The sequence below is a fragment of the Pseudonocardia hydrocarbonoxydans genome, assembly GCF_006539565.1.
Lineage (GTDB): Bacteria > Actinomycetota > Actinomycetes > Mycobacteriales > Pseudonocardiaceae > Pseudonocardia > Pseudonocardia hydrocarbonoxydans.
Genome location: NZ_BJNG01000015.1, coordinates 1 through 57,194, shown reverse-complemented (window position 1 = coordinate 57,194; position 57,194 = coordinate 1). Strand labels below are relative to the sequence as shown.

Sequence of the window (57,194 nt, the reverse complement as noted above, 5' to 3'; positions counted from 1 at the left end):
CGTGGTGTCCCCGCACTGCTGGCGGGCGACGCCGATGTCGAACAGCAGCGGCCCGTGCACCGCGGGATCGTCGCCCGCCATGTCGGCCGCGGCGGTGAGCCAGCGCAGCGCGGTGTCCGGCGCGGCCCGCCGCAGCGCGGCCGAGCCCGCGGCGGCCAGCACCGGCCGCGCGCGATCGGGCCCCACGACGTCGCGCGCGCCGAGGTGGTGGCGGGCGAGCACGTCGGGTGGAACCCGGGGTGCGGACTCCAGCACCGCCACGTACCGGGCGTGCAGGGCCGCCCTGGCCGCCTCGCCGAGCCGGGCCAGCGCCGCGTCGGCGACCAGCGGGTGCGCCGGGGCGTACCGCACACGCCCGTGCTCGACGTCCTCGACGAGCAGGCCCGCGGCGCGCAGGTCGTCGACGGCGGCGGGGAGGCCGTCGGCGTCACCGGCCAGCTCGACGAGCCGGGCGTGCGGCACCGGTTCGCCGCCCAGGCAGACCAGCTCCAGCACCCGCCTGCGGTCCTCCGCGAGCCGGTCGAGGCCCGCCCCGAACAGCTCCAGCAGGTGGGCGGGGGTGTCGGGGTCGGGCTCCGCACTCGTCCACCCGCCCGGCCCCGCGCGCAGGGCGTCGCGGGCCCGCAGGTCCTGCAGCAGCGCCCGCACCACCAGCGGGGTGCCCGCCGAGCGCCGTTCCAGCAGCCCGACCAGCGCCGGGCCCGGAGGCGAGCCGAGCACGCCGGCCGCGAGCGCGGCGACGCCCGTCGCGTCGAGCCGGCGCAGCGTCACCGCCTCGTGCCGGGGCAGCCGGGCCAGCGCGGACACCAGCCCCCGCACGTCGGGCCGGGAGGTGGCGGTGCGCAGGGCCACCAGCAGCACCACGCCGAGCGCCTCGAGGTCGTCGCCGAGGTAGCGCAGGACGTCGACCGTCGCGGGGTCGGCCCACTGCAGGTCGTCGACGACGAGCAGCACCGGCGCGTCGGCGGCGATCCGCCCGAGCAGCAGCGCGACGGCCTGGAAGACCCGCGACCGGTCGGCCGTCCGCCCCGGGTCCGCGCCCTCGACGGCCAGCCCCTCGATCACCGAGGCCAGCGAGCCCAGGCCGTCGGTGTAGGTCGCCCGGCGGGCCCGGGGCAGCCGGTGCAGGTACCCGCCCAGCGCCGCGGCGAGCGGACCGAAGGCCAGCAGGCCCTCCAGGTCGTGACCGCGGCCGTGCAGCACCGCCCATCCGGACGCCCGCGCGTGCCCGACCACGGCCCCGACCAGGGCGGACTTGCCGATGCCCGGCTCCCCGACGACGGTGACCGCGGCCCCGGTCCGGTGGGCGACGGAGTCGTCGAGCAGCGCGATGAGCCGGTCGAACTCGCGTACCCGGCCGACGAGCCCGGCCGGGTCGCTGGCGATCACGGGGTCAGCGTAGTTACGCAATTCTTCCGATGGGGCACTGATCGCGGTCCGCGACGCTCGTCGCCATGAGCATCGAGAACCCCGAGACCACCGTCCGCCCCGCTCCCGCGACCAGCGCGGGAGCGCCCGTCGCCGTCGCCGTCGCCGGCGCCCTGTTCGCCGTCGGCGGCCTGCTGCACCCGAAGGGCGACCCGGTCGCCCAGCTGGCCGACCCCGTCTGGACCCCCGCCCACCTCGTCCTGCTGGCCGGGTTGGTGGTGCTGGCCCCCGCGCTGTACGCGGTGGTCCGCGGCCGCGGCGCGGCGTGGCCCCCCGCGGTGCGGGTCGCCGCGCTGGCCGTGTGCGGGGCGGCGGCGCTCGGCGTCGTGGAGATGGTGCCGCACCTGCTCGCCGGCGGGGAGGCGCACGCCGCCGCCCACGGCGGCCCGACCCCACTGCTGGAGCTGCACCAGCGGATGTCGCTGTTCTCCAACCTGCTGCTGGGGCTGTCGCTGGCGGCGCTGGCGGTGCTCGCCGCGGGCACCCGCGCGCTGGGCGGCGGCCGGGCCGTCGCCGGGCTCGCGGTCGTCGGCGGGCTCGCCTTCGGGCTGGCGGCCCCGCTGCTGGTGGCCACCGGCATCGAGGCCTTCGCGGTCCTGTTCTCCGGCAGCGTGCTGATCGGGCTGTGGCTGGCGGTGTCCGGGGTGCTGCTGGCCCGGCGGGGCTGACCGGGCGCGGGTGCGGTCACCGGACTGTCGGGGGTCTGCTCCACCATGGGGCCATGACCACCACCGAGACCGATCTCCGCACCCGGGCCGAGGAGATCCTGGAGACCCTGGCGGGTCCCGGTTCCCGGCTGCGCGAGGACCAGTGGACGGCGATCCACGCGCTGGTGGCGCAGCGCCGCCGGGCACTGGTCGTGCAGCGCACCGGGTGGGGCAAGTCGGCGGTGTACTTCGTGGCCACCGCGCTGCTGCGCGAGGCGGGGGCCGGGGCCACCGTCATCGTCTCGCCGCTGCTCGCGCTGATGCGCAACCAGATCGACGCCGCCGCGCGCGCCGGGATCCGCGCGGCCACCGTCAACTCGGCCAACACCGCCGACTGGGAACGCACCTACGACGCGGTGGCCGCTGGCGAGGTCGACGTGCTGCTGGTCAGCCCGGAGCGGCTCAACAACCCCGACTTCCGCGACCGGGTGCTCCCCCGGCTCACCGCGAGCGCCGGGATGCTGGTCGTCGACGAGGCGCACTGCGTGTCCGACTGGGGCCACGACTTCCGGCCCGACTACCGCCGCCTGCGGGCCCTGATCGCCGAGCTGCCCGACGGCATCCCGGTGCTCGCCACCACCGCCACCGCCAACGACCGCGTCGTCGTCGACGTCACCGAGCAGCTGGGGCTCTCCGCGGGGGAACCGCTGGTGCTGCGCGGCTCGCTCGACCGGGAGAGCCTGCGCCTGTCGGTGGTGAAGCTGCGCACGGCGGCCGACCGGCTGGGCTGGCTGGCCGCGCGGCTCGACGAGCTGCCGGGGGCGGGGATCGTCTACACCCTCACGGTCCAGGCGGCCGAGGAGGTCGCGGAGTTCCTGCGCGAGCGCGGGCACCCGGTGGCGTCCTACACCGGCAAGACCCCGCCCGAGGAGCGTCTCGCCGCGGAGGGCGACCTGCTGGCCAACCGCGTCAAGGCGCTGGTCGCCACCTCCGCGCTGGGGATGGGCTTCGACAAGCCCGACCTCGGGTTCGTCGTGCACCTGGGCGCGCCGGCCTCGCCGGTGGCCTACTACCAGCAGATCGGCCGCGCGGGCCGCGCCGTCGAGCGCGCCGAGGTGGTGCTGCTGCCCGGCCACGAGGACCAGGACATCTGGCGCTACTTCGCCTCCCTGGCGTTCCCGCCCGAGCCGGTGGTGCGCCAGACGCTGGGGGTGCTCGGCCCGGAGCCGCTGTCCACCGCGGCGATCGAGACGCGTGTCGACCTGTCGCGCACCCGCCTGGAGATGCTGCTCAAGGTGCTCGACTCCGACGGCGCCGCGAAGCGGGTCAAGGGCGGGTGGGTGGCCACCGGGCAGGACTGGGTCTACGACGGCGAGCGCCACCGACGGATCGCCGAGGCCCGCAAGGCCGAGCAGCAGGCCATGCTCGGCTACCTCGACACCGACCGGTGCCGGCTGGTGTTCCTGCGCGAGCAGCTCGACGACGCGGGTGCACAGCCGTGCGGGCGCTGCGACGTCTGCGCGGGCACCGCCTGGAGCGCCGAGGTCGACGCCGGGGCCGCGGAGGCGGCGGCCGAGCGGATCGCGCGCCCGGGCGTCGAGGTGGCGCCGCGCAAGCAGTGGCCCTCGGGCATGGGCGAGCTCGGCGTCGCGGCGTCCGGCAAGATCCCGGCGGGCGAGCTGGCCGAGTCCGGGCGGGTGATCGGGCGGCTGTCCGACATCGGCTGGGGCACCCGGCTGCGGGCGCTGCTCGACCCCGACGCGGTCCCCGACGACGAGTTCGGCCCCGATCTCGACCCGGAGACCGGCGAGCCGGTCAGCAGCACCGACCTGCCGGTGCCCAAGGACGTCCTCGACGCCGCCGTGCGTGTGCTGGCCGGGTGGGGGTGGGCGGAGCGGCCCGTCGGCGTGGTCGGGATCGGGTCCCGCACGCGGCCGAACCAGCTCGACCACCTGGCCCGGCGGATCTCCGACATCGGCCGCATCCCGCTGCTGGGCACGCTCGTCCCGGCCGGGGAGCGCCCGGCCGCCCACGCCAACTCCGCACAGCGGCTGGCCGCGGTGTGGCAGGCGTTCGAGGAGCCCGCGTTCGCGCTGCCGGACGGCCCGGTGCTGCTCGTCGACGACGTGATCGACTCCGGCTGGACGATGACGGTCGCGGCCCGCCTGCTGCGCCGCGCCGGGGCGGGGTCGGTCCTGCCGTTCGCGCTGGCCCAGACCGGCTGAGAGGATCAACCCATGCCCGCCGACTTCGTGCTCAAGGCCATGAACACCGCCCACCGTGCCCTGCTGAAGGTCACCGGCGGCCGCGTCGGGTACGACGCCATGGGCATGCCCGTCCTGGAGCTCACGACGACCGGGCGGCGCAGCGGCGAGCCACGCACGGTGCTGCTCACCGCCCCGCTGGAGGAGCACGGGCACCCGGTCATCGTCGCCTCCCGCGGCGGCGACGACCGGCATCCGGCCTGGTTCCTCAACCTCCGCGACGAGCCGCGGGTGCAGGTCTCGATCCAGGGCGGCCCGCGCACCCCGATGACGGCCCGGATCGTCACCGCACAGGAGCGGGCCCGGATGTGGCCGCAGATCGCGGAGAAGTACACCAACTACGCGGGCTACCAGAAGCGCACCGACCGGGAGATCCCGCTGGTGGTGCTGGAGCCCGTCTCGCCATGAGCCCGGGTCACAGCAGCCCGGGTCACGGCAGCCCGGGTCACAGCAGGTCGGCGAGCAGGTCCGCCGCCCGCGCCGCCCCGCCGGTGTCGACCGGCCGGTAGCCCACCGGCCGGGCCACCTCCTCGGCGATCAGCGCGGCGATCCGGTCGGGGTCGGCGTCGGCCCAGTCCAGCCGCCGTCCCGCACCGTGGCGGGCGAGCCGCGCGGGTACGTGCACCTGTTGCTCGAAGTGCCGGCGCAGCGGCACGTACACGAACGGGACGCGGGCCGCGACGAGCTCCATCGTGGTCGTCAGGCCGCCCTGCACGACGGCGACGTCGCAGGCCGCGAGCATCCGGGGCAGGTCCGGGACGTAGCCGAGCACCTCGACCCCGCGCGGCACCGGCACCGAGGCCGGGTCGATCCGCGGCCCGGTGACCAGCACCATCCGCAGTCCCGGTACGGAGCGGGCGGCGGCCGGGAACGCGGCGGCGACCCGGGCGAGCAGCGGGCGCCCCACCGCGGAGCCGCCCACCGCGACCACGCACACCCGCTCGCCGTCGCGGAAGCCGAGGTCGGCGCGCGCCTGCTCCCGGTCGACCGGGGGCTCGGGCCCGGTGACGTAGCCCGCGAACACGTGCCGCTCGCACCCCCACTCCCGGACCGTCGGCAGGTCCGGGCCCAGCGCCACGTCGACGAGGTCGTCCGGGTCGCCGACGAACACCGACCGGTCGCGCAGCCGGGGCCACCGGCGCATCCGCGTCACGTGCTCGGTGTTCCAGTCCGCGGTCAGCACCTCCTCGGCCGCGCCGCCCTCGGGCATCGGGAGCCAGCCGACGAAGTCGGTCAGCCACGCGTAGGGGGCGCTCTTGAGCTCGGGGTTGTCGAACAGGAAGTGGTCGACGTCCCAGCCCTCGTCGGCGATCCACAGGTCGTAGGGGTCGTCGGTGACGACGTCCTGGAAGACCCCGAAGTTCGCGGCCAGGATCTCGTCCATGTCGCGCACCGCCCGGAACGCGTGCAGGTCGTGCTCCCCCGCCTGCTGCTCGACGTGCGCCGACTCGCTGGCGAGCCAGCGCGACGCCGGGTGCACCCGCTCGCCGCGGGCGGCGAGCACCCGGGTGACCGGGTCCTGGGTGAGCCAGTCGATCTGCAGGTCGGGGTGCCGCTCGCGCAGCGCACCGGCGATCGCGAGGTCACGCCGCACGTGCCCCAGGCCGATCGGCGAGCACACCAGCAGCGCCCGCCTGCGCCGGTGCAGCGGGCGTGACCAGCGCCGCGGCGCGGGCGGGGCGAACCGGGCGGCGAACCCGCGGATCAGCCCGTTGACCCGCACCGGGTCGCGCACCCCGGGCACGTGCCCGCTGCCCGCCAGCTCCACCAGAGCCCCGCCGCTCCAGGTGGCCAGCGTCGCTCCGGTCTCGGGCCTCACGATGAGGTCGCGGTCGCCCTGCACGACCAGCACCGGGCAGCGCACCGCACGGACCGTCGCCTCCGCGGCGGCGGCGTCGACCTCGGCCATCGCGGGCCCGGTCGCGGCGAGGACCTCGGGCCCGGTCTCCCGGGCCCGGGCGACGCAGTCCTCGCGGGCCTTGAGCGAGTGCTCCTCGGGGAGCATCGCCGCCATGAACGCCTCGGTGAACCCGGCGTAGTCGCGGTACCACCACGCGGGGTCCCACAGGCCGTGCCCGATCGACCGGTGGTCGACCGGCAGCGCCGGGGCGATCGCCACCACCCCCAGCACGCGCTCGGGATGCCACGCCGCGGTCTGCACCGCCCGCCGCCCGCCCGCCGAGGTCCCGACGAGGACGGCGCGGTCCACGCCGAGCGCGTCCAGGGCGTCGAGGACGTCGAGGACCTGCTCGGCGTCGCGGTACGACGCCGGGTCCAGCGGGCGGTCGGCCCCGCCGTTGCCGCGGCCCTCCACGACGACGACCCGGTGGTGGCGCGCCAGCGTCGGCACCTGCATCTTCCACTGCCGGGCGTGCACGATCGGCCACGACGGGAGCAGCGCGATCGTCGGCTCCCCGTCACCGAACACCTCGTAGGGCACCCGGACGCCGCCCCGCTCGACGACGCCGACGGCGTCCGGTTCCCGTGCGCGCATGGCCCTCCCCCTCCGTCGCCCGAGCGTGCCGCACCGCGACCCGCGACGGCGACGACCGGACGGCCGTACCCGGCTCAGGCCGGCTGCCGGGCGATCGAGTGCCGGTCGAGGAACCCGGCGAGCGGCCCGGCCAGGTCGGCGGCCCGGGTGACCGGGAACGAGTGGTCCGCACCGGGGATCGTGACGCTCTCGGTCTGCGGCAGCCAGGCCCGGACCTGGTCGCGGATCTGCTCCATCAGCACCCCGCCCGCGCCGCCGGTGACCTCCAGCACCGGCGCCGTGATCGACCCGACGTCCGGCATCGCCGCCGCCCAGGCCCCCAGGGCCGGGACGTCGGAGTGGAACAGCGTCGCGGCGTCACGCTCCAGCTGCGCCACCCCGCCCGGGATCGCCGCCTCCAGCCGCGCCCGCCAGTCCGGGCCCCACAGCGGGAGGTGGAACGCGTCGAGCGCGCCGGCCCGGTCCCCGTCCGCCCACATCTGCGCCACCGGTGCCAGCGCGGCGGCGAGCTCCGCGGCCGCGGGCACGACGAACAGGGCGGGTTCGAGCAGCGTCAGCGACGCGACCGCGCCCGGCCGGTCCACCGCCACCTGCAGCGCGACGGCGCCGCCGTGCGACCAGCCGACCAGGTGCGCCCGGTCGATCCCCAGGCCGTCGAGGACCGCGAGGCAGTCGGCCGCGTCCCGGGTGATCGACACGGGACCGGGCAGCGCTGTCCGCCCGTAGCCGCGGCGGTGCGGGCGCAGCAGCCGCCGCCCCCGGGCGACGTCGGGCTGCGCGCACAGGGGCACGAAGGAGTCGACGATCAACCCGCCCGCGACGAACAGCACCGCCTCGCCCGCGCCCTCGTCGTCGACGGCGAGCCGCCCGCCGTCGACCTCGACCCGGGTGGCGCTCACGGCCGCACCTCGTACACCGCGTTGAACGGGGTCTCCGCGGCCCGGCGGAACCGGGTGAACCCGGCGTCGGTCATGACCTGCCGGATCGCGGCCTCGCCGGCCTGCGCGCCGAGGGCGTAGCCGCCGGGCTGGGACAGCCCGTTGGGCACGCACAGGAACGTGGAGAAGCTGTAGTACATCCGCCCGACGGGGTTCATGTTGTCCTCGGGCCGGTCCCCGGCCAGCGGTTCCACCACCAGCCAGGTGCCGTCCGGGGCGAGCGCGTCGCGGACGTGGCGGGCGGCGCCGAGCGGGTCGCCCATGTCGTGCAGGCAGTCGAAGCTCGTGACGAGGTCGTAGCCGTCGCCGCCGAAGGTCTGCGCCGAGGCGACCTCGAAGGTGGCCCGGTCGGCCACGCCGGCGTCGGCGGCGCGCTTGCGGGCCAGGTCGATGGAGCCGTCGTGGTAGTCCGAGCCGCTGATGCGGGTCCGCGGGTAGGCCTGCGCCATGATCACCGAGGAGGCGCCCAGCCCGCAGCCGACGTCGGCGACGCGCGCGCCGTCGGTCAGTCGCCGCTCCACGCCGTCGAGCGCGGGGATCCAGGTCGACACCAGGTTGGCCGCGTAGCCGGGCCGGAAGAACGCCTCGCAGCCCAGGTGGACGTCGCGGTCCTGGGTGGCCCAGCCGACGCCCGCGCCCGTCCGGAACGCCTCGGTGATCCGCGGCTCGGCCGCCAGCGAACCCAGCACCAGCTGGAAGGCGGCGGGCAGGTGCATCCCGGCGGCGTCGGCCAGGCAGAACGCCTGCTCCTCGGTCAGCGAGAACCGGCCCGACCCGGCGTCGTACTCGACGTAGCCGCCCGCGGCCTGCCCGCGCAGCCACTCGGTGAGGTAGCGGGCGTCGCAGCCGGTGCGCGCGGCCAGCTCCTCCGGCGTCGCCGCGCCCTGCGCCAGCCCCGCGTACAGGCCCAGGCGCTGCCCGACCACCACGTTCCCCGCGGCCATCGCCGCGCCCAGGTCCCCCACGAACCTCCCGAGGAACTCCATCAGCCTGCCGTCGTCCATCACGCGCCTCCCGTCCGGCCGGGGGATCCCGGCGGCGGTCAGGGTGTCGCGCGCCGTTGCGCGGTCATTGCGGTGCGACCGCAACGGAGTGCCGCCCGGCGAGCCGGGTGACCTCGGCCGCGGCGGCCGGCGCGGCGGGATCGCCGAGCCGGGCGGCCGCGGCGGCGTCGACCCGGCCCGCGACGACCTGCACCGGCACCCAGCATCCACGCCGCCCCGGGAGGCGCGGTGATCCCGGCGAGCAGGGTGGCGGCCTCGCGCAGGTGCGCGGCCGACCCGGTGGCCTGCGCCAGTGCGGCGAGCGGGCGCAGCCGGTAGGCCTCCGCACCGCTGCCGGCCGCCCGCTCCGCCGCGGGCCCGAGCACGGCGACGGCGCCGTCGCGGTCACCGCACTCGAGCAGCGTCGTGCCGAGCATCGCCGCCACCGCCGGGACGAACCAGGCGTGCTCGCGCCCCTCGGTGAGGGCCACGGCCCGCCGCCCCAGTGCGACGGCCCCGTCCGCGTCGCCGCGCAGCCGCGCCATCCAGCCCCGGTGCGCGACGAACCACGCCTCGTACAGCACGTACCCGCCCTCGGTCGCGACCGCCACGGCGTCGTCGATGCGCCGACCGGCGGCCGTCCAGTCGGCCGCGGCCAGCGCCGGGAACGCCGACTCGAACACCGTCCAGGCCAGCAGGTGGGTGTCGTCGAGGCGGCGCAGCAGGGGTTCCAGCTCGTCGAGCACCCGGCGCAGGGGGCCGACGTCGCCCAGGTAGGCGTGGGCGTTCTTGAGCCCGTCGAGCCCCGCGGCCAGTGCCCGGTCCGATCGGGCGGCGCGGCCGGCGCGGACCGCCCGCTCCCCCAGCACGACGGCGTCGGCGAACCGCAGCCTGCTGCTCGCGAGCACGGTCAGCCAGCCCAGCAGGTCGGCCTCGTCCTCGCGGGCGCCCAGCGACTCGGCGATGACGAGCCCGGCCCGGACCCGCCGGGCGCACTCGGCCACCGCGGAGCCGCTCGCCCCGGCGGCGTGCCCGCCGAGGTCGCGCAGGGCCCGCATCTCCAGGCGGCGGTCCCCGGCCAGGCGGGCGGTCCGGGCCGCCGCGGCGAAGTCGTCCATGGCGTCGCGGTAGCGCGCCAGCGCCTCCCGCGCCCGGCCGCGCGCGAGGTGTGCCCGGGCGAGGAGCTCCCGGTCCGCCGCCCGGTCGGCCGCGTCGAGGGCGTGTCCCAGCAGCGTCTCGGCGTCGGCGGTGGCGTGGGCGCGCACCGCCCGCTCCCCCGCCGCGAGGAAGGCCCGCGCCGCGCGGGGCAGGTCGCCGGCCGCGCGGGCGTGCATCGCGACCGCCTCGGGGGCACCGGTCAGCAGGTCGGCGGCGCGACGGTGGTGCAACGTCCGCAGCGGGCCGGGCGTGGTGGCGTAGAGCACCTCCTGCACCAGGTCGTTGACGAACTCCCAGGTGCGGTCCGCCGCCACCAGCAACCGCGCGTCGGCGGCGTCCTGGCAGCGGCGCGCGGCCTCCAGCGGGGCCAGGTCGAGCAGGGCCGCGACGCGCTCCGGGTCGACGGTCGCGCCCAGCACCGCCCCGGCCCGCAGCACCTCCTCGCACTCCGGCCCGGCCCGGCGCAGCCGCGCGAGCACCACCTCCTGCAGCGACTCGGGCACCCCCCGCTCCCCGGTGTCGCCGCTCGCGGTGTCCAGTGCGCGCAGCGTCTCCACCACGAACAGCGTGTGGCCGCGGGTGCGCGCCGCGATCTCCGCGGCCCGCCCGCCGTGCCCGGCCCGGTCGGCCAGCCGGGCGACGGCGTCGTCGTCGAGCGGGCCGAGGTCGACGCGCGTGGCGACGTCGGCGAGCGCGTCCAGCGCGGCCCGTCCCTCCTCCGCGCGCAGCACCGCCACCACCAGCAACCGGGCCGCCGCCGCACGCCGGGCGAGCACGTGCAGCAGCTCGACGGTCGCGAGCCCGGCGTTGTGCACGTCGTCGAGCAGCAGCAGCACCGGCGCCCGCCCGGCCAGCCCGCACAGCACCCGGGCCAGGCCGTCGCAGACCCGGCGACGCTGTTCCGCGGGGTCGTCGTGGCGGTCCTCGGGCACGTCGTCGAGCCCGGCGAGCAGCCCGGCCAGTGCCCCGGCCCGGCGTCCCGCCAGCTCGCGCAGGTCGGGGCCGGGCACCCCGGCCAGCGCGTCGACGACCGGCTGCAGGAACAGCGACCGCTCGCCGGTGTAGCAGCGGGCCCGCAGCACCCGCGCGCCGCCCGCCGCGCAGCCCTCGGCCAGCTCGGCGGCGAGCCGGGTCTTGCCGATCCCGCCCTCCCCCGCGACGAGCACCAGCCCGCCGCTCCCGCCCGCCGCCCGCGACCAGGCGCCGCGCAGGGCCGACAGCTCGACGGCCCGCCCGGTGAGCTCGGTGGGCGGCGCGGGACCGCGGTCCTCGGCGAGCACGGCGGCGTGCAGCTCGCGGGTGGCCGGCGCGGGGTCGACGCCGAGCTCCGCGGCGAGCGCGCGGCGCAGGGCGTCGAAGGCGCGCAGGGCCGCGGCCCGGTCGCCCGCCGCGCGGAGGGCCTGCATCAGCCCGCGGCAGGCCTGCTCGTCGAGCGGATCGGCCCGCAGCGCGGCGGCGGCCGCCTCCCGCGCGGTCACCGGGTCGCCGGCACCGGTCGCCGCGGCCGAGGTGGCGTGGCGGGCGTCGCGCAGCAGGGCGTCGGCGGCGGCGCGGGCGTCACGCACCCACGCGACGTCGGGCTCCCCGGCGAGCACCGTCCCCCGGTCGAGGACGTCGATGGCCCGCCGGCCCGCCCGGGCGGCCGCGGCGGGGTCGGTGACGGCATCGCGGCGGCAGCGGTCGACGAGCTCGGCCGCCTCGTCGAGATCGACCCGGACCGCGGGGGCGAGCCGGTAGCCGTCACGGCCGCCGAGCACGGCCCCCGCGCCCAGCGTGGCGCGCAGCCTGCTCACCAACGTGGCGACGTCCTGCACCGGGTTGCGCGGCGGGTCGCCGTCCCAGAGCAGCCCGACCAGCTCCGTGGCCGCGACCGGCCGTCCCCGCTGCACGGCGAGGACCGCCAGGAGCCGCCGCGCCTTGCGCCCGGCGATCCCCGGCAGCGGGGTCGGGCCGGGTCGCTCCACCCCGAGGGAGCCGACCAGCCGGACGGTGAGGCCGTCCATCCCGGCAGGTTAGCCGCGGTCCGGGCGGGGACGTCAGGTCCGGACGGGCCCGGCCGGGATCGTCGCCGCGGGGTCGACCGGCGGCCCGGGGTCGCAGGCCACCCAGGCGTTCGGCAGGGCCACCACCCGCGGGTCGGGGCCGGGCGGCGGCGCGCCGGGGTGCACGGTCAGGTGCCAGCACGGCGCGTCCGGCCGCCCGGCGTCCGCCCAGGCGGCGAGCGCGGCGCACAGGCGCCCGGCCACGGCCTGGCCCCCGGGCCCGTGCGGGACGACGGAGGTCGGGCCGCGGCACGGGGCGGCGGTCGCGAGCCCGGCCGGGTCGACGAGGGCGAGGTGCACCTCCGACGCGCCGCCCACCAGCCGCGCCGTCCCCGGCTCGGACAGCGCGAGCCAGAGGCCGAACCCGTCCCAGAGGTCGACGGTGCCCAGCTCCACCGGGGAGACGACCGGCGGGCCGGGCTCGTCCAGGGCCGCCGCGACCGCCGCCGCGTCGACCGGGGCGGCCCCGGGAGGAAGCTCCAGCCGGCGCCCGCCCGGCAGGTCGACGCCGGCCCCGCCCGGCACGGCCGCGGCCCCGCGCATCCGGATGAACCCGCAGCTGCGCACCGAGCGGCTGCGCAGCACACCGTCCGGGCCCAGGTCGAGGGCGACCGACACCTGGCTCCCGCGCAGGCCCAGCGGGAGGAGCAGCCGCCCGCCGGGCGCGAGCTGCGCCACCCACTCCGGCCGGACGTCCGCGCTGCCGACGGTGAGCACGATCCGGTCGTAGGGGGCCCCCGCGGGATGGCCGAGGGCGCCGTCGCCGGTGACGAGCTCGACCCCCGCCACCCCCGCCGCGGCCAGGTGCTCCCTCGCCGTCCCGACGAGGCCCTCGTCGATGTCGACCGAGACCACCGCCCCGGACGGCCCCACGAGCCGCGCCATCAACCCGGCGTTCCAGCCGGTGCCGGCCCCGATCTCCAGCACCCGTGCCCCGGGCTGCAGGTCCAGCTGCTCCAGCATGATCGCCACCATCGACGGCTGCGACGCCGAGCTGGTGGCCACACCCTCCACGTGCTGCACCGCGACCGCCCCGTCGGCGTAGGCCGCCTCGACCGTGCGCCCGGGCAGGAACAGGTGCCGCGGCACGTCGCGGAACGCCTGCTCGACCGCCGCCGACCGGATCCGCCCCGACGCCACCAGCGCGTCGACCAGCCCGGCACGGGCACGGTCGGCGACGGACACCGCGCCGAGTGTGGCCGGGTCCCCACCGCACGACAAGCGGGAGCGATCCGGGGGCGGAATCCGGGGGACTCGCGGGGAGGATCCGGGGGACTCGCGGCAAACCCCGCGAGTCCCCCGTTCCCCGCCCGCGAGTCCCCCGTTTCCCGCCCGCGAGTCCCGGAACGGGGACCGTAAGTCAGACGGGGACGAGGTCGTCGGCGTGGACGACCTCGCGCCGCAGCTCCGGGGGCAGGTCGCGGGTGCGGCGGCCGATGAGGGTCGGCAGCTCGGCGGCGTCGAAGCCCACCACCCCGCGGGCGACGACCGCGCCGTGCGGCCCCCGCAGGTCGACGACGTCCCCGGCCACGAAGTCGCCGTCGATGCCGTGGATGCCGGCGGCGAGCAGCGAGCGGCGGCGGTCGATCACCGCGGCGACGGCACCCGCGTCCAGGTCGAGTGCCCCGCGGACGTCGGCCGCGTGCAGCAGCCAGAACCGCCGCGCCGACAGGCGCCGCCCGGAGGGCCGGAACGCGGTGCCGACCTCCGGGCCGTCGACGGCGGTGTCGAGGGCGTCGGCGACGTCGTCGGCCGCGGCGAGCAGCACCGGGATCCCCGACGCCGACGCCATCGCCGCCGCCATGATCTTGGTCGCCATGCCGCCGCGGCCGAGACTGCCCTGCCCGGGCCGCGCGACCTGCACCGAGGCCAGATCGGCGGGGGCGTCGACCTCGCGGACCAGCCGCGAGCCGGGACGGCGGGGGTCGCCGTCGTGCAGGCCGTCGACATCGGAGAGCAGCACCAGCGCGTCGGCGCCGATCAGGTGGGCGACCAGCGCGGCGAGCCGGTCGTTGTCGCCCACCCGGATCTCGTCGGTGGCCACGGTGTCGTTCTCGTTGACCACCGGCAGCACGTCGAGCCCGAGCAGCCGCTCCAGCGTGCGCTGCGCGTTGCGGTAGTGCGCCCGGCGGATCATGTCGTCGGCGGTGAGCAGCACCTGCCCGATCGCCCGCCCGTGCCGCGCGAACGACGCCCCGTAGGCCTGGGCGAGCAGCAGCTGCCCGACGGCCGCGGCCGCCTGCTGGGTGGCGAGGTCGCGCGGGCGCCTGCGCAGCCCGAGCGGGGCCAGCCCCGCCGCGATGGCACCCGACGACACGAGCACCACCTGGCTGCCGGCCGCCCGGCGCGCGGCCAGCGCGTCGACGAGCCGGTCGAGACGGGCGGGATCGAGCCCTCCGGACAGCGAGGTCAGCGACGACGACCCGACCTTCACCACGACCCGCCGCGCCGCGCCCAGCAGCGCCCGCGGCGCGGCCCCCGTCGCCGGCGCCGCCGGGTCGGGGGTGAGCGACGCGCCTGCGGTCATCGACCGGACGGCGGGACGGCCGGGGCCGACCCATCGGGCGGGGCCTCGTCCCAGACACCCTCGTCCCACGCGTCCCCGCGCTCGGCGGCGGCGAGCCGGTCGCGCTCGTCGGCGGCCTCCGCCTCTGCCCGCTCGTGGGCCAGCTCCTCGTCGGTGCGGTGCAGGCGACGCGCGTTGCGGGCCACCTTCCGCTCCGCCGCGGGGACGCGGTCGTCGGTCTCGAGGCGCCGGTCGGTGCCGCGCCCGGACATGAGGACCGCGACCCCGGCGGGGGTGGTCGGCTCCCAGTCGAAGGTGACGTCGCCGATCGTGACCGGTGAGCCGCGGTGCGCCCCGGCCCGGGCCAGCGCGTCCTCGACGCCGAGGCGGGCGAGCCGGTCGGCGAGGTAGCCGACGGCCTCGTCGTTGTCGAAGGAGGTCTGCCGGATCCAGCGCTCCGGGCGCGCCCCGCGCACCAGGAAGCCGCCCTCGTTCTCCGGGTCGGGCTCGATGGTGAAGCCGGCGTCGTCGACGGCGGTGGGCCGCAGCACGATCCGGGTGGCCTCCACCACCGGCTGGGCCGCACGGTGGGCCGCGACCTCCTCGGCCATCGCGAACGTCAGTTCCCGCAGGCCGGCGTGGGTGGCCGTGGAGATCGGGAGGACGCGCCAGCCGTAGCGCTCCTTCAGGTCCGCGGCGACGATGTCCGCCATGTCGGCGGCGTCCGGCACGTCGATCTTGTTGAGGGCGATCAGCCGGGGGCGGTCGGCCAGCTCCCCGCCGAGCGCGGGCGTGTACTGCGCGAGCTCGGCCTCCAGCGCCGCGATGTCGGCGGCCGGGTCGCGGCCGGGCTCGAAGGTCGCGCAGTCGACGACGTGCACGAGCACCGAGCAGCGCTCGATGTGGCGCAGGAAGTCCAGGCCCAGGCCGCGGCCCTGGGAGGCGCCGGGGATCAGCCCGGGCACGTCGGCGACGGTGAACACCTCCGACCCCGCGGTGACGACGCCGAGCTGCGGGACCAGCGTCGTGAACGGGTAGTCGGCGATCTTGGGCCGGGCCGCGGACAGCGCCGCCACCAGCGACGACTTGCCCGCCGACGGGAACCCGACCAGCCCGACGTCGGCCATGGAGCGCAGCTCGAGCACGAGGTCGCGCTGCTCACCGGGCTCGCCGAGGAGCGCGAAGCCGGGGGCCTTGCGCGCGTTGGACGACAGCGCGGCGTTGCCCAGCCCGCCCCGCCCGCCCTCGGCCGCGACGAAGCGCGTGCCGGGGCCGGTGAGGTCGGCGACGATCTCGCCGTCGGGGGTGAACACGACGGTGCCGTCGGGCACCAGCAGCTCGATGTCCTCGGCGTTGGCGCCCATCTTGAACCCGCCCTGGCCCTGCTTGCCGTTGCGGCCCAGCGCGTGCGGGCGGTGGTGGAAGTCGAGCAGGGTGTGCACCCCGGGGTCGACGACGAGCACGACGGACCCGCCGCGCCCCCCGTTACCACCGTCCGGGCCGCCCAGCGGCTTGAACTTCTCGCGGTGCACCGAGGCGCAGCCGTTGCCGCCCGCCCCCGCCGTGGCGTGCAGCACCACGCGGTCCACGAACCTCGACATCAGCCGTCTCTCCCTCGCACGACGAACGGCGGGCCACCCTCAAGGGCGGCCCGCCGTCGTCGAGATGTATCTGGTGGTGCTGGACTCTCCGGTGCTGGGCCTCAGGCCGGGACCGGCACGATGTTGACGACCTTGCGGCCGCGGCGGTAGCCGAACTCGACGGCGCCCTCGGCGAGCGCGAACAGCGTGTCGTCGCCGCCCCGGCCCACGTCGACACCGGGGTGGAACTTGGTGCCGCGCTGGCGGATCAGGATCTCGCCGGCCTTGACGTGCTGGCCGCCGAAGCGCTTCACGCCCAGGTACTGGGCGTTCGAGTCGCGCCCGTTGCGGGAGCTGGACGCACCCTTCTTGTGAGCCATGGCTGCGTCTCCCCTACTTCGAGATGCCGGTGATCTGCACACGCGTCAGCGGCTGGCGGTGCCCCTGGCGCTTGTGGTAGCCGGTCTTGTTCTTGAACTTGTGGATGCGGATCTTCGGGCCCTTGGCGTGCTCGACGACCTTGGCCGCCACCGTGACACCGGCCAGCGCGTCGGCGGCGCTGGTGACGTCGTCGCCGTCCACCAGGAGCAGGGCCGGGAGGGTGATCTCGGCGCCGGGCTTGCCGTTGATCTTCTCAACGGTGACCACGTCGTCGACGGCCACCTTGTACTGCTTGCCGCCGGTCTTGACGATCGCGTACATGGACGCACTGCTCCTGAAGCTCGGGGGACGAAGCGGAGAGTTTCCTCCTCGCGGGCCGCCACTCACGGGTTTCACGGAGTGCGGCGCAGGTGTCCCAGGGTACGGAAGGGCTGAAGCGGGGGTCAAACCGGGTCTCCCCCGGCCGTCGAGGGGTCGGCGGCGGGCGGCGGCCCGGCCGGCCGCGAGGCCGCCCGCCGGGTGCGGCGCGGGCGGGTGACGGCCGGGGCGGGCTCGGGCTGCGGGGGCACCGCGGCCACGGCCGGGTCCGCGACCGGGGCCGCGGGCGGGGCCTCGACCGGGGCCGGGACCGGGGCCGGGGCGGGTTCGGGCACGGTGAGGACCGCCGCGGCCGGGGCGTCGCCCTCGGTCGCGCTCGGTGCCCCGGCCGTGCGGGTGACGCGGCCGCGGCGACGCGCCGGACGCGCCTGCTCGGCCTCGCCGCCCACACCGTGGTCGACGTCGGCGAGCGGGGGCGCGGGCGGGGTCACCGTCCGCTGCACGACGGCCTCCTCCACGGCGTCCTCGACGCCGCCCGCCACCACACCCGAGGCGGGCGCGGCGTCGAGCGCGACCGCGGGCGCGCCCACGTCGACGGTGGCGGCCGGGACGTCGACGGCCGGGGGCTCGGCCGCGGGGGCCTGGACCGGGGGGACCTCGACGGCGGCGGACTGTCCGTTGCGCCCGTTCGCGGCGGCCGGGTCGACGGCGTGCCCGTTGCGGTCGCCGTGGACCTCGGGGGTGCCGTGGTCGTCCCCGTCGCGACGGCCCCGGCCGCCGCGGGTGCGACGTCCGGACCCCTCACCGGGGCGGGACGGGCCGCGCCCGGCATCGGACTTCTCCGGCACCGGGTCGGCGTCGACGAGCACGCCGCGACCGCGGCAGTGCTCACAGGTGGTCGAGAAGTGCTCCAGCAGCCCGCCGCCGACGCGCTTGCGCGTCATCTGCACCAGGCCCAGCGAGGTGACCTCGGCGACCTGGTGGCGCGTGCGGTCGCGGGAGAGGCACTCGGTGAGCCGGCGCAGCACCAGGTCGCGGTTGGCCTCGAGCACCATGTCGATGAAGTCGATGACGATGATGCCGCCGATGTCGCGCAGCCGCAGCTGGCGCACGATCTCCTCGGCCGACTCCAGGTTGTTGCGGGTGACCGTCTCCTCCAGGTTGCCCCCGGAGCCGGTGTACTTGCCGGTGTTGACGTCGATGACCGTCATGGCCTCGGTGCGGTCGATCACCAGCGTGCCGCCCGAGGGCAGCCACACCTTGCGGTCGAGCGCCTTGAGCAGCTGCTCGTCGATGCGGTACTCGGCGAACACGTCCGACGGCCCGACGTGCCGGTGCATCCGGTCGACCAGCTCCGGCGCCACGTGGCCGATGTAGTTGTGCAGCGTGTCCCACGCGTCGTCGCCCTGGACGACGAGCTTGGAGAAGTCCTCGTTGAACTGGTCGCGCACGACCTTGATCAGCAGGTCGGGCTCCTCGTAGAGCAGCACCGGCGCCTTGGGCTTGTTCGGGCCGGTGGCCTTCGCCTTGGCGTCGACGACCTCCCACTGCGCCTGCAGGCGGCGCACGTCGCGCTCCAGCGCCTCGTGGCTGACGCCCTCCGACGCCGTCCGGATGATCACCCCCGCCTCGCTGGGGACGATCTCCTTGAGCATGTCCTTGAGCCGCTTGCGCTCGACGTCGGGCAGCTTGCGGCTGATCCCCGCCGCGCCGCCGCTGGGCACGTAGACCAGGAACCGGCCGGCCAGGCTGATCTGGGTGGTGAGCCGCGCGCCCTTGTGCCCGACCGGGTCCTTCGTGACCTGCACGAGGACCGGGTCGCCGCTGTGCAGGGCCTGCTCGATCTTCCGGGCCTTGCCGCCGAGACCGGCGGCGTCCCAGTCGACCTCACCCGCGTAGAGCACGGCGTTGCGGCCGCGGCCGATGTCGACGAACGCGGCCTCCATCGACGGCAGCACGTTCTGCACGCGGCCCAGGTAGATGTTGCCGACCATGGACCGCCCGGTGCCGCCGTCGCGCCCGGCCCCGTCCGCCACGAAGTGTTCGACGAGGACGTCGTCCTCCAGCACCCCGATCTCGACGCGGTCGCCGCGCTCGCGGGCCACCATCACGCGGTCGACGGACTCGCGGCGGGCCAGGAACTCGGCCTCGGACAGGATCGGGACGCGGCGCCGGCCGGCGTCCCGCCCGTCGCGGCGGCGCTGGCGCTTGGCCTCCAGGCGCGTCGAGCCGCGGACGCCCTGCACGCCGTCGCCCTCGGTGTCCTCGGTGGAGGACGCACGCTCGCGCGGCGCGCGGATGCGGGTGACGGTACCGGGCGGGTCGGTCTCGTCGCCCGCGTCGTCGCCCGATCCGCGACGGCGGCGCCTGCGGCGGCGGCGCGAGCCGGAACCCTCCTCGTCACCGGACTCGTCGGTGGCGGCGGGCTCGGCGGTCTCGCCCTCCTCGCCCGCACCGTCCGCGGGCGCCTCGGCGTCGGCCTGGTCGGCGGCGTCGGTGCTCTCCTCGTCGGACTCGTCGTCGGCCCCGCGACCACGGCCGCGGCCGCGGCGGCCGCGACGGCGGCGGCGGCGCGCCCCGTCGTCGTCGGCGTCGTCGGTGTCCGGGCCCGTGGCGGGTGCCTCGACGGCGGCCTCGGCCTCGTCGGCGGCGCGGGCGTCGGCCGCGGGCCCGTCGGCCGCGGAGGTGTCGGCCGTGGTGGGCGCGGCGTCGGCCGCCTCGGCGGGCGCCTCGACCTCGGCGGCCCGGCGGCGGCGCGTGGGGCGGGCGGGGGCCTGGAACAGCGGCGCGGGCGGCGCGAACAGCGGGGTCAGCGCCTCGGCGGAACGGGCGGGCGGCTCGGTGCCGAAGCGGGGGGCGGCCTCGGGGACGCTGAGGTCGGGCGCGGCGGCCACCGCGGCGGCCAGGTCCGGCACCGCATCCGGCTCGGCGGGCGCGGCGACGTCCGGGGACCCGGCGACCTGCGGGGAGGCGGCCACCTCCGGGGACCCGGCGACCTCCGGGGACACGGCGTTCGGCGACGCGGGCGCGGCGGGTGCCGCACCGCGGGTCGCGCGGCGACGCCGGGGGCGCGGAGCGGGCGCCTCGGCCGGGGCCTCCGCCTCGGCTGCGGGCACCTCGGACGCGGGCACCTCGGCGGGGGCCGGGTCGACCGGGTCGGCCGCCCCCGTCAGCGCGGAGACCACCAGCTCGGCGGCCTTGCGGTCGATGCTGGACTGCGGGCTGCGCGCGACGATGTCGAGGTCGGCCAGCGCGGCCAGCACCTCCCTGCTGGTGCGACCCAGCAACCGGGCGAGCGCGTGGACGCGCATCTTGTCGGGCAGTTCGGGTAGGGCTGTGTCGGACATCGAGCTCCTTCGCCCCCGGGCGCCTCCGGTGAGGAAGGCGGCCGCTCAGGGGTACGCACGTCTCTCCCCGCGCGGTGCGCGGCGAGCAATCCTGGTCTGCTCGACGGCGTGCGGCGTCCGCACCGCTCAGACCTGGGTGGTGACCCGGGGCGGACCGAGCGGATCGGCGAGGTCACCCCGGTCGTCGAGCAGTCCCTGGGCCGTCCTGGTGGCCTTGGGAGGCACCGGAGACCTGAGGCCTGCGACAACGTCGAGTGCACCCAACACGTCATCGGGTCGAACGGCGGGTGTCGTCTGCCGCACGACCGCCGTCAGTATCGCACAGACGCCGGCCCCGTCGGTGCCGCTCGGCAGTGAGTCGTGCGACCCGGCCGCCGTCGCGGACGCCAGCGCGGCCCGGACGTCGATCTGCCGGCGCCCCGACGGCGTCACCCGCTCGACGACGAGGGTGTCGAGCGCGAGCAGCGCGTCGACCGCGGCGCGCAGGGCGTCGGGCGCCACCCCCGGCAGCTCGACGACCCAGCGGCTGGCGTCGATCCGGTCGGCCAGCGAGGGGGGCTCCGCGACGGCGGCGTCGAGGATGTCCAGGCCGTCGGGCAGGGCCGCGTCCAGCGCCGTGACCAGCTCGGACGGCTCCACCGGCGCCGTCAGCCCGATCTCCAGGTACTCGGCCTCGCTGGCCGTGCCGGTCGGCGCCGCCCCCACCCAGGACAGCCGGGGGTGCGGGCTGAACCCGTGCGAGTGCGACACCGGGACGCCCGCCCGGCGCACCGCCCGCTCGACGCTGCGCGCGACGTCGCGGTGCGACAGGAAGCGCAGCCGCCCGCGCTTGGCGAAGCGGATGCGGACCCGCGCCACGGTGGGTGGGGCGGGGTTGGCGGCTTCGCCGGCCTTGGGTCGCGGCACGTCCGAAGGATAGGCCGGGGCCCCGCTCACCCTCCGGTGCGGTCGGCCTCCGGGGCCAGCACCAGCAGCGACTCCCCCGCCGGGGCGAACCCGGCGCGCCGGTAGAACGCCGCGCTGCCCGGCGTCGGGGCGAGCACGAGGCGGCGGTAGCGCCGCGCCCTGGCGTGCGCGACGGCCTGGGTGAGCAGCGCGCGGGGCACCCCCCGGTCGGCCCAGGCGGCGATCACGAACGCGTTGCCGACGTGCCCGATCGCCCCGCCGCGTGCGCCGGGGCGCGGCATGTGCGCGATCTCGACGACGTTGAGCGAGCCGACGGCGGTGAACCCGGCCCGCTCCGTGCCCACCTCGGCCAGCCAGAACGTGCGCCGCGGCAGTTCCGAGCGCCACCACTGCGCGAACGCGGCCTCGAAGCCGGGGTCCTCGACCGGGCGGCCCGCCCGCTCCTCCAGCCACGCGCGCCGCAGCCCGGCCAGCGCGTCCAGGTCGCGCTCGTCGGCGACCCGGACGGTGAACGCAGGCGGATCAGCCGCCACGGAGGGGGTTCACCACGGTCAGCGGGAGCAGGGTGGTGCCGCTGGGGCCCACCTCGATGTCGGTGCCGGTCGACGGGCACACGCCGCAGTCGAAGCACGGGGTCCACCGGCAGTCGTCCTGCTCGCGGCCGGCCAGCGCGTCCTGCCAGTCGTCCCAGAGCCAGTCGCGCTCCAGGCCGGAGTCGAGGTGGTCCCAGGGCAGGACCTCCGCCTGCCCGCGCTCGCGGGTGGTGTACCAGTCGACGGACACCCCCAACGGCTCCAGCTCGGCCGCGGCCGCGGTCATCCAGCGCTCGAAGGAGAAGTGCTCGCTCCAGCCGTCGAACCGGCCGCCCTCACGCCACACCCGCTCGATGACGGCGCCGACCCGCCGGTCGCCGCGGGCCAGCAGGCCCTCGACCAGCGAGGGCTGCCCGTCGTGGTAGCGCATGCCGATGTTGCGGCCGATCTTGCGGTCGCTGTTGACGGCGGCGCGCAGCTTGCGCAGGCGGTCGTCGACGACGTCGGGATGGGCCTGTGCGGCCCACTGGAACGGGGTGTGCGGCTTGGGCACGAACCCGCCGATGGAGATCGTGCAGCGGACGTCGTTGCGCCCCGACGCCGCGCGCCCGGCCTTGATCACGCGGTGCGCCATGCCCGCGATCTCCAGGACGTCCTCGTCCTCCTCGGTGGGCAGCCCGCACATGAAGTACAGCTTCACCTGCCGCCAGCCCTGCGCGAACGCCTCGGAGACGGTGCGGATCAGGTCCTCCTCCGACACCATCTTGTTGATCACCCGGCGGATCCGCTCGGAGCCGCCCTCGGGGGCGAACGTCAGCCCGGAGCGGCGGCCGTTGCGGCTGATCTCGTTGGCCAGGTCGATGTTGAAGGCGTCGACGCGGGTGCTCGGCAGCGACAGCGAGGTGTTGGTGCCCTCGTAGCGGTCGGCGAGGCCCTTGGTGATCTCGGCGATCTCCGAGTGGTCGGCCGAGGACAGCGACAGCAGGCCGACCTCGTCGAAGCCCGAGGCGCGCACGGACGCGTCGACCATCTTGCCGATGCCCTCCAGCGACCGCTCCCGCACCGGCCGGGTGATCATCCCGGCCTGGCAGAACCGGCAGCCGCGGGTGCAGCCGCGGAAGATCTCGACCGACGCGCGCTCGTGCACGGTCTCGGCCAGCGGCACCAGCGGCGCCTTCGGGTAGGGCCACTCGTCGAGCTCGGTGGTGGTGCGCTTGGTGACGGTGCGCGGCACCCGCTCGTCGACGGGGGTGACCGCGGCGATCGCGCCGTCCTCGCCGTAGGCGACGTCGTAGAGGCCCGGCACGTAGCAGCCGTCGGTGGCGGCCAGGCGCAGCAGCAGCTCGCGGCGCCCGCCGGGGCGGCCCGCGGCCTTCCAGTCGCGGACGACGTCGGTGATGTCGCCGACGACCTCCTCGCCGTCGCCGATCGCGGCCACGTCGACGAAGCGGGAGATCGGCTCCGGGTTGAACGCGGCGTGCCCGCCCGCGACGACGACCGGGTGCTCCTCGGTGCGGTCGGCGGCGTGCAGCGGGATGCCGGCGAGGTCGAGCGAGGTGAGCAGGTTGGTGTAGCCCAGCTCGGTGGAGAAGCTGATGCCCAGGACGTCGAACGCGCCGAGCGGGCGGTGCCCGTCGACGGTGAACGCGGGCACGCCGTGCTCGCGCATCAGGGCCTCGAGATCGGGCCACACCGAGTAGCAGCGCTCGGCCAGCGCGTCGACGCGCTCGTTGAGCACCTCGTAGAGGATCTGGACGCCCTGGTTGGGCAGCCCGACCTCGTAGGCGTCGGGGTACATCAGCGCCCACCGGACGTCGGCGGCGTCCCAGTCCTTGAGCTGCGCGTTCAGCTCACCGCCCACGTACTGCACCGGCTTGGACACGCGCGGGAGCAGGGCTTCGAGATCGGCGAACACGGAGGGAGCAGTCACGCTGCCCCAGGGTAGCCCCCGCCGCGCACACGCTCCCGCACACGCCCGCCCGTCACGGTGTTCGCATGACCACGACCACGCAGACCACACCCGACCTGTCCGCCGTCGGCGCGAAGCACCGCGCCCTCTGGGCCTCCGGCGACTACCCCGCCGTCGCCGCCGACCTGATCCCCGACCTGGGGGCCACGCTCGTCGACGCGGCGGGCGTCACCGCGGGCCTGCGCGTCCTCGACGTCGGCGCGGGCACCGGCAACGCCGCGATCCCCGCGGCCCTGGCCGGCGCCGACGTCGTCGCCTCCGACCTCACGCCCGAGCTGCTCGCCGTGGGCGAAACGATCGCCGCCCGTCGCGGGGCGCGGCTGCAGTGGGTGCAGGCCGACGCGCACGCCCTGCCCTTCGAGACCGGCGAGTTCGACACCGTGCTGTCGTGCGTCGGCGTCATGTTCGCGCCGTTCCACGAGCGGGCGGCGGCCGAGCTGCTGCGCGTCTGCCGGCCGGGCGGCACGATCGGCCTGCTGAACTGGACGCCGGAGGGCTTCGTCGGACAGCTGCTCGCCACCCTCAAGCCGTTCGCGCCCGCGCCGCCGCCCGGCGCGTCACCCGGTCCGCTGTGGGGCCGCGAGGAGCACGTCCGGGCGCTGTTCGGCGACGGCGTGCGCGAGCTGCGGGCGCAGCGCCGCACCACCACGTTCGCCGTGACCGACACCCCGGAGGCCTTCCGCGAGTGGTGGAAGGCGAACTACGGGCCGACCATCGCCGTCTACCGCGGCCTGGACGCGGAGCGGACCGCCGAGCTCGACGCGGCGTTCCTCCGGATGCTCGAACAGACGCAGACGGACGGCGCATGGGAGGCGGAGTATCTGCTGGTCACCGCCGTTCGGACCTGACGGTCGGCGACGGGTGCGCGGGAGACTGGGGCCATGACGGTCGTGCGGCTGCTGGGGCCGCCCCACCTGGTCGGGTCGGCGCCCCCGCCCGGGCGCGGCCGGAAACCGTGGGCGCTGCTGGCCCTGCTGCTGTGCTCCACCGGCCCGGTCCCCCGCAGCCGCGTGATCGACCTGCTGTTCCCCGACGCCGCCGACCCGCAGGCCGCGCTGCGCTGGACGCTCAGCCAGGCCCGCCGCGCCGTCGGCGACGCGGTGCGGATCGGCGGCGACCCGCTGGGCCGGGAGGTCGCCGACGGCGTGCACGTCGACGTGCTCGACGTGCTCGCGGGCCGCGCGCCCGTCGGGTGGCCGCTCGGCGAGGCCACCCTGCCGCTGCTGGAGGGCGCCGAGCCCGACGTCGCCGAGTTCGGGGTGTGGCTGCACGGCCGCCGCCGCGACCTCGCCGTCGCCGGGGCGCGGCTGCAGCGCACCCACCGGGCGCGCCGCTTCTCCCCCGCGGGGCGCGGCGCCGTCCGGGACCTGGTGCGGATCGGCGAGCAGGTGATGGACGCGGGCGCGGCCCGCGACGGCACCGCGATCCTCGCCGGCGCCGTGCGCCGCGCCCGGGCACTGGGCGACGACGCCGTGCTGGCCGAGGCGCTGGCCCACTACGGCCGCGGCTACGTGCACGCGGTCGCCAGCACCGACCCGGGGGCGGCCGCGGCGCTGCGCGAGGCGGACCGCCTCGCCACCCGCGACGGCCTGGCCGACGTCGCCGCGCTGGCCCGCCGCGAGCTGGGGTTCGTCGCCACCGCGACCGGCGACCAGGCCGGGGCCCGGCGGCAGCTGGACCGGGCGGACGCCGCGGCGGCGGGGCGGCCCGAGGCGGAGGCCGGCGTCGCCTACGGCCGGGGGTTCGCCCTCGTCGACACCCTCGCCTCGGCCGGGGCGGTGGCGGAGCTGGACCGGGCCGTCGCGCTCACCGAGGCCGCCGACCGCCCCCGGGCCGCGGCCGCCGCGTACGCCATGCGCGGCCGGGCCCGGCTGCAGCGCGACGAGGACGAGCAGGCGGCGGACGACGTCGCGCGGGCCCGGGCGCTGGTCGCCGAGCTCGACTGGACCCCGCTGCGCCCGTGGGTCGAGTTCCTGCACGGCGAGGTGCTGCTGCGGGCGGGACGCGCCGCCGAGGCGGAGACGGTGTTCGCCGACGCCCGCACCCTCGCCGAGGTCCTCGACGACGCCTGCTGGATCGCGCTGACCGGGCGCGGCCTGGCCTCGGCCCGGGCCCGGCGCGGCGACCCGGCGGGCGCCGCCGCCGCGCTGCGCGGCACGCGCGACACCCTCGTCGCCGCCGCGGACGTGTGCTGCTGGATCGAGCTGCACATCCGCGACGCCCTCTGCGCCGTCACCGCGGCGTTCGACGAGCCCGCGGCGTTCGCGGAGTCGCGCGTGCTGGCCGACCGCGCCGAGCGGGCGGGGCTGGGCGAGTTCGCCGTGCGCGCCGCCCGCCACCGGGCCCGGCTCGGCGACCGCGACGCCGCCCGCGAGCAGCAGGCCCGGGCCGGCCGCTACGACAACCCGGCGCTGCTGCGGACCTGAACCGGGGGGCGGCCGCCGTCGAACGCCCGCTCGATGAACGAGCGATTCGTGCGGGTGGGGGACATCGAGCTCTGCTACGAGTCCCTCGGCGACCCCGAACACCCGACCGTCCTGCTGATCATGGGCCTGAACTTGTCGATGGACTGGTGGCGCGACGACTTCTGCGCCGACCTGGTCGCGCGCGGGTTCCACGTCGTGCGCTTCGACAACCGCGACGTCGGGCGCTCCACCCACGTCCGCGGCCCCGGGATCACGGCGTGGGAGTTCCTGCGCCGCCGCGCGCACCCCGTCTACACCCTCGCCGACATGGCCGACGACGCCGCGGGCCTGATCGCCCACGTCGACCAGCGGGGCGCGCACGTCGTCGGGGCGTCGCTGGGGGCGATGGTCGCGCAGGAGGTGGCGATCCGGCACCCGCACCGCGCCCGCTCCCTGGTCTCGATCATGGGGCGCCCCGGTGACGGGCGCACCGGCAAGGTCCACTGGACGCGGATCCCCGACTTCCTGCGCCCGCCGTCGGCCGACCCCGTCGAGGGGATGGTGGCGGCGTTCCGGCGGATCGGCTCGGCCGACCGCACCGCGCAGGACGACGAGGACGTGCGCCTGACGATGCGCCGCTCGATGCGCCGGGAGACCGGCGAGGGCAGCAGCCGCCAGCTCGCCGCGTGCGTCGGCGAGCGCGACCGCACCGCCGACCTGGGCCGCCTCACCCTGCCCGCACTCGTGCTGCACGGCCAGCGCGACCGGGTCATCGTGCCCTCCGGCGGGCGGGCGACGGCCGCCGCGATCCCCGGAGCCGAGCTGCTGGAGGTGCCGGGGATGGGCCACGACCTGGCGAGATGGGTGTGGCCCACGGTCATCGACGGCATCGCCCGCACCGCGACGCGCGCCGAAGCGGCGACTCCCTGACGCGCTCACCCACCCGCGCTCGTCGCACAGGATCCGGCCGGTCGCACAGGGTCCACCCTGTGCGAGACGCCGGGCCGTGTGCGACGGCGGCCGGGCTCAGCGCAGCAGGCCGGCCGACCGCAGCGCCGCGCGCACGTCCTCGTGGAGCATCTCGTCGAGCGGGACCAGCGGCAGCCGGATGCCCGGGGGGATCAGGCCCATCTCGGCCAGCGCCCACTTGACCGGGATCGGGTTGGGCTCGGCGAACAGCGAGCGGTGCAGGCCCGCGAGGTCGGCGTCGATCTCGGCGGCCAGCTCGGCGTCACCGGCCAGCGCCGCCGCGCACATCCGCGCCATCGCCTCGGGCGCGACGTTGGCCGTCACCGAGATGTCGCCGTGGAACCCGGCCAGGATCGCCGCGCGGGCCGTGGCGTCGTCGCCGGAGTAGAGGGCGAAGTCGGGCAGCTGCAGGGCCACCAGGTCGCGGACCCGGTCGAGGTCGCCCAGCGCCTCCTTCAGCCCGACGATGTTGGGCACCGCGGCGAGCCGCTCCACCGTCGAGGGCAGCATGTCGACGGCCGTGCGCCCGGGCACGTTGTACAGGTACTGCGGCAGGTCGACGGACTCGGCGATGGTGCGGAAGTGCCGGTACAGGCCCTCCTGCGGCGGCTTGTTGTAGTACGGGGTGACCAGCAGGGCGGCGTCGGCGCCCGCGGCCTTCGCCGCCTTCGTCAGGTGGACGGCCTCGGCGGTGGAGTTCGCACCGGTGCCGGCGATCACCGGGATCCGGCCCGCGACCACCTCGACCGTGCGGCGGATGACGTCGGTGTGCTCGGCCACGTCGAGCGTGGACGACTCCCCCGTCGTGCCGACCGACACGATCGCCGCGGTCCCGGCCTCCACCGCCCGGTCCACGATCTTGGCCAGCGACTCGTGGTCGACCGCACCGTCCTCCCGCATCGGGGTGACCAGCGCGACCAGGCTTCCGGTGATCATCGACTCTCCTCCGGCGATCCGTCGGAGCGCGACGCTACCCGCTCGCCCCGCGCGGGTCACACCGCTTCCCGGCGCAGACCTCGCTTCGCGGCGCAGACCTCGGTTCCCGGTGCAGTCCTCAGCCGAAGGCGGCGCGCATCGGATTGCCCGCCGTGGTGATCCGGCGGGCCGCCGCCCCGACGACCCCGGCGATCACCAGCAGGCCCGCCCCGGCGACGGCCGCGGGCGGGTCGTTGAGCACGATGCCCGACAGGGCCCAGACCACGGCCGCGGCGTACCCGACGACCGCGGTGCCCGACAGCACCACCCACATCAGGATCGCCGCCGCGGCCAGCAGCACCACCACCGCCGCGATCGCCGGCAGCGCGCCCTCCCCCGGCAGCCCGGCCCACACCCCCGTGGCGGCGGTGCCGAGCACGGTGGCCAGCGACACCCAGCCGGTGTAGAGCGCGACCGGGCCACGGAAGACGACCCGCTCGGCCACCGTGGCGGCCGGGTCGCGGCTGAGCCGGCCGAACACGACGGCCAGGCAGACCAGCAGCGCGATGATCAGCAGCTCGGCGACGGGCACCAGGCGGGCCCCGAACGCGAGGATCCAGGCCGGGTTGAGCACCGCCGACGCGGCCAGCCACCATCCCGTGCTGCGGTGGATCACCCGGCCGCGCTGGGAGGGCAGCAACTGGTAGACCGCGTAGGCGAGGAAGCCGGCGTAGATCAGGCCCCAGATCGCGAACGTCCAGCCGGCGGCCAGCAGCGGTGTGGCGTAGTCGCGGGCGACCACCCCCACCGACTCGCCGACCGTGCCGCTGCCCCCGAGCCCGGAGACGACGATCTGCACCACCGCCAGCACCGCCACCGCGGAGCTCCGGACGAGGTCTGCGGTGGCGGAGCGCCGGGACGTGACGGTCATCGGGCCATCATCGCGCCCTGCGCGGGCCCCGGCCAGCCGAGTCGCCCGACGGACGGAGTGTCCGGCGCGCCGCGCGGGTCAGCGCAGCAGGAGCCGGTCCAGGCGACGCGCCGCGACCACCACCCCCAGCGCGATCATCACCGCGAAATAGGCCACGTTGCCCAGCATCCCGACGTGCACCGCACCCGTCGTGAGCCCCCGCATCAGCTCGACGGCGTGGTAGAGCGGCAGGCACTGCACGACGGTCTGCAGCACCGGCGGGTAGACCGAGAGCGGGTAGAACGTGGTGGAGAACAGGAACATCGGCAGCACCGCGAGGGTGACCAGGTCGAAGTCCTGCCAGGACCGCATGAACGAGGTGGCCGCCATCCCCACCGCGGCGAACGCGAACGCCACCAGCAGGGCCGCGGGCAGCGCGAGCAGCGCCCACGGGGAGGTGAGCAGCCCGAACCCGGCCATCACCGTCAGGAAGCCCAGCGCGTAGAGCCCGCCGCGGATCAGCGCCCAGCCGATCTCCCCGAGCGCGATGTCGACGGGCCCCAGCGGGGTGGCCAGCATCGCGTCGTAGAGCCGCGCGTACTTGAGCTTGAAGAAGACGTTGAAGGTGGAGTCGAACACCGCCCCGTTCATCGCCGAGGCCGCCAGCAGGCCCGGCGCGATGAACGCCGCGTAGCTGATCGGCGTCCCGTCGGGCCCGGGCAGCATCCCCACCAGCGAGCCGAGGCCCTGGCCCATGGCGACGAGGTAGAACACGGGCTCGAAGAAGCCGGAGACGAACGCCAGCCAGCCCCGCCGGGAGACGATCGCCGAGCGCTCCAGCAGCACCCGCGACCGGCCCGCGTACCCGCCGCCGGGCAGCAGCCGGGACACCGTCGCGCCCGTCATCGGGTGAGCCTGCGCCGGTAGAGGCGGGTGACCAGCACGATCCCGACGGCGAGGAGCCCGGCGAGCACCGCGACGTGGCCGAGCAGGGCGAGCGCGCGGCCGGTGCCGAGCGCGGCGGCGCGGGCCAGCTCGGTGCCGTGCCACAGCGGCGAGATCCAGGCGACCGGCCGGACCCACTCGGGCAGCCGGTCGACCGGGAAGAACGTGCCGGAGAACAGCGTCATCGGGATGACCACGAACCGGAACAGCGCGTTGAACGGCCCGCCCTCGTTCTCGACGGTGGCCGCGAACGCCATCACCAGCGCCGCCACGGCCGCCCCGGTGAGCGCCGCGGCGAGCAGCGACCCGACGATGCCCGGGCCGGCGACCCCGCCGAACACCGCGATGACCACGACGAACACCGCCCCGGTGCCGGTGATCTTCGCGACCGTCCAGGCGAGGTGGCCCAGTGCGACCTGGGCCGGGGTGATCGGCCCGGCGACCATCGCGTGGTAGACGCGCTGCCACTTGAACGCCGAGAGCACCGGGTAGGTCGACTCGAACGCCGCGCTCTGCACCGCCGACACCGCCAGCAGCGCGGGCGCGAGCCACACCAGGTAGGGCACCCCGCCGGTGGCCGCGCGGCCCGCGCCGTCGACGAGCGATCCGAAGCCGACGCCGAAGGCCAGCAGGAACAGCAGCGGCTGCAGGATCGACGACACCGCGGTGGCCCGCCAGTTGCGCCGGTACCAGGTCCAGAAGTGCTCGACGACGAGCAGCACGCCGCGGGCGTGGCCCGGGACGATCCCCGTGGGTGCGGTCATCAGTCGACCAGCGTCCGGCCGGTGAGCCGCAGGAACACGTCCTCCAGGGTGGCCCGGCGCACCAGCGCGGAGATCGGGCGGTGCCCGGCGCGGGCCACCTCGCCCTGCACCCGCTCGCCGTCGGCGGTGGAGAGCAGCAGCCGGTCGGGCAGCTCCTCGACGCGGTCGGCCAGGCGGGCGAACGCCGCCGCCGGTGGCCGGTCCTCCGGGGCGAACCGCAGCTCCAGAACCTCGCGGGCGGCGTGGCGCCCGATCAGCTCCGCGGGCGAGCCCTCCGCCACGATCACCCCGCCGTCCATGACGACCAGCCGGTCGCACAGCTGCTCGGCCTCGTCCATGTAGTGGGTGGTGATGATCTGGGTGACGCCCTCGCGCTTGAGCCGGTAGAGCCGCTCCCACAGCAGGTGCCGGGCCTGCGGGTCGAGACCGGTGGTGGGCTCGTCGAGCAACAGCAGCTCCGGGTCGTTGACCAGGGCGCGGGCGATGGTGAGCCGCCGCTTCATCCCGCCCGACAGCGGCTCCACCGGCTCGTCGGCGCGGTCGGCCAGCTGCGCGAACTCCATCAGCTCGGCGGCCTTCTCGCGGACGTGGCGCTTCGGCAGCCCGAAGTAGCGCCCGTAGACCTGCAGGTTCTGCCGCACCGTGAGCTCGGCGTCGAGGTTGTCGAGCTGGGGGACGACGCCGATGCGCGCCCGGATCCGCGGCCCGTCGACGTCGGGGTCCATCCCGAGCACCTGCAGCGTGCCCCCGGTGCGCGGGGACACGCAGGCCACCATCCGCATCGTGGACGACTTGCCCGCGCCGTTGGGGCCGAGGAACCCGAACACCTCGCCCGGCGCGACGTCGACGTCGATGCCGCGCACGGCCTCGAACTCCCCGAAGCGCTTGCGCAGGCCCCTGGCCTGGACCAGTCCGTCCCCCATGCCCCGAACGGTAACCGGCGCCCCCGACAGGAGGCGTGGAGAAAGCGGATCAGCCCAGGCGCAGCTGGAACCAGTGCTCGTCGCGGCGGTCGTCGGGGCCCAGGTCCAGGGCGGCGGGGAAGACGCCCACCTCGGTCCAGCCCAGCCGCGTGTAGAACGCGGGAAGCCCGGTGCCGCCGCGCGCGGAGAGCAGCAGCAGGTCCAACCCGAGCTCGCGGCCCCGGGCCACGGCGGCGTCGAGCAGGACGCGGCCGAGCCCCTCGCCCTGCCGGTCGGGGTGCACCATCAGGCGCAGGACGTCGGCCCGGTGCGCGATGCGCGGGCCCGCTCCGCGGCGCAGGAACACCACCCCGGCGAGCGGCTCGCCGACCGTCAGCAGCTCCTGGCGTCCGGCCCGCACCTCGTCGACGACCTCGCGGGCGGCCGCGGCGATCTCCTCGTCGGTGCTGTCGGGGACGAACCCGACGGCGCCCCCGGCCCGGGTGACGGCGGTCCAGAGCGCGGTGAGCGCCGGGACGGTGCCCGGGCCGGGACGGTGCAGGCGGGGGGCGGTCAGAGGTTCGGGAACCACAGCTTGATCTCGCGGGCGGAGCTCTCCGCCGAGTCGGAGCCGTGCACCAGGTTGAACTGCGTCTCCAGGCCGAAGTCGCCGCGGATGGTGCCGGGCGTGGCCTTCTCGACGGGGTCGGTGCCGCCGGCGAGCTGGCGCCACGCGGCGATCGCGCGCGGTCCCTCGACGACGGCGGAGAGCACCGGGCCGGAGGTGATGAACTCCAGCAGCGACTCGAAGAAGGGCTTGCCGTCGTGCTCGGCGTAGTGCTGGGCGGCCGTCTCGCGGTCGACGGTGCGCAGCTCCAGGGCCACGATGTCGAGGCCCTTCCGCTCGATGCGGGCGAGGACCTCGCCGATGAGCTTGCGCGAGACGCCGTCGGGCTTCACGAGGACCAGGGTGCGTTCAGTCACGCGACGCAGGGTATCGGCCGCCGTGACCCGCCCTCACAGCCCCGCCCACCCCGCGAGTCGGGACATCCGTGTCACCGAGTCCGCCCGGGCGTGATCGCCGGATCGGCCCGACTCGGTCGCAGGAATGTCCCGACTCGCGGGGTCAGGGGGTCGGGACCAGCTCCGCCGCCGCGAACGACACGGAGAACCGCTCGCACCAGATGCTGACGCTGGTGAGCGCGGCGAGGTCGGTGCCCGCGGGGATCGGGTAGTTCGAGCTGCCGATGTTGCCCCTGAGCTCTCCCAGGTCGACGTGGGCACCGTCGTCGAAGACGAACCAGCCGTCGCGGCCCTCGATGACCGGGGCGTCGGTGAGCCACACCTTGAGCAGCGGGCCGTCGCTGGTGTCGAGGTCCTCCAGCCGCAGGACGCGCGAGCCGTCGGGCAGCTCCAGGACCACGACCGACCCGCTGCTGGCGTGCTCGTGGCTGATCAGCTCGCCGCGGGCCAGCTCCACCGGCCCGGCCGGCGCCACCGGCCCGGCCGGCGCCGCCGCGGGCGTCACGGGGGCGGCGGGCGCCGCGGCCGTGGGCCGCGCCTCGTCCACCGTGCGGTCGACGAACAGCTTCCACGGCTGGAACACCGCCAGAGCGACGACCGCGAGCACGGCGGCGACGCCGAGCCCGATCAGCACCGGAGGGCGACGGAGCAGGGTCATACGGCGATCCTGCCCGGCCGCCCCGGGAGGTGTCCCTTACGACTCGCGAACCTGCTGGCTCGGCAGCTCGCCCCGTGCCATCCGCAGCGCCACGTCGCGCCGCAGGAACAGCAGCCCCGCCCAGACCAGGACGAACACCACGCCCATGATCGCCAGGGCGGGCACGAAGAACCCGCACAGCAGCACCGCCACCTGCAGCGCGAGGGCCACCGCGAGCCCGTACGGCCGCCGCTGCAGCCCCGACGCCACGACCATCGCGACGCCCACCGCGGCGATCACCCCCACCCCGAGCGGGGTGGCCCCGTCGCCGAACTTGGGCAGCACCAGCAGCGCGAGCAGCACCACGATCGACTCCAGGACCAGCGTGGCCGCGAAGACCCCCCGGATGCCCTTCATCGGGTCGGGCGCGCTCACGAGGGCTCCCTGCCGAAGACCGTGCGCGTCTCCCCGGCCGTGACGACCGACCCGGTGACGATCACCCCGACGCCGGACTCGCCGCCCTCCTCGGCCAGCTCACCCGCCTGCTCGATCGCGGTCCGCAGCACCGGCTCCACGCTGACCCGCTCGGCCCCGAACACCTCGGTGGCCAGGGCGCCCAGCTCGTCGGCGTCCATCGCGCGCGGCGAGGAGTTGGCCGTGACGACGACCTCGTGCAGCACCGGTTCCAGCTCGGCGAGGATGCCGCGGGCATCCTTGTCGCGCATCACGCCGAGCACGCCGACGAGCCGGGTGAACCGGAACTCCCCCAGCAGCGCGGCGGCCAGCGCGCGGGCGCCGTGCGGGTTGTGGGCGGCGTCGACGAGCACCGTCGGCACGCCGGGCCCCGCCGCGAGCCGTTCCAGCCGCCCCGGGGAGGTCACGCCGGCGAACGCGGCGCGCACCGCGTCGGGATCGAGCGGCTGCTTCGGCCCGGCCCCGATCAGGGCCTCGGCCGCGGCGAGCGCGAGCGCCGCGTTGGACGCCTGGTGCTCGCCGTGCAGCGGCAGGAAGACGTCGTCGTACATGCCGGACAGGCCGCGCAGCGCGAGCCGCTGCCCGCCGACGGCGATCTCGCGGGAGGCCACGCCGAACTCGGCGCCCTCGCGCGCCACCTGCGCGTCGACCTCCACGCACCGCTCCAGCAGCACCTCGGCCACCTCGCGGTCCTGCGCGGCGAGCACCGCGACACAGCCCGGCTTGATGATCCCGGCCTTCTCCCGCGCGATCCCGAGCACGTCGGTGCCGAGGAACTCGGCGTGGTCCAGCCCGATCGGGGTGATCACCGCGACCGTGGCGTCCGCGACGTTCGTGGCGTCCCAGCGCCCGCCCAGCCCGACCTCGACGATCCCGGCCTCGACGGGCGCGTCGGCGAACGCGGCGAAGCCCATCGCGGTCAGGACCTCGAACTTGGACAGCCGCCCGTGCTTCCCGTCGACGATGTCCAGGAACGGCTCGACGTCGCGGTAGACGCCCACGTAGCGCTCGGGCGTGATCGGCCGGTTGTCGAGGTTGATCCGCTCGGTGGCCCGCTGCAGGTGCGGGCTGGTGTACCGCCCGGTGCGCAGCCCGATCTCGGTGAGCAGGGCGTCGACCATCCGGGCGGTGGAGGTCTTGCCGTTGGTGCCGGTCAGGTGCACGACGGGGTAGCCGCGGTGCGGCTCGCCGAGCACGTCGACCAGCGCGGCGATGCGCTCGGTCGAGGGCTCCATGACGGTCTCGGGCCAGCGCCGGTCCAGCTCGGCCTCGACGGCCAGGAACTCCGCGAAGCTCGCGACGCTGGACGTCGCCGGGATGACGTCCGGGGTGTCGCCGCCGCGGATGGCGTCGAGGACGTGCGAGATGACGGCGTCCTCGGGGTCGGGGATCTCCCCCTCACCCTCGGGCCCCGTCATGCGGGGAGCGCGGCCAGGCGCGCGGTGACCCGCTCGATGTCGGCGACGGCGGTGGCCCGCCGGGCCCGGATCCCCTCGACGACCTGCTCCGGCGCCCCGCCGACGAACTTCGGGTTGCCCAGCTTCTTGTCGGCGGCGTCGAGCTCCTTCTGCGCCGCGGCGAGGTCGCGGCCCAGCCGGGCCCGCTCGGCGGCCACGTCGATGGCGCCGGAGGTGTCGAGCTCGACGTGCACGGTGCCGGAACCCAGGGGGACCTCCAGCGTGGCGGTGACGGCGAAGTCGTCGCCCGGGGCGTCCAGGCGGACCAGCGACGCCAGCGCCGTGCGGTGCGCCCCGAGACCGGCCTCGTCGAGCCCGACGAGGCGGGCCGCGACGCGGCGGGCGTCGGGCACCCGCTGCTCGGTGCGGAAGCGGCGCACCTCGGTGGCCAGCTTCTGCAGCGCCGCGATCCGGGCGGCCGCGGCGGGGTCGACGGGGCGGCCCGCGTCGACCGGCCAGTCGGCGACGACGACCGACTCGTGCCCCGTCAGCGCCCGCCACAGCGCCTCGGTGACGAACGGCATCACCGGGTGCAGCAGGCGCAGCAGGGCGTCGAGGACGTGGCCCAGCACCGCGCGCGTGCCGTCGGCGGTGGCCTCGTCGGCGAGCTGCGGCTTGGCCAGCTCCAGGTACCACGAGCAGAACTCGTCCCACGTGAAGTGGTAGAGCGCCTCGGTGGCCTTGGCGAACTGGAAGTCCTCCAGCAGCGCGTCGACCTGCTCGCGCACCTGCGAGAGCCGGCCCAGGATCCACGCGTCGGCGTCGGTGGGCTCCGCGGGCAGCGGCAGCGCGGGCGAGGCGTGGTGGCTCAGCGCGAGCCGCGTGGCGTTCCACAGCTTCGTGCCGAAGCTGCGCGCGGCGAGCACGGCGTCGTCGCCGATCGGCATGTCGGTGCCCGGGTTGGCGCCGCGGGCGAGCGCGAACCGCACCGCGTCGGTGCCGTAGGCGTCCATCCAGGCCAGCGGGTCGACGGTGTTGCCCGCCGACTTCGACATCTTCTTGCCGTGCGCGTCGCGGACCATCCCGTGCAGCGCGATGACGTCGAACGGGCGCTCGCCCATCGCGTAGTGGCCCATCATCATCATCCGGGCGACCCAGAAGAAGAGGATGTCGTAGCCGGTGACCAGCACCGAGGTGGGATAGAACTTCTCCAGGTCCGGCGTCGTGTCCGGCCAGCCCAGCGTGGAGAACGGCCACAGGCCCGAGGAGAACCAGGTGTCGAGGACGTCGGGGTCCTGCGTCCAGCCCGCGGGCGGCTCCTCGTCGGGGCCGACGCAGACGGTCTCGCCGTCGGGGCCGTACCAGACCGGGATGCGGTGGCCCCACCACAGCTGCCGGGAGATGCACCAGTCGTGCATGTTGTCGACCCAGCCGAACCAGCGGGGCTCCATCTCCTTGGGGTGGACGACGACCGAGCCGTCGCGCACCGCGTCGCCCGCGACCTGCGCCAGCGGCCCCACCTTGACGAACCACTGCAGGCTCAGCCGCGGCTCGATCGGCTCCTTGGTGCCGCGGCTGGAGTGCCCGACGCTGTGCAGGTAGGGCCGCTTCTCCGCGACGATCCGGCCCTGCGCGGCGAGCGCCTCACGGACCTTCACCCGCGCCTCGAACCGGTCCATGCCGTCGAACTCGGTGCCCGTGCCCGCGATCCGCCCGGACTCGTCCATGATCGTCGGCATCGGCAGCCCGTGCCGGCGGCCGATCTCGAAGTCGTTGGGGTCGTGCGCCGGGGTGACCTTGACCGCGCCCGTGCCGAAGCCCGGGTCGACGTGCTCGTCGGCCACGACCCTGATCATGCGCCCGACCAGCGGCAGCTCGATCTCGCGGCCGACCAGGTGGGCGTAGCGCTCGTCGTCGGGGTGGACGGCGACGGCGGTGTCGCCCAGCATCGTCTCGACGCGGGTGGTGGCGACGACGATCGCGTCGTCGCCGTCCCCGTACCGCATGGAGACGAGCTCGCCCTCCACCTCGCGGTGCTCGACCTCGACGTCGGAGAGCACGCTGCGCATCTCCGGCGACCAGTTGACCAGGCGCTCCGCGCGGTAGATCAGGCCCTCGTCGAACAGCCGCTTGAAGATCGTGAGGACGGCACGGTTGGAGCGCTCGTCCATGGTGAAGCGCTCGCGGGTCCAGTCGACGCTGTCGCCCAGGCGCCGCATCTGCGCCAGGATCGCGCCGCCGTGCTCGGCCTTCCACTCCCAGGTGCGCTCGATGAACGCCTCCCGGCCCAGCTCACGACGGCTCGTGCCCTCGGCGGCCAGCGCCTTCTCGACGAGCGCGTGCACGGCGATGGAGGCGTGGTCCATGCCCGGCAGCCAGAGCGTCTCGTAGCCCTGCATGCGGCGGCGCCGGACGAGGATGTCGATCAGGGTGTGCTCGAAGGCGTGCCCGATGTGCAGGCTGCCGGTGACGTTCGGCGGCGGGATGACGATGCAGAACGGCGGCTTGTCGCTCGTCGCGTCGGCGGTGAAGTAGCCGGCGTCGACCCAGCCCTGGTACATGGCCGCCTCTACCTCGCCCGGATTCCACTGGGCGGGCAGTTCGGCAGTACGCGAGGGAAGGGTGTCGGTCACCCCACCAAGTCTACGAGCCGCCGTCGAACGGCTTGTTCAGGAGGGCAGGAAGGCCGCGTGCAGCCGGTCGAACCCGAGCGTGCGCCCCAGCGTGCGGGCGCCGATGCGGTCGGGCTCGAGCGCCCGGACCTGGCCGCTGGTGGGCTCGTAGACCTTCCATCCGCCCTCGTGCAGCCCCAGCGCCATGACGTAGTGCCGCGGGATCGCCGCGCCCACCAGCAGTGGCACCGGGCGCCCGGCGCGCAGGGCCACCCCGACCGCGTCCACGACGTCGGCGACGTCGCGGGCGTCCAGGTCGTCGACGAGCCGGACGCGGTACGGACCGGCGGCGGGCACGTTGCGCCGCAGCCAGCGCACCATCCCCCATGGCGGGGTGCCCAGCGCCCGCGGCCACAGCCCGGCGGATTCCCGGTGCACCTGCTTCTGCCGGGCGTCGTAGCGCGCGGCGAAGCCCGGGGCCACGTCGGTGGCGGGCGCGGCGCCGGGCCCCCGCTCCCCCACCGCGGTGCGGGCCGTACCGGCCGGCCCGTCGAGGCGCCGGATCTCCTCGGGGTCGGCCCACGCCGCGAGCGCGACGAGGACCGCGCTGCCGCAGGTGGTGCCGTCCATCTGGTCGAGCACCGTGCCACCCCGGCGCTGGTCGCCGAGGCGGTCGGACAGCAGCGGGTTGCGGCCTGCGGCGAGCGGGCGGACCGCCGCCACCGGGGCCACCGCGGGCCGCCACGTCCGCACCAGCACCTGGACCCGACGGGCGATCCCGCTGACCGTGCGCATGCCCGTCTCCCTCCGCCGCGACCCTCGCACCCAGGGTAACGATCGCCCGGGCTCCGTGCGCGGCCTGCGGCGGGTGCTGACGGCCGCCGGTCGGCGGCCGTCACGGGCGGCGCACCGCACCGGACCCGGACCGCCCCACCGGGCCGTGCCGCGGGGCGTCGCGCCGGGCCTAGGGTCGCCCCATGAACGAACTGACCCCGGAGATCCGGGCGTTCCTGTCGGCCGGCACCCGCACCGGCAAGCTCGGCTTCGTCGCCGCCGACGGCCGCCCGCTGGTGGCGCCGGTCTGGTTCGTCGTCGAGGACGGCGACCTGGTGTTCAACACCGGGGCCTCCACGGCGAAGGGGCGGGCGATCGCCCGCGACCCGCGGCTGGTCATCTGCGTCGACTCCGAGGAGCCGCCGTTCGCGTTCGTCCAGGTGCAGGGCGTGGCGCACACCTCGGAGGACCCGGCCGAGCTGCTGCGCACCGCCACCGCGATCGGGGGCCGGTACATGGGCGCCGACCGGGCCGAGGAGTTCGGGCGGCGCAACGGGGTGCCGGGCGAGCTGCTCGTCCGCCTGGTCCCGACGAAGATCGTCGCCGACCTGGACGTCGCGGGCTGAGGGTCAGTCCCGCGGCCACCCCGCCGCCAGGGCGCTGATCCGCGCGGCGTGGTCGCGGGCGGCGGCCGCCGGGTCCTCGGCCCGGCCCGCCGCCACCCCGATCAGGAACGCGGTGACCGGTGCGCCCGGCCTGCTGACGCCGTGGGCGACGTCGGAGGTCAGGTCCAGCACCAGGTCGACGAGCCCGGTGGCGTCGAGGTCGGCGCCGAGCCCGAGCTCCCGGCACACCGCCGTGACCCACCCGGACAGGGCCTGTGCATCGGGGCTCCCGGTCATGGTCGCGTCACTCACCCGGCGAACAGCGCCGGGATCTTGATGACCAGCTGGTAGAGGCCGTAGGCGAACGGCACCGCCACCCACAGCCAGGCCAGGACGATCAGGACGTGGAACAGCGGGGTGCGACTGCCCGCACTGCCGAGGGCGCTCATGCCTGTGCTCCTGCCGTGGTGGACCGGGGCTCGTCGGCCGCGGGCTCGTGGAACCGGGAGTCGACCGGCTTGATCAGCTCGTTGCAGACGAACGCGACGGCCAGCAGACCGATCATGATGGAGAACGCGAGGGTGTAGCGGCCCGGGCCCTCGACCCCCGCCGCGATCTGGGCGTCGGCGATCGCGTTGACGATGACCGGGCCGAGCACCCCCGCCGTCGACCACGCGGTGAGCAGGCGGCCGTGGATGGCGCCGACCTGGTAGGTGCCGAACAGGTCGCGCAGGTAGGCGGGCACGGTGGCGAACCCGGCGCCGTAGAACGACAGGATCAGCAGCGCGCTGATCAGGAAGACGATCCGGTTCGAGTTCGTCGTCAGCGTGATCAGCAGGTAGAGCAGCGCGCCGACACCCAGGTAGATCCGGTACATGTTCTTGCGGCCCAGCACGTCCGACAGCGAGGACCACAGGATCCGGCCCAGTGCGTTGGCCAGCGACAGGATGGCGACGAACCCGGCCGCCGAGGCCGCGATCGTCTCGGCGGGGCTGGAGTCGCGGAAGAAGTCCTGGAAGATCGGCGACGCCCGCTCCAGGATGCCGATGCCCGCGGTGACGTTGAAGCACAGCACCACCCACAGCAGCCAGAACTGCGGCGTCTTGATCGCGTTCGCCGCGGACACGTTCGCGGTGCTGATCAGCGAACCGGTCTTCTGCGTGGAGGGCTCCCAGCCCTCGGGCTTCCAGTCCGGGGCGGGGACCCGGATCAGCATCCAGCCCACGGACATGAAGACCGCGTAGATCAGGCCCATGACGAGGAAGTCTGCCCGACCCCGCCGGCCTCCGCGCCCTCACCGGAGCCGCCGAACGCGCCGAGCAGCGACGTCGTCAGCGGCGTGGCGATCAGCGCGCCGCCGCCGAAGCCCATGATCGCGATGCCGGTGGACAGGCCGGGACGGTCGGGGAACCACTTGATCAGCGTGGAGACCGGGGAGATGTAGCCGACGCCCAGTCCGATGCCGCCGACGAACCCGTAGCCGACGACCACCAGCCAGAACTGGCCCAGGAACATGCCGAGCGCGGAGATCAGGAACCCGGCGACGAAGCACGAGGTGGCCACCACCATCGCCCAGCGCGGACCGTTGGCGTCGACCTTCGTGCCGAACAGCGCCGCCGAGAGACCCAGCATGATGATGCCGAGGGTGAACGGCAGCGCGCTGAGCACGCCCGCACTCGGGTTGCCGGCCAGGATCGTGTCGGCCAGCGGGGTCTTGAACACGCTCCACGCGTACGCCTGGCCGATGGCCAGGTGGATCGACAGCGCCGCCGGCGGGATCAGCCAGCGGCTCCACCCGGGCGGGGCGACGATCCGCTCACGTTGCAGGAATCCCGGTGCCATCGTCCGCCCCCTCGCGCATGAACCACTGGACCGGGTGAACCTAGGTCGGGCTCATTGCCCCCGCAACCGCTGGAGTCGGATACGCCGAACGCCGGGCCCGACGGTGCGGGCCCGGCGTTCGGCGGGGATCGAGCGGTGGACCGACGGTCGGCTACGCGGAGCGCTCGCGGCGCTCCCGACGGGCCGGGGTGCGCGGCACGATCGTGGGGTTGACGTTGCTGCGCACCGTCTGCTCGGTGACGACGACCTTGGCGACGTCGTCGCGGCTGGGGATGTCGTACATGACCGGGAGGAGGACCTCCTCCATGATCGCCCGCAGCCCGCGGGCCCCGGTGCCGCGCAGGATGGCCTGGTCGGCCACCGCCTCCAGCGCGTCGTCGGTGAACTCGAGCTCCACGCCGTCCATCTCGAACAGCTTGTAGTACTGCTTCACCAGCGCGTTGCGCGGCACGGTGAGGATCTTGACCAGGGCCTCCTTGTCCAGCGAGGTCACCGAGGCGACGACCGGCAGGCGGCCGATGAACTCGGGGATCAGGCCGAACTTGATGAGGTCCTCGGGCATGGTGTCACCGAAGCTCTCGGCGCCCTCGAGGTCGTTCTTCGAACGGATCTCCGCGCCGAAGCCCAGGCCCCGGCGGCCCACCCGGTCGCCGATGATCTTCTCCAGGCCCGCGAAGGCCCCGGCCACGATGAACAGCACGTTCGTGGTGTCGATCTGGATGAACTCCTGGTGCGGGTGCTTGCGCCCGCCCTGCGGCGGCACGCTCGCCGTGGTGCCCTCCAGGATCTTCAGCAACGCCTGCTGCACGCCCTCGCCGGACACGTCGCGGGTGATCGACGGGTTCTCGCTCTTGCGGGCGATCTTGTCGACCTCGTCGATGTAGATGATGCCCGTCTCGGCGCGCTTGACGTCGTAGTCGGCCGCCTGGATGAGCTTCAGGAGGATGTTCTCGACGTCCTCGCCGACGTACCCGGCCTCGGTGAGCGCGGTGGCGTCGGCGATGGCGAACGGGACGTTCAGCAGCTTGGCCAGCGTCTGCGCCAGGTAGGTCTTGCCGCAGCCGGTGGGCCCGAGCATGAGGATGTTGGACTTCGACAGCTCCACGCCGTCGCCGTCGGGCCCACGGCCCTTGTCGCCGGCCTGGATGCGCTTGTAGTGGTTGTAGACGGCCACGGACAGCGTCCGCTTCGTCTGGCTCTGCCCCACCACGTACTGGTCGAGGAACTCGTGGATCTCGGCGGGCTTGGGCAGCTCGTCGAGCTTGACCTCACCGGCCTCCGCGAGCTCTTCCTCGATGATCTCGTTGCAGAGATCGATACACTCGTCGCAGATGTAGACGCCAGGTCCGGCGATCAGTTTCTTGACCTGCTTCTGGCTCTTGCCGCAGAACGAGCACTTGAGCAGGTCACCGCCATCACCGATGCGTGCCATGAGTGCAGACCCCAGTCCCCATCTGGCGTGTCCTGGGTCGGACACGCCCTCGTGACGGTACCCGTACGACCCGTCCCCGGGGGAGCATCACGATGCTCCGATTCGGGGACGTGTCGACGGACGGTCGGTACCGGCCGTCGCGGACCGGCACCGACCGGTGGTTCAGCCGACCGCCGAGAGCTTCCGGCTCTGGATGATCTCGTCGACGATCCCGTACTCCTTGGCCTCGGTGGCCGTCAGGATCTTGTCCCGCTCGACGTCGAGGCGCACCTGCTCCTCGCTCTTGCCGGTGTGCTTGGCGAGCGTGGCCTCCATCAGCTTGCGCACCCGCGAGATCTCCGCGGCCTGGATCTCGAGGTCCGAAACCTGGCCGTAGGTGCCCTCGGTGGCGGGCTGGTGGATCAGGACCCGCGCGTTCTGCACCGCGAGGCGACGCCCCGGGGTGCCGGCGGCGAGCAGCACGGCCGCGGCCGACGCGGCCTGCCCGAGGCAGACCGTCTGGATGTCGGGCCGGATGAACTGCATCGTGTCGTAGATCGCCATCAGCGAGGTGAACGACCCGCCGGGCGAGTTGATGTACATGCTGATCTCGCGGTCCGGATCGGCCGACTCCAGGCACAGCAGCTGCGCCATGACGTCGTTGGCCGACGCGTCGTCGATCTGCACGCCGAGGAAGATGATGCGCTCCTCGAACAGCTTGTTGTACGGGTTGGACTCCTTGACCCCGTAGCTCGTGCGCTCCACGAAGGAGGGCAGCACGTACCGCGACTGCGGCGAGTGGAACTGACTCACTTCGTGCTCCCGTTCCCGTTGGACACGTTGCCGTCGGGCAGCTGCCCGGCCCGGGTGATGACGTGGTCGACGAAGCCGTACTCCAGGGCCTCCGGCGCCCGGAACCAGCGGTCGCGCTCGGAGTCGGCCGTGACCTTCTCCACCGTCTGCCCCGTGTGCTGCGCGATCAGCTCCGCGAGCTCGCGCTTGAGCAGCCGCGACTGCTCGGCCTGGATCACGATGTCGGACTCCTGACCACCCACGCCGGAGGACGGCTGGTGCATCATGATCCGCGCGTGCGGCAGGGCGTAGCGCTTGCCGCGCGCCCCCGCCGAGAGCAGGAACTGCCCCATCGAGGCCGCCAGCCCCATCGCGAACGTCGCGACGTCGCAGGGGACGAACTCCATGGTGTCGAAGATGGCCATGCCCGCCGACACCGAGCCGCCGGGCGAGTTGATGTAGAGCTGGATGTCGGCGTTGGGGTCCTCGGCCGAGAGCAGCAGCATCTGCGCGGCGATCCGGTTGGCGATGTCGTCGTCCACCTGCTGGCCGAGCACGATGATCCGCTGCTGCAGCAAGCGCTCGTACACGGAGTCCGACAGCGTCAGCGACGCCGGTGCGCCGCCGCGCCGCATGTCGGCTCCGAGGAGTCGGTCCGCGGTACGCGAACCGGTTTCGTGGGTCCTCACTTCACCCTGCCTTCTGCTGATCAGCTCGCGTGTTCGTCGTGGCCGACCCTACGCGGACGGGCGGTGCGCCCGCCGCGTTCGGACCGGTTGTTCGCTCTGGGCGTGTTGCCGGCTCAGGCGCCGCCGGCGGCCTTCCGGTCGGTGGCCTCCGGGGCCTCCGCGGTCTCGGTGGCCTCCGTGGCCTCCGTGGTCTCGGCGGCCTCCGTGGTGTCCGTGGTGTCGGTGTCCTCCGCGGAGTCCTCGACGACCTCCCCGGGGACCTCGGTGACCTCGATGCCGTCGCCCTCGTCGCCGAGCAGGTCCGACAGGTCGATCGGCGAACCGGACGCGTCGGTGACGGTGGCCGCCCGGACCGCGGCGATGAGGGCCTTGGTGCGGCGCACGTCGGCGTAGATCGCGCCGAGCTGGCCGGCCTCCTGGATGCGGCGCACGAACTCCTCGGGCGGCATCCGGTACTGCTGGGCCTGGTAGACGATGCGCTCGGTGAGCTCCTGGTCGTTGACGCTCACCTGCTCGGCGTCGGCCAGCGCGTCGAGGACCAGGCGGGTGCGGACCGACTTCTCGGCCTCCTCGCGGATCCCGGCGTCGAACTCCGCCCGGCTGCTGCCCCCGCTCTCGAGCTGCGCGTCGAACCGCTCCTCGTCGTGGTCGAAGCCGTGGATCGCGTCGTGCGTGGCGGACTCGACCTCGGCGACGACGATGCTCTCCGGCAGCGGCACCTCGGTGCCGTCGACGAGGGCCAGCAGCACCTTGTCGCGGGCCTGCGAGACCTGCTCCATGCGCTTGACGCCACCCATGCGCTCGCGCAGGTCGGCGGTGAGCTCGTCGAGGGTGTCGAACTCGCTGGCCAGCTGGGCGAACTCGTCGTCGGCGTCGGGGAGCGTGCGCTCCTTGACCGCGGTGACCGTGACGGTGACCTCGGCGTCCTTGCCCGCGTGCTCGCCGGCCACCAGCTTCGTGGTGAACGTCTTCTCGTCGCCAGCGGACATGCCCCGCACGGCCTCGTCGAGGCCGTCGATCAGGCCGCCCTGGCCCACCTGGTAGGAGAAGCCGCTGGTGGCGGCCTCCTCGACGACGGCGCCGTCGACGGTGGCGGAGAGGTCGATGAGCACGAAGTCGTCGGTGTCGGCGGCGCGCTCGACGCCGGCCAGGGTGCCGAAGCGGGCGCGCAGGTTCTCCAGCTGCTCGTCGACCTCGGCGTCGGTGACCTCGACGTCGTCGACGGACACGGCCAGCGTGTCGAGCGCGGGCAGCGTCAGCTCGGGGCGGACGTCGACCTCGGCGGTGAACGACAGGCGCTCGCCGTCGGTGATCTCGGTGACCTCGATGTCGGGGCGGCCGATCGGGTTGACCTTCTCCTCCGCCGCGGAGACGGCCTCGGAGTACTTGGTCGGGACGGCGGCGTTGACGACCTCGTCGAGCACGACGCCGCGGCCGAGCCGGGCCTCGATGATGCGCGCGGGGACCTTGCCCTTGCGGAAACCGGGCACGGTGACCTGCTGGGCGATCTTCTTGTACGCACGGTCGAAGTCCGGCTTGAGCTCGTCGAAGGGCACCTCGACGGCGATCCGGACCCGCGTCGGGCTCAGGCGCTCCACGGTGCTCTTCACGATGGGCTCTTCACGGTGGGGATACTCCTCATTCTGCGGAACACAGGCGCATGGGCGGCACGCGCGGAAGACGGGCCGACGCGCATTCCGGGCGAGTCTAGGTGAGACGGCACACGGACCGTCGCCCGGCCGCTACGGGGTGGGGGCGGCGGCGACCGCGGACACGACGTCGGAGAACGTGACGTCGACCGGCACCGGGCCCAGCACCGCGCGCACCGCGGCGGCCAGCTCGTCGGCCAGCTGCGGGAGGGGGATCCCCAGGCGCACGACCACCGCGATCTCGACGGGTTCGGCGCCGACGCCGAGCCGCACGCCGTCGACGCGGGCGCGACCGGGCAGGTGCGACGCGACGGTGCCCCACGGCCCGCCGTCGAGCCGGACGACGCCGGGGTGCGCGGCGACGGCGGCGGCGACGGCGCGGGCCGCGGTGGCGACGTCGTCCGTGGGCGGGGGCACGCCGTCACAGTAGTTGGCGCCGGAGGTCCCCGGACACGACGACGGGCGGCCCGCCGCGTGCTGCGGCGGGCCGCCCGGCCGGGAACCGCGACTCAGCGGCGGTCGCCCTTGATGGAGTCGGTCACCGAGGACGCGGCGTCCTTGACCGAGTCGCCCGCCTGCTTGACGTTGGCGGCGGACTGCTCCTTCTTGCCCTCGGCCTGCAGCTTCTCGTTGCCGGTCAGCTCGCCGACCTTCTCCTTCACCTCGCCGACGACCTCTTCGGCCTTGTGCTTGGCCTTGTCGATGAAGCTCATCGCGGTTCCTCCTCCGTCGGGGGACGCCCGTACCGCACCGGTCCGGGGCGGCTACCGTGTCCCACTGGTGGTGAGACGACGCGCCGGCCACCGTCCTCACGGTGATGCGCGTCACGGTTCCAGGGATCGGAGCGCGGTGCAGGTGGCCCGGGCCGTCGCGGTGGCCGCGAGCCCCTCTGCCTCCGGGGCGGAGGTGGGGTCGGGGGTGTCCGCGGTGCCCGACGAGCTCGACGAGCAGACCCTCGTGGTGCGCGCCCAGGAGGGCGACGCGCGGGCGTTCGAGCAGCTCGCGCGCCGTCACCAGGACGCGCTCTACCGGCTCGCCGTCCGCGTGATGGGCGACCGGGCCGAGGCCGAGGACGCCCTGCAGGAGGCCCTGCTCGACGCCTGGCGGCGGATCGGGCGGTTCCGGGGCGAGTCGGCGTTCTCCACCTGGATGTACCGCATCGTCACCAACCGGTGCCTGGGCATGCTGCGCAAGCGCCGCCCGGTGCCGGTGGAGGAGGTCGACGCCGCCCCGGCCCCGGCCCAGGACTCCCCCGAACGGGCCGCCGAGCGCGACGCCGGGATGGCCGCGCTGCACCGGGCCCTCGCCGCGCTGCCCGACGACCTGCGCGTGTGCTGGGTGCTGCGCGAGGTCGAGGGGCAGGGCTACGCCGAGATCGCCCAGATCACCGGGGCCACCGAGGACGCCGTGCGCGGCCGGATCCACCGGGCCCGCACCCGGCTGGCGGAGGCGATGCGGTCATGGCGCTGACACCCGACCCGGACGGCCGCCTGGCCTGTGGCCGCGACGCGGCGGCGGTCTGGGACCGCGCCGTCGCCGGGGAACCCGCCGACGCCCACGAGCGCGGCTGCCCGCACTGCACCGCGGCCGCCGCCGACGCCCGGGGCCTGGGCGCGCTGGTGCAGCGGCTGGCGCAGGAGGACCCGGAGCCGCCGCCGTCGGTGCTGGACCGGGTGATGGTCGCGGTCCGCACCGAGCTGCGCCCGCACGACGTCCTCACCCTGCCCTCCCCGCACGGCCCGGCCCGGCTCTCCCGGGCCGCCGCCGCCGCGGTGCTGCGGCACACCGTCGACGCGATGGCCGGGGTGCGGGCCCGCAGCTGCCGCATCGAGCAGGCCGACGACACCCGGTCCGGGGACCCGGGTCACGCCGTCGACGTGCGGATCACCGTCACCGCGCGGTTCGGCGTCGACCTCGCCTCGGTGACGGCACGGGTCCGCCAGATGGTCGCGGCGGCGGGCGAGCAGGCACTGGGCGTGCCGGTGCGGCGGGTCGACATCGAGGTCGTGGACGTGTTCGGGGACCACTGGTGAGCGGGCTTCCGGAGGTCCGGCTGCACGTGGGCGACGCGGTCGTCGCGCGGGTGGCGGCGCACCACGCCCGCCGCGTCCCCGGGGTGGTGGCGCTGCGCGCCGACCTCACCCAGGCCCTGCTCGGGTTGGCCGACTCCGTGCTGCACCCCGACCGCGACCGCGGCGCCCTGCCCGCCGACGGCGTCCACGCCGAGGTGCGCGGGGGTTCGGCGGAGGTGACGGTCACCCTCGTCACCCGGCTGGGCTTCACCTGCCGGGACGTCGCCCAGGCCGTGCAGCGCGAGGTGGCCGCGGAGGTCGGCGCCTACACCGGCCTCGACGTGCTGGTGCGCGTCGTCGTCGCGGAGGTGCTGCTCGACCGGTAGCGGTCACCGGTCCAGCAGCACGCAGTCGCCGCACAGGCCGCCGTCGCGGGCGCGGTAGTACAGGCAGCAGGAACGGCGGCGGAAGCTCCAGTGGCGGTCCGGCCCCGACGGCGCCCGCAGCTCCCCCGCGCCGGCGAGCGGGCCCGTGTCCAGCAGCCCCTGCGCCACCGCCGCCGCCCGGTCCGCCGCCGCGGGCCACTGCGCGGCGACCATCCGCCGGGCCGAGGCCACCGTCGAGGCCGCGTTGCCGACCAGCACCCGTGGCGACACCCGCACCTGCGCACGCACGGCCTCGACCAGCGGGACGAGGTGCCGCTCGACGACCGCCGCCGCCAGCGCGCCGACGGCGTCGTCGACGGCGGGCACCGGCCGCAGCGGGGGGTCGGCGCACCACAGCGGCCACGGGCCGTCGGTGGTCGGTGTCCAGTGCAGGGTGCGGGGGGTCAGCTCCGGGAGCGTGGCGTGCACCACCGCGGCGGCGAACGGCGCCGAGACGAGCAGGGCGGCGAGGCCCTGAAAGGTGATCGAGGCGGCGACCCGGTCGTCGGAGCCGAGCGCCCGGCGCACGTGCGCGATCCGGGCGGCGAGCTCGGGACCGCCGGCGTAGAGCTCCCCGACCGGGTGACGGCCGGACGGGTCCCCGCCGGCACCGGTGGCGACGGTGAAGAAGGCCCCGGCCCGCGCGACGTCGGCGAGCACGGCCCGCGATCCGGCTCCGGAACTGGCGTGGTCCACCGCGTCAGTGTGCCCGCTGCGACGCGGCGCTCCACGCTACCGTCCCGTGGCGGGCCCGCGCGCCTCCCGCGCAGGTCATCGTGCTCACGTCCGCAGCACTGGCGGACCATCGGCACCGCGTGCGACGCTGTTCGGCGCGTCAGCGCACCCATCGCCGCGTGCCTGCGCACCACGAGACGTCCCGGCCGACTCCCCACAGGTGTCCGGTCGTCGTGCCGGCACCGGGTTCCCACCACGACCCGGGATCGGCACACCCCGGATGCGCCCGTTCGGACCAGATCCAGCGTCCCGACGGGTGCGTCGCGTATTCTCAGACCCCACCATCACGTCGTCCCGATCGCCCATCGATCCTGGGTGTCAGTGTCGGGGTGCACCGAGACGACAGGAGGCACTGTTGGCTGCCACCACGAAGCGAACCGGCACCACGGTCCCCTCGACCGGGCTCTACGCCCCGGATTTCGAGCACGACGCCTGTGGTGTCGCCATGGTGGCCGACCTCGCCGGCCGCCGCGACCACTCGATCGTCCGCAAGGCCATCACCGCCCTGCTGCGCCTGGAGCACCGCGGCGCCCGCGGGGCCGAGGCCAACACCGGTGACGGCGCCGGCATCCTGATCCAGGTACCGGACGCGTTCTTCCGGGCGGTGGTCGACTTCGACCTGCCTGCCGAGGGCGCATACGCGGTGGGTACCGCATTCCTGCCCGTCGAAACCTCCGAGGCCGACGCCGCCGTGGCCGAGATCGACCGCCTCGCCGCCGAGGAGGGCCTCACCGTCCTCGGCTGGCGCGCGCTCCCCGTCGACCCGGACGGGGCCGACATCGGCCCCACCGCGCGCGCCGCGATGCCGAGCTTCCGCCAGCTGTTCGTGGCCGGCGCCGACGGCCAGACCGGCATCGAGCTGGAACGGCTCACCTTCTGCCTGCGCAAGCGCGCCGAGCACGACACCCGGACCTACTTCCCGTCGCTGTCGCCGCGCACGATCGTCTACAAGGGGATGCTGGCCGAGCCGCAGGTCGAGGCGTTCTACCCCGACCTGTCCGACGAGCGCGTCACCACCGCGCTGGCCGTCGTGCACTCGCGCTTCTCCACCAACACGTTCCCGGCGTGGCCGCTGGCGCACCCCTACCGCTACGTCGCGCACAACGGGGAGATCAACACCCTGCGCGGCAACCGCAACTGGATGGCCTCGCGCGAGGCGCTCCTGCGCTCCGACGTGCTGCCCGGCGACCTCTCGCGGCTGTCCCCGATCGTCACCCCGGACGCCAGCGACTCCGCCACCTTCGACGAGGTGCTCGAGCTGCTGCACCTGGGCGGGCGCAGCCTGCCCCACGCGGTGCTGATGATGATCCCGGAGGCGTGGGAGAACCACGACGAGATGGACCCGGCGCGCCGGGCCTTCTACGAGTTCCACTCCACGCTGATGGAGCCGTGGGACGGCCCCGCGCTCGTCGCGTTCACCGACGGCACGCTGATCGGCGCGGTCCTGGACCGCAACGGCCTGCGCCCGGCCCGCTACTGGGTCACCGACGACGGCACCGTCGTGCTCGCCTCCGAGGTCGGCGTGCTCGACGTCGCCCCGGCGAACGTCGTCCGCAAGGGCCGCCTGGAGCCGGGCCGGATGTTCCTGGTCGACACCGCCGCGGGCAAGCTCGTCGACGACGCCGAGATCAAGGGCGCGCTCTCCGCCGAGCACCCCTACGCCGACTGGCTGCACGCGGGCCTGATCCACCTGGGCGACCTGCCCGCGCGCGAGCGCGAGGTCCCGAGCCACGCCGCGCTCACCCACCGCCAGCAGTCCTTCGGCTACACCGAGGAGGAGCTCAACCTGCTGCTCAAGCCGATGGCCTCGGCGGGTGCCGAGCCGATCGGCTCGATGGGCAACGACGCGCCGATCGCGGCGATGTCGGAGCGGCCACGGCAACTGTTCGACTACTTCATCCAGCTGTTCGCGCAGGTCACGAACCCGCCGCTGGACGCCATCCGCGAGGAGCTCGTCACCTCGCTGCAGAGCCAGCTCGGGCCGGAGCAGAACCTGCTCGACGCCACCCCGGCCAACTGCCGCACGATCGTGCTGCCGTTCCCGGTGCTGGGCAACGACGACCTGGCCAAGATCGTCCACATCAACGACGACGGCGAGCTGCCGGGCTTCGCCTGCGTCACGGCGAAGGGCGTGTTCAAGGCGGCCGAGGGCGGGGCCGGGCTGCGCAGGCGGCTCGCCGAGATCTGCCGCGAGGTGTCCGAGGCCATCGAGGACGGCGCCCGGCTGATCGTGCTGTCCAACCGCGGTGTCGACGCCGAGCACGCGCCGATCCCGTCGCTGCTGCTCACCGGCGCGGTGCACCACCACCTGGTGCGGGAGAAGACCCGCAGCCGGGTCGGCCTGGTCGTCGAGTCCGGCGACGCCCGCGAGGTGCACCACATCGCGCTGCTCATCGGCTACGGCGCCGCCGCGGTCAACCCGTACCTGGCCATGGCCACCGTCGAGGACCTCGCCGAGCGCGGCGACATCCCCGGCGTCGACCCGGCCACCGCGGCGAAGAACCTGGTCAAGGCGCTGGGCAAGGGCGTCCGCAAGACGATGTCGAAGATCGGCGTCTCCACCGTGGCGTCCTACACCGGGGCGCAGATCTTCGAGGCGATCGGGCTGGGCCGCGAGATCATCGACGAGTGCTTCAGCGGCACCACCTCGCGGCTGGGCGGCGTCGGCTACGACGTGCTCGCCGAGGAGGTCCTGCGCCACCACCGGCACGCCTTCCCCTCCGACGAGGTGCGGGCGAGCCACCGGGCGCTGGAGGTCGGCGGCGAGTACCAGTGGCGCCGCGAGGGCGAGCTGCACCTGTTCAACCCGCAGACGGTCTTCAAGCTGCAGCACTCCACCCGGTCCGGGCGCTACGAGATCTTCAAGGACTACACCCGCGCCGTCGACGACCAGGCCGGGCGGCTCAACACACTGCGCGGGCTGTTCGCGTTCAAGGAGGGCGTGCGGCCCGCGGTGCCGATCGACGAGGTCGAGCCGGTCGAGGAGATCGTCAAGCGGTTCGCCACGGGCGCCATCTCCTACGGCTCGATCAGCCAGGAGATGCACGAGACGCTGGCCATCGCGATGAACCGCCTCGGCGGCAAGTCCAACACCGGCGAGGGCGGCGAGGACGCCGACCGCTTCACCCCCGACGCCAACGGCGACTCCCGCCGGTCGGCGATCAAGCAGGTCGCGTCCGGGAGGTTCGGCGTCACCAGCGAGTACCTGGTCAACTCCGACGACATCCAGATCAAGATCAGCCAGGGCGCGAAGCCCGGCGAGGGCGGCCAGCTGCCCGGCGGCAAGGTCTACCCGTGGATCGCCAAGACCCGGTACTCGACGCCGGGCGTCGGGCTCATCTCCCCGCCGCCGCACCACGACATCTACTCCATCGAGGACATCAAGCAGCTCATCCACGACCTCAAGAACGCCAACCCGACGGCCCGCATCCACGTGAAGCTGGTCAGCCAGGTCGGTGTCGGCACGGTCGCGGCGGGCGTGGCGAAGGCCTACTCCGACGTCGTGCTCATCTCCGGCCACGACGGCGGCACCGGCGCCTCGCCGCTGTCCTCGATCAAGCACGCGGGCGGCCCCTGGGAGCTCGGCCTGGCCGAGACCCAGCAGACGCTGCTGGCCAACGACCTGCGCGACCGGATCGTCGTGCAGGCCGACGGGCAGCTCAAGACCGGCCGGGACGTCATGATCGCGGCGCTGCTGGGGGCCGAGGAGTTCGGCTTCGCCACGGCGCCGCTGGTGGTGTCCGGCTGCATCATGATGCGCGTCTGCCACCTCGACACCTGTCCGGTCGGGGTCGCCACGCAGAACCCGGAGCTGCGCAAGCGCTTCGACGGGCGGCCGGAGTACGTCGTCAACTTCATGCGGTTCGTCGCCCAGGAGGTGCGCGAGTACCTCGCGGCGCTGGGCTTCCGCACGCTCGCCGAGGCCGTCGGGCACGCGGAGATGCTCGACACCGACGACGCCGTGCGGCACTGGAAGACCGAGGGCATCGACCTGTCCCCGATCTTCGAGATGCCCGCGATCCCCGCGGGCACCGCACGCCACAACACCCGCGGTCAGGACCACGGGCTGGAGAAGGCGCTGGACAACACCCTGATCCAGCTGTGCGAGGGCGCGCTGCGCTCGGGCGACCGCGTGCGCCTGGACCTGCCGGTGCGCAACGTCAACCGCACCGTCGGCACGATGCTGGGCTACGAGCTGACGAAGGCGTGGGGCGGCGAGGGCCTGCCCGACGACACGATCGACGTCACTCTCACCGGCTCGGCGGGCCAGAGCTTCGGCGCGTTCGTGCCGAAGGGCATCACGCTGCGGCTGGTCGGCGACACCAACGACTTCTTCGGCAAGGGCCTGTCGGGCGGTCGCCTGACGCTGCGGCCCGACCCGACGGCGCCGTTCGTCGCCGAGGACAACATCATCGCCGGCAACGTGATCCTCTACGGCGCCACGTCCGGCGAGATCTTCGTGCGCGGCATCGTCGGCGAGCGGTTCTGCGTGCGCAACTCCGGCGCGCTGGCCGTCGTCGAGGGCGTGGGCGACCACGGCTGCGAGTACATGACCGGCGGACGGGTGGTGGTGCTCGGGAAGATCGGGCGCAACTTCGCGGCGGGCATGTCCGGCGGCGTCGCGTACGTGCTCGACCTGCCGGCGCACCGCGTCAACCCCGAGATGGTCGACCTCGACCCGCTCGACGACGAGGACCGCGCGTTCCTGCGCGAGACCGTGGAACGGCACTACACCGAGACCGACTCGGCGGTCGCGAAGGACCTGCTCACCGAGTGGGACGACAACGTCGCCCGCTTCGGGAAGGTCATGCCGCGCGACTTCAAGCGCGTGCTGCAGGCCCGCGAGGCCGCCGAACGCGACGGCCGCAACGTCGACGAAGCGATCATGGAGGCGGCACATGGGTGACCCGAAGGGGTTCCTGACGACCAAGCGGGAGGGTCCGACCCGCCGCCCGGTCGACCTGCGCCTGATGGACTGGCGCGAGGTCTACGAGGACTTCCCCCGTGACCACCTGGAGAAGCAGGCCGGGCGCTGCATGAACTGCGGCATCCCGTTCTGCCACCAGGGGTGCCCGCTGGGCAACCTCATCCCGGAGTGGAACGACCTCGTCTACCGCAAGGACTGGCGCGAGGCCACCGAGCGGCTGCACGCCACGAACAACTTCCCGGAGTTCACCGGGACGCTGTGCCCCGCCCCGTGCGAGGCGGCGTGCGTGCTGGCGATCAACGACGACGCCGTCACGATCAAGCAGGTCGAGATCGAGATCGTCGACCGGGCGTGGGACGAGGGCTGGGTACCGCCGCAGGTACCGGCCACGAAGACCGGCAAGAAGGTGGCGGTGGTCGGCTCCGGCCCGGCCGGGCTCGCCGCCGCCCAGCAGCTCACGCGGGTGGGCCACGAGGTCGTGGTGTTCGAGCGCGCCGACCGCATCGGCGGGCTGCTGCGCTACGGCATCCCCGAGTTCAAGATGGAGAAGTCCCGGCTCGACCGGCGGCTCAAGCAGATGCAGGACGAGGGCACGCTGTTCCGCGCGTCGGTCGACGTCGGGGTCGACGTGACGGTCGAGCAGCTGCGCGCCGACTTCCACGCCGTGGTGCTGGCGGGCGGGGCCACCGCGTGGCGGGACCTGCCCGCCGCGGGCCGCGAGATCGAGGGCGTGTACCAGGCCATGGAGTTCCTGCCGTGGGCCAACCACGTGCAGCAGGGCGACCTGGACGCGCCGCCGATCACGGCCGAGGGCAAGGACGTCGTGATCATCGGCGGCGGCGACACCGGCGCCGACTGCCTGGGCACCAGCCACCGCCAGGGCGCCCGGTCGGTCACCCAGCTGGAGATCATGCCGACGCCCCCGGAGCACCGCACCGAGGGCATGCCGTGGCCGACGTACCCGATGGTCTACCGGGTGTCCTCCGCGCACGAGGAGGGCGGCGAGCGGCTGTTCTCGGTCAACACCACCGAGTTCGTCGCCGGTCCCGACGGGAAGCTCGCCGGCATCCGGATCGTCGAGGTCACCCGCGGGGAGAAGGGCTTCGACCCGGTGCCCGGCACCGAGCAGGAGCTGCCCGCCCAGCTGGTGCTGCTCGCGATGGGCTTCGTCGGCCCGGAGAAGGGCAAGCTGCTCTCCGAGCTGGGCGTGGAGCTCGACGAGCGCGGCAACGTGGCCCGCGACCGCAACTTCATGACCAGCGTGGAGGGCGTGTTCTCCGCGGGCGACATGGGCCGCGGCCAGTCGCTGATCGTCTGGGCCATCGCGGAGGGTCGCGCCGCCGCGGCCGGCGTCGACGCGCACCTCACCGGGCGCACCGTGCTGCCCCGACCGATCGAGCCGACGGACCGCCCGCTGGTCTGAGCTCCGACCGACCGCGACGGCCGCACCCCCGCCCGGGGGTGCGGCCGTCGTCGTGATCGGCTCGACCCCCGCTCAGCGCCCCGATCGGGGCACTGCCGGGCGGTTCCTCACGATCACGCCGCGGGCGGTGAGGGCCCGGCGGACCGCGGCGGCCACCACGGTCGGCCGGTGGAGCACGTCCGCCGCCCCGAACCGGAGGACCCGCCAACCCGCCGCGGAGAGGTACGCCTGACGGTCGAGATCACGCCGTGCGCGTGCGGGTGTCAGGTGCTCCCGACCGTCGTACTCGACGGCGAGCAGCACCTCGGGGTACGCCATGTCGAGGTCGTAGCCGCCGACGCGGTGCTGGAGCACCGGCACCGGGAGGCCGTCGAATCGGATCGCCAGCCGGATCCGGGTCTCCATCGGGGACTCGGCCGGCGCATCGGCGAGCCGGGCGATCTCCGGGAGCCGCCCGCTCCCGGTCGCACCGAGGTACCGGTAGCCGAAGCGGACCACGTCCCACGGATCCAGTGCGAACCGGTGCGCCAGCGCGTCGACGGCGACGACCGCCTCCACCGTCGGGAGCCGGCACGCGAGGCGGAACGCGGTGTGCAGCGGCGAGGTCACCTGCACCTCCCCCACCCGCCACCGCTCGCCGGGCGGGACCACCTCCTCCCGCACGAGCAGGCCCGGCCGCGACCGGATCCGCGTCCGGTCCACGATCTCGGCGGGGGCGTCCCTCGGCCCGCAGGACGCCCCCATCAGCTCCGCCGCGGAGTACCCGCCGACCACACCGGTGCCCTCCACCAGCAGGTAGGCGGCACGGCTGCGCAGCGCGAGATCGACCTCGACGTCGGCGGCGACGTAGACGTCCCGGAACAGGCGGCGGAAGCGCGGGCCGCGCAGCACCTTGGGCGTCAGCACCCCGGCTGCGACGGCGCGCGTCCCGCGGAACGGTCGGCGTAGGTCCACGGCGACATGGACGGGGTCCGGGCGGCGGCGGTTCCACCCGATGGCCGTTCGTTCCCGACCGCACCCGTCGTTCGCGTCCGGGACCCGCGATCATGATCGGCTTCAGTGGCCGGTCAGCGCCCTCTCCAGGGCAGCCACGGGCGGGGCACGACGATCATCGCCGTGGACTCCGGAGCTGTGCCCTCAGCCGTCGACGAGCACGAGCTCGTAGACGTCGTCGCCGATCCACACGCGCAGTCCGTCGGCGTCGTCGGTGAGGTAGCCGTCCTCCTCCTCGCCGAGCTCGCGGGCGGCGCCGAGGGCAGGGTAGGTGTAGCGGATCCGGCCCCCGCCCAGGTCGATCGGCCGGTACTCCCTGGCCAGCCGCGCGGTGCGGCTCTCCGTGGCCAACCAGACCGCGTGCTCCTCCCCCACCTCGGCCTCCCACACATTGCTCCGCATGATCGGAGTATCGGACGCCGGAGCGGGTCGGACGTTCTCATCCTGAGACTGCGACGGCGGCCGCTGTGGGGCGGACCACCACCGTCACGGGGAGGAGTGTGGTGTGCCGCCACAGGGTCAGGCGCCTCACACCCGCCTAACGTCTCGCGGCATGACGATGCTGACGGGTCGGACGGCGCTGGTCACGGGTGCGGCGTCCGGGATCGGGGCGGCCATCACGCGCCGCCTGGTGGCCGACGGGGCGCACGTCGTCGCCGTCGACCGGGACGAGGCGGGGCTGAAGGAGCTCGACGGGGTCGAGCGGGTCGTGTGCGACCTGTCCGACCTCGACGCCGTCGACGCGCTGCCCGCGGCCGTCGACGTCCTCGTCAACAACGCCGGCATCCAGCACGTGGCGCCGGTGCACGAGTTCGACCCGGAGCGGTTCGGGCTCATCCTGCGCGTGATGCTGGAGGCCCCGTTCCGGCTGGCCCGGCTCGTCCTGCCGCACATGTACTCCCGCGGCTGGGGCCGGGTCGTGAACGTCTCCAGCGTGCACGGGGTGCGCGCGAGCCCGTACAAGTCGGCCTACGTCAGCGCCAAGCACGGGCTGGAGGGGCTGTCGAAGGTGATCGCGCTGGAGGGCGCCGCACACGGCGTCACCAGCAACTGTCTCAACCCCGCCTACGTGCGCACGCCGCTGGTCGAGAAGCAGGTCGCCGATCAGGCGCGCACCCACGGCATCGACGAGTCCGAGGTCCTGGAACGGATCATGCTCACCCCCGTCGCGGTGAAGCGGCTCATCGAACCCGCCGAGGTCGCCGAACTGGCCGCGGTGCTCTACGGCCCGGCGTCCGGATCGATCTCCGGCACCTCCCTGCTCATGGACGGCGGTTGGACCGCCCACTAGGCCCTCTCGTCGCTGGGACAGGGAAGCCACCCTCGCCGAGGTCATCGGCGCGAGCACTGCCGACGCCACCGTCGGGGGATGCCGCCACTTCCTGTTCGGCGGCGCCCGCCACACCGGCGTTCGTGCAGGTCATCCTCCCCGACAGGGACCCCGGCCGCGGGCCGACTGCATCTGGCCAC

Annotated in this window: 50 protein-coding genes and 1 pseudogene (1 of these 51 running past the window's edge); 13 read left to right on the top strand and 38 right to left on the bottom strand. The window is 75.0% G+C overall.

The genetic code is table 11. The annotated features are described in order from the left end of the window. A protein-coding gene (locus tag PHY01_RS08595) for an ATP-binding protein (protein ID WP_170183715.1) crosses the window boundary here: on the bottom strand, window positions 1-1,389 show its start. It extends 1,395 nt beyond the left edge of the window; 1,389 of the gene's 2,784 nt are visible here — the first part of the coding sequence; its start codon is at window positions 1,387-1,389; the stop codon falls past the left edge of the window. Between the two features lie 65 nt (window positions 1,390-1,454). Here PHY01_RS08595 and PHY01_RS26335 point away from each other — a divergent pair, with 65 nt between their 5' ends. The 3 genes from PHY01_RS26335 to PHY01_RS08580 are packed head-to-tail and all read left to right on the top strand — an operon-like array spanning window position 1,455 to window position 4,747. Then, the gene (locus PHY01_RS26335) at window positions 1,455-2,096 is read left to right on the top strand and encodes a hypothetical protein (protein WP_170183714.1); all 642 of its coding nucleotides are present in this window, start codon (window positions 1,455-1,457) and stop codon (window positions 2,094-2,096) included. Window positions 2,097-2,149: 53 nt separating this feature from the next. Further along, window positions 2,150-4,300, top strand: coding sequence for a RecQ family ATP-dependent DNA helicase (locus PHY01_RS08585; RefSeq protein ID WP_141278020.1), 2,151 nt, complete (start codon window positions 2,150-2,152; stop codon window positions 4,298-4,300). Between the two features lie 12 nt (window positions 4,301-4,312). Continuing rightward, the gene (locus PHY01_RS08580; RefSeq protein WP_141278019.1) at window positions 4,313-4,747 is read left to right on the top strand and encodes a nitroreductase family deazaflavin-dependent oxidoreductase; all 435 of its coding nucleotides are present in this window, start codon (window positions 4,313-4,315) and stop codon (window positions 4,745-4,747) included. Between the two features lie 37 nt (window positions 4,748-4,784). On the opposite strand, the gene PHY01_RS08575 is transcribed toward PHY01_RS08580, so the two are convergent. From PHY01_RS08575 to PHY01_RS08515, 13 genes are all read right to left on the bottom strand, one after another. Next, window positions 4,785-6,833, bottom strand: coding sequence for an alpha/beta hydrolase (locus PHY01_RS08575; protein ID WP_141278018.1), 2,049 nt, complete (start codon window positions 6,831-6,833; stop codon window positions 4,785-4,787). A gap of 74 nt (window positions 6,834-6,907) precedes the next feature. Then, window positions 6,908-7,732: an alpha/beta fold hydrolase gene (locus PHY01_RS08570; protein WP_141278017.1), complete on the bottom strand. Its 825-nt coding sequence runs from the start codon at window positions 7,730-7,732 to the stop codon at window positions 6,908-6,910. After that, entirely contained in the window at window positions 7,729-8,775 is a 1,047-nt protein-coding gene (locus PHY01_RS08565) for a class I SAM-dependent methyltransferase (protein WP_141278016.1), read from the bottom strand. Before PHY01_RS08565 ends, PHY01_RS08570 begins: the two co-directional genes overlap by 4 nt. A 38-nt stretch (window positions 8,776-8,813) precedes the next feature. Beyond that, complete coding sequence (locus tag PHY01_RS08560) at window positions 8,814-11,915, bottom strand: ATP-binding protein (protein WP_141278015.1); 3,102 nt, start codon at window positions 11,913-11,915, stop codon at window positions 8,814-8,816. 33 nt (window positions 11,916-11,948) lie between these two features. Then, entirely contained in the window at window positions 11,949-13,139 is a 1,191-nt protein-coding gene (locus PHY01_RS08555) for a methyltransferase domain-containing protein (RefSeq protein ID WP_141278014.1), read from the bottom strand. A gap of 175 nt (window positions 13,140-13,314) precedes the next feature. Beyond that, window positions 13,315-14,481: a glutamate 5-kinase gene (gene proB, locus PHY01_RS08550; RefSeq protein ID WP_141278013.1), complete on the bottom strand. Its 1,167-nt coding sequence runs from the start codon at window positions 14,479-14,481 to the stop codon at window positions 13,315-13,317. Further along, on the bottom strand, window positions 14,478-16,064 hold the full coding sequence (gene obgE / locus PHY01_RS08545) for a GTPase ObgE (protein WP_141278012.1): 1,587 nt from the start codon (window positions 16,062-16,064) through the stop codon (window positions 14,478-14,480). The genes proB and obgE overlap by 4 nt, the downstream gene beginning before the upstream one ends. 98 nt (window positions 16,065-16,162) lie before the next feature. Beyond that, the gene (gene rpmA, locus PHY01_RS08540; protein ID WP_141278011.1) at window positions 16,163-16,420 is read right to left on the bottom strand and encodes a 50S ribosomal protein L27; all 258 of its coding nucleotides are present in this window, start codon (window positions 16,418-16,420) and stop codon (window positions 16,163-16,165) included. A 13-nt stretch (window positions 16,421-16,433) separates the two neighbouring features. Next, entirely contained in the window at window positions 16,434-16,742 is a 309-nt protein-coding gene (gene rplU, locus PHY01_RS08535; RefSeq protein ID WP_141278010.1) for a 50S ribosomal protein L21, read from the bottom strand. Between the two features lie 122 nt (window positions 16,743-16,864). Then, window positions 16,865-20,086: a translation initiation factor IF-2 N-terminal domain-containing protein gene (locus PHY01_RS08530; RefSeq protein ID WP_141278009.1), complete on the bottom strand. Its 3,222-nt coding sequence runs from the start codon at window positions 20,084-20,086 to the stop codon at window positions 16,865-16,867. A 126-nt stretch (window positions 20,087-20,212) separates the two neighbouring features. Further along, the gene (locus tag PHY01_RS08525) at window positions 20,213-20,992 is read right to left on the bottom strand and encodes a TIGR03936 family radical SAM-associated protein (protein WP_141278008.1); all 780 of its coding nucleotides are present in this window, start codon (window positions 20,990-20,992) and stop codon (window positions 20,213-20,215) included. A gap of 26 nt (window positions 20,993-21,018) precedes the next feature. Continuing rightward, on the bottom strand, window positions 21,019-21,525 hold the full coding sequence (locus PHY01_RS08520; protein WP_141278007.1) for a GNAT family N-acetyltransferase: 507 nt from the start codon (window positions 21,523-21,525) through the stop codon (window positions 21,019-21,021). Then, on the bottom strand, window positions 21,515-23,455 hold the full coding sequence (locus tag PHY01_RS08515) for a TIGR03960 family B12-binding radical SAM protein (protein WP_141278006.1): 1,941 nt from the start codon (window positions 23,453-23,455) through the stop codon (window positions 21,515-21,517). The genes PHY01_RS08520 and PHY01_RS08515 overlap by 11 nt, the downstream gene beginning before the upstream one ends. 65 nt (window positions 23,456-23,520) lie before the next feature. Here PHY01_RS08515 and PHY01_RS08510 point away from each other — a divergent pair, with 65 nt between their 5' ends. The 3 genes from PHY01_RS08510 to PHY01_RS08500 are packed head-to-tail and all read left to right on the top strand — an operon-like array spanning window position 23,521 to window position 26,829. Continuing rightward, window positions 23,521-24,342: a class I SAM-dependent methyltransferase gene (locus PHY01_RS08510; protein ID WP_141278005.1), complete on the top strand. Its 822-nt coding sequence runs from the start codon at window positions 23,521-23,523 to the stop codon at window positions 24,340-24,342. A gap of 33 nt (window positions 24,343-24,375) precedes the next feature. Next, the gene (locus tag PHY01_RS08505) at window positions 24,376-25,920 is read left to right on the top strand and encodes an AfsR/SARP family transcriptional regulator (protein WP_141278004.1); all 1,545 of its coding nucleotides are present in this window, start codon (window positions 24,376-24,378) and stop codon (window positions 25,918-25,920) included. A 33-nt stretch (window positions 25,921-25,953) separates the two neighbouring features. Continuing rightward, entirely contained in the window at window positions 25,954-26,829 is an 876-nt protein-coding gene (locus PHY01_RS08500; protein WP_141278003.1) for an alpha/beta fold hydrolase, read from the top strand. Window positions 26,830-26,925: 96 nt separating this feature from the next. On the opposite strand, the gene dapA is transcribed toward PHY01_RS08500, so the two are convergent. From dapA to PHY01_RS08440, 12 genes are all read right to left on the bottom strand, one after another. Continuing rightward, a complete protein-coding gene (dapA, locus tag PHY01_RS08495) occupies window positions 26,926-27,804 on the bottom strand; it encodes a 4-hydroxy-tetrahydrodipicolinate synthase (RefSeq protein ID WP_141278002.1) in 879 nt (292 codons plus the stop codon). 118 nt (window positions 27,805-27,922) lie between these two features. Continuing rightward, complete coding sequence (locus tag PHY01_RS08490; RefSeq protein WP_141278001.1) at window positions 27,923-28,714, bottom strand: TspO-related membrane protein; 792 nt, start codon at window positions 28,712-28,714, stop codon at window positions 27,923-27,925. Between the two features lie 78 nt (window positions 28,715-28,792). Then, window positions 28,793-29,599 (bottom strand): ABC transporter permease, encoded by an 807-nt coding sequence (locus PHY01_RS08485; RefSeq protein WP_141278000.1) that lies wholly within the window; start codon window positions 29,597-29,599, stop codon window positions 28,793-28,795. Then, a complete protein-coding gene (locus PHY01_RS08480) occupies window positions 29,596-30,402 on the bottom strand; it encodes an ABC transporter permease (protein WP_141277999.1) in 807 nt (268 codons plus the stop codon). The genes PHY01_RS08485 and PHY01_RS08480 overlap by 4 nt, the downstream gene beginning before the upstream one ends. After that, window positions 30,402-31,325 (bottom strand): ABC transporter ATP-binding protein, encoded by a 924-nt coding sequence (locus PHY01_RS08475; protein WP_141277998.1) that lies wholly within the window; start codon window positions 31,323-31,325, stop codon window positions 30,402-30,404. Before PHY01_RS08475 ends, PHY01_RS08480 begins: the two co-directional genes overlap by 1 nt. Before the next feature lie 49 nt (window positions 31,326-31,374). After that, the gene (locus PHY01_RS08470; protein ID WP_141277997.1) at window positions 31,375-31,896 is read right to left on the bottom strand and encodes a GNAT family N-acetyltransferase; all 522 of its coding nucleotides are present in this window, start codon (window positions 31,894-31,896) and stop codon (window positions 31,375-31,377) included. Continuing rightward, window positions 31,878-32,288, bottom strand: coding sequence for a nucleoside-diphosphate kinase (gene ndk, locus PHY01_RS08465; RefSeq protein WP_141277996.1), 411 nt, complete (start codon window positions 32,286-32,288; stop codon window positions 31,878-31,880). Before ndk ends, PHY01_RS08470 begins: the two co-directional genes overlap by 19 nt. Before the next feature lie 142 nt (window positions 32,289-32,430). After that, entirely contained in the window at window positions 32,431-32,985 is a 555-nt protein-coding gene (locus PHY01_RS08460) for a DM13 domain-containing protein (RefSeq protein ID WP_141277995.1), read from the bottom strand. 36 nt (window positions 32,986-33,021) lie between these two features. Further along, a complete protein-coding gene (locus tag PHY01_RS08455; RefSeq protein WP_246085783.1) occupies window positions 33,022-33,399 on the bottom strand; it encodes a DUF4233 domain-containing protein in 378 nt (125 codons plus the stop codon). Further along, window positions 33,396-34,856, bottom strand: coding sequence for a bifunctional folylpolyglutamate synthase/dihydrofolate synthase (locus tag PHY01_RS08450; protein WP_141277994.1), 1,461 nt, complete (start codon window positions 34,854-34,856; stop codon window positions 33,396-33,398). Before PHY01_RS08450 ends, PHY01_RS08455 begins: the two co-directional genes overlap by 4 nt. Beyond that, the gene (locus PHY01_RS08445) at window positions 34,853-37,468 is read right to left on the bottom strand and encodes a valine--tRNA ligase (protein WP_141277993.1); all 2,616 of its coding nucleotides are present in this window, start codon (window positions 37,466-37,468) and stop codon (window positions 34,853-34,855) included. Before PHY01_RS08445 ends, PHY01_RS08450 begins: the two co-directional genes overlap by 4 nt. A gap of 36 nt (window positions 37,469-37,504) precedes the next feature. Next, entirely contained in the window at window positions 37,505-38,242 is a 738-nt protein-coding gene (locus PHY01_RS08440; protein WP_141277992.1) for a hypothetical protein, read from the bottom strand. A 182-nt stretch (window positions 38,243-38,424) separates the two neighbouring features. Here PHY01_RS08440 and PHY01_RS08435 point away from each other — a divergent pair, with 182 nt between their 5' ends. Next, window positions 38,425-38,847 (top strand): PPOX class F420-dependent oxidoreductase, encoded by a 423-nt coding sequence (locus PHY01_RS08435; protein ID WP_141277991.1) that lies wholly within the window; start codon window positions 38,425-38,427, stop codon window positions 38,845-38,847. A gap of 3 nt (window positions 38,848-38,850) precedes the next feature. On the opposite strand, the gene PHY01_RS08430 is transcribed toward PHY01_RS08435, so the two are convergent. The 9 genes and pseudogenes from PHY01_RS08430 to PHY01_RS08395 form a co-directional block, all read right to left on the bottom strand. Beyond that, complete coding sequence (locus PHY01_RS08430; protein WP_246085782.1) at window positions 38,851-39,138, bottom strand: DUF6457 domain-containing protein; 288 nt, start codon at window positions 39,136-39,138, stop codon at window positions 38,851-38,853. Further along, window positions 39,135-39,275 carry an MFS transporter small subunit gene (locus PHY01_RS26330; protein ID WP_170183713.1) on the bottom strand — a complete coding sequence of 47 codons (141 nt, stop codon included), beginning with the start codon at window positions 39,273-39,275 and terminating at the stop codon, window positions 39,135-39,137. The genes PHY01_RS08430 and PHY01_RS26330 overlap by 4 nt, the downstream gene beginning before the upstream one ends. After that, window positions 39,272-40,668 (bottom strand): annotated as a pseudogene (locus tag PHY01_RS08425) (OFA family MFS transporter). The gene PHY01_RS26330 and the pseudogene PHY01_RS08425 overlap by 4 nt, the downstream one beginning before the upstream one ends. A 151-nt stretch (window positions 40,669-40,819) precedes the next feature. Further along, window positions 40,820-42,100 carry an ATP-dependent Clp protease ATP-binding subunit ClpX gene (gene clpX, locus PHY01_RS08420; RefSeq protein ID WP_141277990.1) on the bottom strand — a complete coding sequence of 427 codons (1,281 nt, stop codon included), beginning with the start codon at window positions 42,098-42,100 and terminating at the stop codon, window positions 40,820-40,822. Window positions 42,101-42,262: 162 nt separating this feature from the next. Next, on the bottom strand, window positions 42,263-42,892 hold the full coding sequence (locus PHY01_RS08415; protein WP_141277989.1) for an ATP-dependent Clp protease proteolytic subunit: 630 nt from the start codon (window positions 42,890-42,892) through the stop codon (window positions 42,263-42,265). Next, window positions 42,889-43,506 carry an ATP-dependent Clp protease proteolytic subunit gene (locus PHY01_RS08410; RefSeq protein WP_141277988.1) on the bottom strand — a complete coding sequence of 206 codons (618 nt, stop codon included), beginning with the start codon at window positions 43,504-43,506 and terminating at the stop codon, window positions 42,889-42,891. Before PHY01_RS08410 ends, PHY01_RS08415 begins: the two co-directional genes overlap by 4 nt. 167 nt (window positions 43,507-43,673) lie before the next feature. Beyond that, window positions 43,674-45,170 (bottom strand): trigger factor, encoded by a 1,497-nt coding sequence (gene tig, locus PHY01_RS08405; protein ID WP_141277987.1) that lies wholly within the window; start codon window positions 45,168-45,170, stop codon window positions 43,674-43,676. Between the two features lie 132 nt (window positions 45,171-45,302). Beyond that, window positions 45,303-45,626, bottom strand: coding sequence for an Asp23/Gls24 family envelope stress response protein (locus PHY01_RS08400; protein WP_141277986.1), 324 nt, complete (start codon window positions 45,624-45,626; stop codon window positions 45,303-45,305). A 92-nt stretch (window positions 45,627-45,718) separates the two neighbouring features. Next, window positions 45,719-45,922 (bottom strand): CsbD family protein, encoded by a 204-nt coding sequence (locus PHY01_RS08395; protein WP_141277985.1) that lies wholly within the window; start codon window positions 45,920-45,922, stop codon window positions 45,719-45,721. 136 nt (window positions 45,923-46,058) lie between these two features. On the opposite strand from PHY01_RS08395, the gene PHY01_RS08390 reads away from it, so the two are divergent. From PHY01_RS08390 to PHY01_RS08380, 3 genes are read left to right on the top strand one after another with little or no spacing between them, the layout of a single operon-like run. Next, window positions 46,059-46,679, top strand: a complete 621-nt coding sequence (locus PHY01_RS08390; RefSeq protein WP_246085781.1) for an RNA polymerase sigma factor — start codon at window positions 46,059-46,061, stop codon at window positions 46,677-46,679. Beyond that, window positions 46,670-47,242: an Asp23/Gls24 family envelope stress response protein gene (locus PHY01_RS08385; protein WP_141277983.1), complete on the top strand. Its 573-nt coding sequence runs from the start codon at window positions 46,670-46,672 to the stop codon at window positions 47,240-47,242. Before PHY01_RS08390 ends, PHY01_RS08385 begins: the two co-directional genes overlap by 10 nt. Beyond that, window positions 47,239-47,607 (top strand): Asp23/Gls24 family envelope stress response protein, encoded by a 369-nt coding sequence (locus tag PHY01_RS08380; protein ID WP_170183712.1) that lies wholly within the window; start codon window positions 47,239-47,241, stop codon window positions 47,605-47,607. The genes PHY01_RS08385 and PHY01_RS08380 overlap by 4 nt, the downstream gene beginning before the upstream one ends. A 3-nt stretch (window positions 47,608-47,610) precedes the next feature. Here the strand turns inward: PHY01_RS08380 and PHY01_RS08375 are convergent, their stop codons facing one another. Further along, window positions 47,611-48,342 carry a (2Fe-2S)-binding protein gene (locus PHY01_RS08375; protein WP_141277981.1) on the bottom strand — a complete coding sequence of 244 codons (732 nt, stop codon included), beginning with the start codon at window positions 48,340-48,342 and terminating at the stop codon, window positions 47,611-47,613. A gap of 394 nt (window positions 48,343-48,736) precedes the next feature. On the opposite strand from PHY01_RS08375, the gene gltB reads away from it, so the two are divergent. Then, window positions 48,737-53,287, top strand: coding sequence for a glutamate synthase large subunit (gene gltB / locus PHY01_RS08370; RefSeq protein ID WP_246085780.1), 4,551 nt, complete (start codon window positions 48,737-48,739; stop codon window positions 53,285-53,287). Further along, window positions 53,280-54,731 carry a glutamate synthase subunit beta gene (locus PHY01_RS08365; protein WP_141277979.1) on the top strand — a complete coding sequence of 484 codons (1,452 nt, stop codon included), beginning with the start codon at window positions 53,280-53,282 and terminating at the stop codon, window positions 54,729-54,731. The genes gltB and PHY01_RS08365 overlap by 8 nt, the downstream gene beginning before the upstream one ends. Window positions 54,732-54,803: 72 nt before the next feature. Here PHY01_RS08365 and PHY01_RS08360 read toward each other — a convergent pair whose 3' ends face one another. Then, window positions 54,804-55,685, bottom strand: a complete 882-nt coding sequence (locus PHY01_RS08360) for an endonuclease domain-containing protein (RefSeq protein ID WP_141277978.1) — start codon at window positions 55,683-55,685, stop codon at window positions 54,804-54,806. A 183-nt stretch (window positions 55,686-55,868) separates the two neighbouring features. Further along, window positions 55,869-56,126: a hypothetical protein gene (locus PHY01_RS08355; protein WP_141277977.1), complete on the bottom strand. Its 258-nt coding sequence runs from the start codon at window positions 56,124-56,126 to the stop codon at window positions 55,869-55,871. A gap of 151 nt (window positions 56,127-56,277) precedes the next feature. Here PHY01_RS08355 and PHY01_RS08350 point away from each other — a divergent pair, with 151 nt between their 5' ends. Then, complete coding sequence (locus PHY01_RS08350) at window positions 56,278-57,015, top strand: 3-hydroxybutyrate dehydrogenase (RefSeq protein WP_218030069.1); 738 nt, start codon at window positions 56,278-56,280, stop codon at window positions 57,013-57,015. The last annotated feature ends 179 nt before the right edge of the window (window positions 57,016-57,194 follow it).

Excerpts from the sequence above, each read along its gene's own strand:
- PHY01_RS26335 (WP_170183714.1), top strand. The coding sequence starts at position 1,455 with ATGAGCATCGAGAACCCCGAGACCACCGTCCGCCCCGCTCCCGCGACC.
- PHY01_RS08585 (WP_141278020.1), top strand. The coding sequence starts at position 2,150 with ATGACCACCACCGAGACCGATCTCCGCACCCGGGCCGAGGAGATCCTG.
- PHY01_RS08580 (WP_141278019.1), top strand. The coding sequence starts at position 4,313 with ATGCCCGCCGACTTCGTGCTCAAGGCCATGAACACCGCCCACCGTGCC.
- PHY01_RS08575 (WP_141278018.1), bottom strand. The coding sequence starts at position 6,833 with ATGCGCGCACGGGAACCGGACGCCGTCGGCGTCGTCGAGCGGGGCGGC.
- PHY01_RS08565 (WP_141278016.1), bottom strand. The coding sequence starts at position 8,775 with ATGGACGACGGCAGGCTGATGGAGTTCCTCGGGAGGTTCGTGGGGGAC.
- PHY01_RS08560 (WP_141278015.1), bottom strand. The coding sequence starts at position 11,915 with ATGGACGGCCTCACCGTCCGGCTGGTCGGCTCCCTCGGGGTGGAGCGA.
- proB (WP_141278013.1), bottom strand. The coding sequence starts at position 14,481 with ATGACCGCAGGCGCGTCGCTCACCCCCGACCCGGCGGCGCCGGCGACG.
- rpmA (WP_141278011.1), bottom strand. The coding sequence starts at position 16,420 with ATGGCTCACAAGAAGGGTGCGTCCAGCTCCCGCAACGGGCGCGACTCG.
- rplU (WP_141278010.1), bottom strand. The coding sequence starts at position 16,742 with ATGTACGCGATCGTCAAGACCGGCGGCAAGCAGTACAAGGTGGCCGTC.
- PHY01_RS08530 (WP_141278009.1), bottom strand. The coding sequence starts at position 20,086 with ATGTCCGACACAGCCCTACCCGAACTGCCCGACAAGATGCGCGTCCAC.
- PHY01_RS08510 (WP_141278005.1), top strand. The coding sequence starts at position 23,521 with ATGACCACGACCACGCAGACCACACCCGACCTGTCCGCCGTCGGCGCG.
- PHY01_RS08505 (WP_141278004.1), top strand. The coding sequence starts at position 24,376 with ATGACGGTCGTGCGGCTGCTGGGGCCGCCCCACCTGGTCGGGTCGGCG.
- PHY01_RS08500 (WP_141278003.1), top strand. The coding sequence starts at position 25,954 with ATGAACGAGCGATTCGTGCGGGTGGGGGACATCGAGCTCTGCTACGAG.
- dapA (WP_141278002.1), bottom strand. The coding sequence starts at position 27,804 with ATGATCACCGGAAGCCTGGTCGCGCTGGTCACCCCGATGCGGGAGGAC.
- PHY01_RS08490 (WP_141278001.1), bottom strand. The coding sequence starts at position 28,714 with ATGACCGTCACGTCCCGGCGCTCCGCCACCGCAGACCTCGTCCGGAGC.
- PHY01_RS08485 (WP_141278000.1), bottom strand. The coding sequence starts at position 29,599 with ATGACGGGCGCGACGGTGTCCCGGCTGCTGCCCGGCGGCGGGTACGCG.
- PHY01_RS08480 (WP_141277999.1), bottom strand. The coding sequence starts at position 30,402 with ATGACCGCACCCACGGGGATCGTCCCGGGCCACGCCCGCGGCGTGCTG.
- PHY01_RS08475 (WP_141277998.1), bottom strand. The coding sequence starts at position 31,325 with ATGGGGGACGGACTGGTCCAGGCCAGGGGCCTGCGCAAGCGCTTCGGG.
- PHY01_RS08460 (WP_141277995.1), bottom strand. The coding sequence starts at position 32,985 with ATGACCCTGCTCCGTCGCCCTCCGGTGCTGATCGGGCTCGGCGTCGCC.
- PHY01_RS08450 (WP_141277994.1), bottom strand. The coding sequence starts at position 34,856 with ATGACGGGGCCCGAGGGTGAGGGGGAGATCCCCGACCCCGAGGACGCC.
- PHY01_RS08440 (WP_141277992.1), bottom strand. The coding sequence starts at position 38,242 with ATGCGCACGGTCAGCGGGATCGCCCGTCGGGTCCAGGTGCTGGTGCGG.
- PHY01_RS08435 (WP_141277991.1), top strand. The coding sequence starts at position 38,425 with ATGAACGAACTGACCCCGGAGATCCGGGCGTTCCTGTCGGCCGGCACC.
- PHY01_RS26330 (WP_170183713.1), bottom strand. The coding sequence starts at position 39,275 with ATGAGCGCCCTCGGCAGTGCGGGCAGTCGCACCCCGCTGTTCCACGTC.
- clpX (WP_141277990.1), bottom strand. The coding sequence starts at position 42,100 with ATGGCACGCATCGGTGATGGCGGTGACCTGCTCAAGTGCTCGTTCTGC.
- PHY01_RS08410 (WP_141277988.1), bottom strand. The coding sequence starts at position 43,506 with ATGCGGCGCGGCGGCGCACCGGCGTCGCTGACGCTGTCGGACTCCGTG.
- PHY01_RS08395 (WP_141277985.1), bottom strand. The coding sequence starts at position 45,922 with ATGAGCTTCATCGACAAGGCCAAGCACAAGGCCGAAGAGGTCGTCGGC.
- PHY01_RS08385 (WP_141277983.1), top strand. The coding sequence starts at position 46,670 with ATGGCGCTGACACCCGACCCGGACGGCCGCCTGGCCTGTGGCCGCGAC.
- PHY01_RS08365 (WP_141277979.1), top strand. The coding sequence starts at position 53,280 with ATGGGTGACCCGAAGGGGTTCCTGACGACCAAGCGGGAGGGTCCGACC.
- PHY01_RS08355 (WP_141277977.1), bottom strand. The coding sequence starts at position 56,126 with ATGCGGAGCAATGTGTGGGAGGCCGAGGTGGGGGAGGAGCACGCGGTC.
- PHY01_RS08350 (WP_218030069.1), top strand. The coding sequence starts at position 56,278 with ATGACGATGCTGACGGGTCGGACGGCGCTGGTCACGGGTGCGGCGTCC.